This is a genomic window from Paenibacillus sp. NPDC057886, assembly GCF_042796655.1.
In the GTDB taxonomy this organism is placed as follows: Bacteria; Bacillota; Bacilli; order Paenibacillales; family Paenibacillaceae; genus Paenibacillus.
Map to the genome: position 1 here is coordinate 1 of NZ_JBHVMZ010000018.1, position 56,145 is coordinate 56,145.

General features: G+C 46.3%; 69 protein-coding genes and 1 other annotated feature (1 of these 70 only partly in view). Of the genes, 68 read left to right on the forward strand and 1 reads right to left on the reverse strand.

The annotated features are described in order from the left end of the window. The first annotated feature begins 287 nt into the window (after positions 1 to 287). From ACFVQB_RS33310 to pssA, 8 genes are all read left to right on the forward strand, one after another. The gene (locus ACFVQB_RS33310) at positions 288 to 1,463 is read left to right on the forward strand and encodes a GNAT family N-acetyltransferase (protein ID WP_379449536.1); all 1,176 of its coding nucleotides are present in this window, start codon (positions 288 to 290) and stop codon (positions 1,461 to 1,463) included. A 472-nt stretch (positions 1,464 to 1,935) separates the two neighbouring features. After that, on the forward strand, positions 1,936 to 2,397 hold the full coding sequence (locus tag ACFVQB_RS33315; RefSeq protein ID WP_063567405.1) for a CtsR family transcriptional regulator: 462 nt from the start codon (positions 1,936 to 1,938) through the stop codon (positions 2,395 to 2,397). Between the two features lie 30 nt (positions 2,398 to 2,427). Then, positions 2,428 to 2,952, forward strand: coding sequence for a protein-arginine kinase activator protein McsA (gene mcsA, locus ACFVQB_RS33320; RefSeq protein ID WP_079348920.1), 525 nt, complete (start codon positions 2,428 to 2,430; stop codon positions 2,950 to 2,952). Between the two features lie 28 nt (positions 2,953 to 2,980). After that, positions 2,981 to 4,051, forward strand: coding sequence for a protein-arginine kinase McsB (gene mcsB, locus ACFVQB_RS33325; protein ID WP_053779232.1), 1,071 nt, complete (start codon positions 2,981 to 2,983; stop codon positions 4,049 to 4,051). A gap of 187 nt (positions 4,052 to 4,238) precedes the next feature. Then, positions 4,239 to 6,701: an ATP-dependent protease ATP-binding subunit ClpC gene (clpC, locus tag ACFVQB_RS33330; RefSeq protein WP_379449543.1), complete on the forward strand. Its 2,463-nt coding sequence runs from the start codon at positions 4,239 to 4,241 to the stop codon at positions 6,699 to 6,701. 293 nt (positions 6,702 to 6,994) lie between these two features. Beyond that, entirely contained in the window at positions 6,995 to 8,362 is a 1,368-nt protein-coding gene (gene radA / locus ACFVQB_RS33335; RefSeq protein WP_063567409.1) for a DNA repair protein RadA, read from the forward strand. 13 nt (positions 8,363 to 8,375) lie between these two features. Beyond that, complete coding sequence (gene disA, locus ACFVQB_RS33340) at positions 8,376 to 9,452, forward strand: DNA integrity scanning diadenylate cyclase DisA (protein WP_076292150.1); 1,077 nt, start codon at positions 8,376 to 8,378, stop codon at positions 9,450 to 9,452. Positions 9,453 to 9,495: 43 nt separating this feature from the next. Further along, a complete protein-coding gene (gene pssA / locus ACFVQB_RS33345; RefSeq protein WP_053779229.1) occupies positions 9,496 to 10,227 on the forward strand; it encodes a CDP-diacylglycerol--serine O-phosphatidyltransferase in 732 nt (243 codons plus the stop codon). A gap of 153 nt (positions 10,228 to 10,380) precedes the next feature. Here pssA and ACFVQB_RS33350 read toward each other — a convergent pair whose 3' ends face one another. Then, positions 10,381 to 10,776 carry a nucleoside triphosphate pyrophosphohydrolase family protein gene (locus tag ACFVQB_RS33350; protein ID WP_024633611.1) on the reverse strand — a complete coding sequence of 132 codons (396 nt, stop codon included), beginning with the start codon at positions 10,774 to 10,776 and terminating at the stop codon, positions 10,381 to 10,383. A gap of 174 nt (positions 10,777 to 10,950) precedes the next feature. Here ACFVQB_RS33350 and ACFVQB_RS33355 point away from each other — a divergent pair, with 174 nt between their 5' ends. From ACFVQB_RS33355 to ACFVQB_RS33650, 60 genes are all read left to right on the forward strand, one after another. Then, complete coding sequence (locus ACFVQB_RS33355; RefSeq protein WP_379449549.1) at positions 10,951 to 12,036, forward strand: PIN/TRAM domain-containing protein; 1,086 nt, start codon at positions 10,951 to 10,953, stop codon at positions 12,034 to 12,036. 103 nt (positions 12,037 to 12,139) lie between these two features. Next, positions 12,140 to 12,832 carry a 2-C-methyl-D-erythritol 4-phosphate cytidylyltransferase gene (gene ispD / locus ACFVQB_RS33360; protein WP_379449551.1) on the forward strand — a complete coding sequence of 231 codons (693 nt, stop codon included), beginning with the start codon at positions 12,140 to 12,142 and terminating at the stop codon, positions 12,830 to 12,832. Continuing rightward, positions 12,829 to 13,305 carry a 2-C-methyl-D-erythritol 2,4-cyclodiphosphate synthase gene (ispF, locus tag ACFVQB_RS33365; protein ID WP_379449553.1) on the forward strand — a complete coding sequence of 159 codons (477 nt, stop codon included), beginning with the start codon at positions 12,829 to 12,831 and terminating at the stop codon, positions 13,303 to 13,305. Before ispD ends, ispF begins: the two co-directional genes overlap by 4 nt. Before the next feature lie 33 nt (positions 13,306 to 13,338). Further along, entirely contained in the window at positions 13,339 to 14,802 is a 1,464-nt protein-coding gene (gene gltX, locus ACFVQB_RS33370; protein ID WP_379449555.1) for a glutamate--tRNA ligase, read from the forward strand. Positions 14,803 to 15,395: 593 nt separating this feature from the next. Beyond that, complete coding sequence (gene cysE / locus ACFVQB_RS33375) at positions 15,396 to 16,061, forward strand: serine O-acetyltransferase (RefSeq protein WP_053779223.1); 666 nt, start codon at positions 15,396 to 15,398, stop codon at positions 16,059 to 16,061. Between the two features lie 29 nt (positions 16,062 to 16,090). After that, positions 16,091 to 17,491, forward strand: a complete 1,401-nt coding sequence (gene cysS / locus ACFVQB_RS33380) for a cysteine--tRNA ligase (protein WP_379449558.1) — start codon at positions 16,091 to 16,093, stop codon at positions 17,489 to 17,491. Next, complete coding sequence (locus ACFVQB_RS33385; RefSeq protein ID WP_379449560.1) at positions 17,488 to 18,012, forward strand: Mini-ribonuclease 3; 525 nt, start codon at positions 17,488 to 17,490, stop codon at positions 18,010 to 18,012. Before cysS ends, ACFVQB_RS33385 begins: the two co-directional genes overlap by 4 nt. An 86-nt stretch (positions 18,013 to 18,098) precedes the next feature. Continuing rightward, positions 18,099 to 18,845, forward strand: a complete 747-nt coding sequence (rlmB, locus tag ACFVQB_RS33390; RefSeq protein ID WP_379449563.1) for a 23S rRNA (guanosine(2251)-2'-O)-methyltransferase RlmB — start codon at positions 18,099 to 18,101, stop codon at positions 18,843 to 18,845. Between the two features lie 5 nt (positions 18,846 to 18,850). Beyond that, complete coding sequence (locus ACFVQB_RS33395) at positions 18,851 to 19,372, forward strand: NYN domain-containing protein (protein WP_379449565.1); 522 nt, start codon at positions 18,851 to 18,853, stop codon at positions 19,370 to 19,372. A gap of 171 nt (positions 19,373 to 19,543) precedes the next feature. Beyond that, positions 19,544 to 20,188, forward strand: a complete 645-nt coding sequence (sigH, locus tag ACFVQB_RS33400; protein WP_024633601.1) for an RNA polymerase sporulation sigma factor SigH — start codon at positions 19,544 to 19,546, stop codon at positions 20,186 to 20,188. Positions 20,189 to 20,492: 304 nt separating this feature from the next. Beyond that, positions 20,493 to 20,642, forward strand: a complete 150-nt coding sequence (rpmG, locus tag ACFVQB_RS33405) for a 50S ribosomal protein L33 (protein ID WP_072735843.1) — start codon at positions 20,493 to 20,495, stop codon at positions 20,640 to 20,642. A 21-nt stretch (positions 20,643 to 20,663) separates the two neighbouring features. Continuing rightward, complete coding sequence (gene secE, locus ACFVQB_RS33410; protein ID WP_053779219.1) at positions 20,664 to 20,855, forward strand: preprotein translocase subunit SecE; 192 nt, start codon at positions 20,664 to 20,666, stop codon at positions 20,853 to 20,855. Positions 20,856 to 20,877: 22 nt separating this feature from the next. Next, positions 20,878 to 21,411 (forward strand): transcription termination/antitermination protein NusG, encoded by a 534-nt coding sequence (gene nusG, locus ACFVQB_RS33415; RefSeq protein WP_024633599.1) that lies wholly within the window; start codon positions 20,878 to 20,880, stop codon positions 21,409 to 21,411. A 68-nt stretch (positions 21,412 to 21,479) separates the two neighbouring features. Beyond that, a complete protein-coding gene (gene rplK, locus ACFVQB_RS33420) occupies positions 21,480 to 21,905 on the forward strand; it encodes a 50S ribosomal protein L11 (RefSeq protein ID WP_024633598.1) in 426 nt (141 codons plus the stop codon). Positions 21,906 to 22,000: 95 nt separating this feature from the next. After that, positions 22,001 to 22,693: a 50S ribosomal protein L1 gene (gene rplA / locus ACFVQB_RS33425; protein WP_024633597.1), complete on the forward strand. Its 693-nt coding sequence runs from the start codon at positions 22,001 to 22,003 to the stop codon at positions 22,691 to 22,693. Between the two features lie 67 nt (positions 22,694 to 22,760). Continuing rightward, positions 22,761 to 22,909, forward strand: a sequence feature (ribosomal protein L10 leader region). Positions 22,910 to 22,932: 23 nt separating this feature from the next. Continuing rightward, positions 22,933 to 23,436, forward strand: a complete 504-nt coding sequence (gene rplJ / locus ACFVQB_RS33430; protein ID WP_091001943.1) for a 50S ribosomal protein L10 — start codon at positions 22,933 to 22,935, stop codon at positions 23,434 to 23,436. A 71-nt stretch (positions 23,437 to 23,507) separates the two neighbouring features. Beyond that, complete coding sequence (gene rplL, locus ACFVQB_RS33435; RefSeq protein WP_076292161.1) at positions 23,508 to 23,870, forward strand: 50S ribosomal protein L7/L12; 363 nt, start codon at positions 23,508 to 23,510, stop codon at positions 23,868 to 23,870. A gap of 96 nt (positions 23,871 to 23,966) precedes the next feature. Beyond that, positions 23,967 to 24,584 carry a class I SAM-dependent methyltransferase gene (locus ACFVQB_RS33440; RefSeq protein ID WP_379449571.1) on the forward strand — a complete coding sequence of 206 codons (618 nt, stop codon included), beginning with the start codon at positions 23,967 to 23,969 and terminating at the stop codon, positions 24,582 to 24,584. A gap of 393 nt (positions 24,585 to 24,977) precedes the next feature. Continuing rightward, the gene (gene rpoB, locus ACFVQB_RS33445; RefSeq protein WP_076292163.1) at positions 24,978 to 28,523 is read left to right on the forward strand and encodes a DNA-directed RNA polymerase subunit beta; all 3,546 of its coding nucleotides are present in this window, start codon (positions 24,978 to 24,980) and stop codon (positions 28,521 to 28,523) included. 112 nt (positions 28,524 to 28,635) lie between these two features. Next, the gene (rpoC, locus tag ACFVQB_RS33450; RefSeq protein WP_379449581.1) at positions 28,636 to 32,250 is read left to right on the forward strand and encodes a DNA-directed RNA polymerase subunit beta'; all 3,615 of its coding nucleotides are present in this window, start codon (positions 28,636 to 28,638) and stop codon (positions 32,248 to 32,250) included. Between the two features lie 215 nt (positions 32,251 to 32,465). Beyond that, positions 32,466 to 32,714 (forward strand): ribosomal L7Ae/L30e/S12e/Gadd45 family protein, encoded by a 249-nt coding sequence (locus ACFVQB_RS33455; RefSeq protein ID WP_076292165.1) that lies wholly within the window; start codon positions 32,466 to 32,468, stop codon positions 32,712 to 32,714. A gap of 153 nt (positions 32,715 to 32,867) precedes the next feature. Further along, entirely contained in the window at positions 32,868 to 33,290 is a 423-nt protein-coding gene (rpsL, locus tag ACFVQB_RS33460) for a 30S ribosomal protein S12 (protein WP_056697677.1), read from the forward strand. 87 nt (positions 33,291 to 33,377) lie between these two features. Further along, on the forward strand, positions 33,378 to 33,848 hold the full coding sequence (gene rpsG, locus ACFVQB_RS33465; protein WP_007432586.1) for a 30S ribosomal protein S7: 471 nt from the start codon (positions 33,378 to 33,380) through the stop codon (positions 33,846 to 33,848). A gap of 47 nt (positions 33,849 to 33,895) precedes the next feature. After that, positions 33,896 to 35,974, forward strand: coding sequence for an elongation factor G (fusA, locus tag ACFVQB_RS33470; protein ID WP_063567424.1), 2,079 nt, complete (start codon positions 33,896 to 33,898; stop codon positions 35,972 to 35,974). Between the two features lie 97 nt (positions 35,975 to 36,071). Then, entirely contained in the window at positions 36,072 to 37,262 is a 1,191-nt protein-coding gene (gene tuf / locus ACFVQB_RS33475) for an elongation factor Tu (protein ID WP_053779209.1), read from the forward strand. A gap of 435 nt (positions 37,263 to 37,697) precedes the next feature. Continuing rightward, positions 37,698 to 38,006, forward strand: coding sequence for a 30S ribosomal protein S10 (gene rpsJ, locus ACFVQB_RS33480; protein ID WP_017692074.1), 309 nt, complete (start codon positions 37,698 to 37,700; stop codon positions 38,004 to 38,006). Positions 38,007 to 38,052: 46 nt separating this feature from the next. After that, positions 38,053 to 38,676, forward strand: coding sequence for a 50S ribosomal protein L3 (gene rplC, locus ACFVQB_RS33485; protein ID WP_024633587.1), 624 nt, complete (start codon positions 38,053 to 38,055; stop codon positions 38,674 to 38,676). A 25-nt stretch (positions 38,677 to 38,701) separates the two neighbouring features. Beyond that, entirely contained in the window at positions 38,702 to 39,325 is a 624-nt protein-coding gene (gene rplD, locus ACFVQB_RS33490; RefSeq protein ID WP_017692076.1) for a 50S ribosomal protein L4, read from the forward strand. Continuing rightward, positions 39,325 to 39,615, forward strand: a complete 291-nt coding sequence (gene rplW, locus ACFVQB_RS33495) for a 50S ribosomal protein L23 (RefSeq protein WP_024633586.1) — start codon at positions 39,325 to 39,327, stop codon at positions 39,613 to 39,615. The genes rplD and rplW overlap by 1 nt, the downstream gene beginning before the upstream one ends. 30 nt (positions 39,616 to 39,645) lie before the next feature. Then, on the forward strand, positions 39,646 to 40,476 hold the full coding sequence (gene rplB / locus ACFVQB_RS33500; RefSeq protein WP_024633585.1) for a 50S ribosomal protein L2: 831 nt from the start codon (positions 39,646 to 39,648) through the stop codon (positions 40,474 to 40,476). A 71-nt stretch (positions 40,477 to 40,547) separates the two neighbouring features. After that, positions 40,548 to 40,826 carry a 30S ribosomal protein S19 gene (gene rpsS / locus ACFVQB_RS33505; RefSeq protein WP_024633584.1) on the forward strand — a complete coding sequence of 93 codons (279 nt, stop codon included), beginning with the start codon at positions 40,548 to 40,550 and terminating at the stop codon, positions 40,824 to 40,826. A gap of 35 nt (positions 40,827 to 40,861) precedes the next feature. Beyond that, on the forward strand, positions 40,862 to 41,194 hold the full coding sequence (gene rplV / locus ACFVQB_RS33510; RefSeq protein ID WP_024633583.1) for a 50S ribosomal protein L22: 333 nt from the start codon (positions 40,862 to 40,864) through the stop codon (positions 41,192 to 41,194). Between the two features lie 15 nt (positions 41,195 to 41,209). Beyond that, complete coding sequence (gene rpsC / locus ACFVQB_RS33515; RefSeq protein ID WP_024633582.1) at positions 41,210 to 41,875, forward strand: 30S ribosomal protein S3; 666 nt, start codon at positions 41,210 to 41,212, stop codon at positions 41,873 to 41,875. Between the two features lie 2 nt (positions 41,876 to 41,877). Further along, on the forward strand, positions 41,878 to 42,312 hold the full coding sequence (gene rplP, locus ACFVQB_RS33520) for a 50S ribosomal protein L16 (protein WP_076292170.1): 435 nt from the start codon (positions 41,878 to 41,880) through the stop codon (positions 42,310 to 42,312). Next, positions 42,302 to 42,499, forward strand: coding sequence for a 50S ribosomal protein L29 (gene rpmC / locus ACFVQB_RS33525; protein ID WP_017692083.1), 198 nt, complete (start codon positions 42,302 to 42,304; stop codon positions 42,497 to 42,499). Before rplP ends, rpmC begins: the two co-directional genes overlap by 11 nt. A gap of 48 nt (positions 42,500 to 42,547) precedes the next feature. Beyond that, positions 42,548 to 42,814, forward strand: a complete 267-nt coding sequence (gene rpsQ, locus ACFVQB_RS33530; protein WP_017692084.1) for a 30S ribosomal protein S17 — start codon at positions 42,548 to 42,550, stop codon at positions 42,812 to 42,814. 35 nt (positions 42,815 to 42,849) lie between these two features. Beyond that, positions 42,850 to 43,218, forward strand: a complete 369-nt coding sequence (gene rplN / locus ACFVQB_RS33535) for a 50S ribosomal protein L14 (RefSeq protein ID WP_024633579.1) — start codon at positions 42,850 to 42,852, stop codon at positions 43,216 to 43,218. Positions 43,219 to 43,257: 39 nt separating this feature from the next. Further along, complete coding sequence (rplX, locus tag ACFVQB_RS33540; RefSeq protein ID WP_024633578.1) at positions 43,258 to 43,611, forward strand: 50S ribosomal protein L24; 354 nt, start codon at positions 43,258 to 43,260, stop codon at positions 43,609 to 43,611. 32 nt (positions 43,612 to 43,643) lie between these two features. Next, a complete protein-coding gene (gene rplE / locus ACFVQB_RS33545) occupies positions 43,644 to 44,186 on the forward strand; it encodes a 50S ribosomal protein L5 (RefSeq protein ID WP_024633577.1) in 543 nt (180 codons plus the stop codon). 73 nt (positions 44,187 to 44,259) lie between these two features. Next, on the forward strand, positions 44,260 to 44,445 hold the full coding sequence (locus ACFVQB_RS33550; RefSeq protein WP_013312154.1) for a type Z 30S ribosomal protein S14: 186 nt from the start codon (positions 44,260 to 44,262) through the stop codon (positions 44,443 to 44,445). Between the two features lie 32 nt (positions 44,446 to 44,477). Next, entirely contained in the window at positions 44,478 to 44,876 is a 399-nt protein-coding gene (gene rpsH, locus ACFVQB_RS33555) for a 30S ribosomal protein S8 (RefSeq protein ID WP_017692088.1), read from the forward strand. 30 nt (positions 44,877 to 44,906) lie between these two features. After that, positions 44,907 to 45,449, forward strand: coding sequence for a 50S ribosomal protein L6 (gene rplF, locus ACFVQB_RS33560; protein WP_024633576.1), 543 nt, complete (start codon positions 44,907 to 44,909; stop codon positions 45,447 to 45,449). Between the two features lie 117 nt (positions 45,450 to 45,566). Then, entirely contained in the window at positions 45,567 to 45,935 is a 369-nt protein-coding gene (gene rplR, locus ACFVQB_RS33565) for a 50S ribosomal protein L18 (protein WP_379449595.1), read from the forward strand. Between the two features lie 27 nt (positions 45,936 to 45,962). Continuing rightward, the gene (gene rpsE, locus ACFVQB_RS33570; protein WP_017692091.1) at positions 45,963 to 46,460 is read left to right on the forward strand and encodes a 30S ribosomal protein S5; all 498 of its coding nucleotides are present in this window, start codon (positions 45,963 to 45,965) and stop codon (positions 46,458 to 46,460) included. A gap of 12 nt (positions 46,461 to 46,472) precedes the next feature. Then, positions 46,473 to 46,658, forward strand: coding sequence for a 50S ribosomal protein L30 (gene rpmD, locus ACFVQB_RS33575; RefSeq protein WP_017692092.1), 186 nt, complete (start codon positions 46,473 to 46,475; stop codon positions 46,656 to 46,658). Between the two features lie 43 nt (positions 46,659 to 46,701). Beyond that, positions 46,702 to 47,142, forward strand: a complete 441-nt coding sequence (gene rplO, locus ACFVQB_RS33580; RefSeq protein WP_062329463.1) for a 50S ribosomal protein L15 — start codon at positions 46,702 to 46,704, stop codon at positions 47,140 to 47,142. Next, positions 47,142 to 48,440, forward strand: a complete 1,299-nt coding sequence (gene secY, locus ACFVQB_RS33585) for a preprotein translocase subunit SecY (protein ID WP_285080657.1) — start codon at positions 47,142 to 47,144, stop codon at positions 48,438 to 48,440. Before rplO ends, secY begins: the two co-directional genes overlap by 1 nt. Positions 48,441 to 48,530: 90 nt before the next feature. Further along, positions 48,531 to 49,175: an adenylate kinase gene (locus ACFVQB_RS33590; protein ID WP_024633570.1), complete on the forward strand. Its 645-nt coding sequence runs from the start codon at positions 48,531 to 48,533 to the stop codon at positions 49,173 to 49,175. Between the two features lie 4 nt (positions 49,176 to 49,179). Continuing rightward, on the forward strand, positions 49,180 to 49,932 hold the full coding sequence (gene map, locus ACFVQB_RS33595) for a type I methionyl aminopeptidase (RefSeq protein ID WP_053779202.1): 753 nt from the start codon (positions 49,180 to 49,182) through the stop codon (positions 49,930 to 49,932). Positions 49,933 to 49,942: 10 nt separating this feature from the next. Beyond that, a complete protein-coding gene (locus ACFVQB_RS33600) occupies positions 49,943 to 50,251 on the forward strand; it encodes a KOW domain-containing RNA-binding protein (protein ID WP_024633568.1) in 309 nt (102 codons plus the stop codon). Positions 50,252 to 50,254: 3 nt separating this feature from the next. Further along, on the forward strand, positions 50,255 to 50,470 hold the full coding sequence (gene infA, locus ACFVQB_RS33605; protein WP_017692098.1) for a translation initiation factor IF-1: 216 nt from the start codon (positions 50,255 to 50,257) through the stop codon (positions 50,468 to 50,470). 152 nt (positions 50,471 to 50,622) lie between these two features. Beyond that, positions 50,623 to 50,736, forward strand: coding sequence for a 50S ribosomal protein L36 (gene rpmJ / locus ACFVQB_RS33610; protein WP_003333770.1), 114 nt, complete (start codon positions 50,623 to 50,625; stop codon positions 50,734 to 50,736). Between the two features lie 20 nt (positions 50,737 to 50,756). Next, entirely contained in the window at positions 50,757 to 51,125 is a 369-nt protein-coding gene (rpsM, locus tag ACFVQB_RS33615; RefSeq protein WP_053779200.1) for a 30S ribosomal protein S13, read from the forward strand. Positions 51,126 to 51,144: 19 nt separating this feature from the next. Continuing rightward, positions 51,145 to 51,540 carry a 30S ribosomal protein S11 gene (gene rpsK, locus ACFVQB_RS33620; protein ID WP_017692100.1) on the forward strand — a complete coding sequence of 132 codons (396 nt, stop codon included), beginning with the start codon at positions 51,145 to 51,147 and terminating at the stop codon, positions 51,538 to 51,540. 136 nt (positions 51,541 to 51,676) lie between these two features. Then, a complete protein-coding gene (locus ACFVQB_RS33625) occupies positions 51,677 to 52,621 on the forward strand; it encodes a DNA-directed RNA polymerase subunit alpha (protein WP_017692101.1) in 945 nt (314 codons plus the stop codon). A 34-nt stretch (positions 52,622 to 52,655) separates the two neighbouring features. Beyond that, a complete protein-coding gene (gene rplQ, locus ACFVQB_RS33630) occupies positions 52,656 to 53,021 on the forward strand; it encodes a 50S ribosomal protein L17 (RefSeq protein ID WP_017692102.1) in 366 nt (121 codons plus the stop codon). Positions 53,022 to 53,180: 159 nt separating this feature from the next. After that, positions 53,181 to 53,954, forward strand: a complete 774-nt coding sequence (gene truA / locus ACFVQB_RS33635; RefSeq protein WP_379449605.1) for a tRNA pseudouridine(38-40) synthase TruA — start codon at positions 53,181 to 53,183, stop codon at positions 53,952 to 53,954. A 205-nt stretch (positions 53,955 to 54,159) separates the two neighbouring features. Next, positions 54,160 to 54,597: a 50S ribosomal protein L13 gene (gene rplM, locus ACFVQB_RS33640; RefSeq protein WP_024633564.1), complete on the forward strand. Its 438-nt coding sequence runs from the start codon at positions 54,160 to 54,162 to the stop codon at positions 54,595 to 54,597. A 19-nt stretch (positions 54,598 to 54,616) separates the two neighbouring features. Continuing rightward, positions 54,617 to 55,009, forward strand: a complete 393-nt coding sequence (gene rpsI / locus ACFVQB_RS33645; RefSeq protein WP_024633563.1) for a 30S ribosomal protein S9 — start codon at positions 54,617 to 54,619, stop codon at positions 55,007 to 55,009. 669 nt (positions 55,010 to 55,678) lie between these two features. Then, positions 55,679 to 56,145 carry the 5' portion of a phosphoadenylyl-sulfate reductase gene (locus tag ACFVQB_RS33650; RefSeq protein ID WP_379449608.1) on the forward strand. 226 nt of this gene lie beyond the right edge of the window, so the window shows 467 of its 693 coding nt (coding positions 1-467); the start codon lies at positions 55,679 to 55,681; the stop codon falls past the right edge of the window.

A 56,145-nucleotide genomic window follows, 5' to 3' on the forward strand; every position in this document is an offset into this window, starting at 1 on the left:
GCGCCGATGGTACTTGGACCGCAGGGTCCTGGGAGAGTAGGACGCCGCCAAGCAAAGAACCACTGCCGATGTTATTCGGTGGTGGTTTTTATTTGCGTTTTTTACTATAAATCATAGGTATAACAATTAAAATACACGATAAAAAGTTAATCCCTGAGAGATGCCCGCGCATCTCTTGTTTGACTTTGTCCCGCTCCTCTGACACACTCATAAATGGATACATACATCACGTATCAGGCCATGATTTTGAAAGATATCATAACTTAGAGAACGGGGTGCAGGACGACATGGAAATTCAGAAATTAACCGTAGATGATTTTGAACCAGCTATGGCACTCTCCGAGTATGCTTTTCAAGTGATAATGAGTGAAGAACAAACGGAGAAGCGACGGAGTCAATTTGATTCACAGGATATATGGGGTGTATTTGAGGAGGGACAATTGGGTGCCAAACTTCATATTATTCCTTTTCAAACCTATATTCATGGGAGATCTTTCGAGATGGGCGGTATTGCGGGAGTAGCCACATGGCCAGAATATAGACGCAAAGGCTGGGTAGCTGGTCTGTTGAAGCATGCGTTGGAGGAAATGAACCGTAATAAACAAAGTATATCGTTTTTGCATCCGTTTTCTTTTGCATTTTATCGGAAATATGGATGGGAGACGTATGTTGAGTTCAAACGCTATAAAGTGCCTACAGCTCATCTGCCTGCGAAAAAGGCAACGCCTGGAACGATTCGGCGCGGTGATCCGGGCCTCAGCATATTCAAGGAAGTATACGGTGCCTACGCTGAGCGCTATAACGGAACCTTGATCCGGGATGATGCGAGATGGGAGAATGCAGTTCTCACTAATGGAGCCAGCCAGAAGGCTGTATATTATGATGAAGCCGGTAAAGCACAAGGCTATGTTTTATATGAGGTTAAGGAAAGAAAGTTTACCATTAAAGAGATCATTTATCTGAATGAAGAGGCAAGACAAGGTTTGTGGACCTTTATTGCCAACCATGATTCCATGATTGAGGAAGTCACTTTACAGGCACCAGCTAGTGATATGCTTGCATTTCAATTGGACAATCCGCGGATTCAGCAGGAAATTGTACCTTTCTTTATGGCACGTATTGTGAGTGTAGAACAATTTATTTCACAGTATCCTTTTGCTAGCCAAGACTCACCAGTACAGATTAATCTCCAGGTAGAGGATGCCCATGCACCATGGAATGAAGGGGTATGGCAGTTGAATGTGGCGATGAATGGTACAGCTTCGATATGGAAAACATCTGAGCCGGCAGCTAAAGATCAGACTGTTAAAGTAGACATTCAGGCGCTCACCGCAATGCTGATGGGGTATCGTAGGCCCGCAGAGATGGCTCAAATAGGTAGAATTGAATGTCCGAATGGAGCGATTAAGGCTTTGGAGCAAGCGATTCCTGAACGGGAAACGTATTTACTTGATTTTTTCTGAACCTCATAGAGTAACGAGTATTCTAGGATCAATTTCATAGACTTAACTTGTATAGCATTACGATGCTAGTGTGAAACAAATGGACTTCTCCAGCTATTTTGGAGAGGTTTTTTTGTGTCAGCCGAATATTTCGTGTAAAATCGTAAAAAATGAATAGTGCTCCCTCTTGGCAAAACCACAAAATATGCTATAATGTATATAAAGTCAAAGAAAGTCAAAGTCAACTAAAGGTTAAATACTTACGTAGCTTTCTTTCTGCAATCCGGTGGTGGGAGCCATTTTGAAGGTAGGACACATCAGCGGATAAAAGCAATATTAAAGGACCTTCGAGCGTCCTTCGCTCTCCTGCTAAAGACCGTTGAAGATCAGTTTCGCTGTTTCCTTGATTGGTTAAATGGGTTGAGAAGGTGTACTCTGTAGGGGCGTGTGGGTCCTTATTGACTTAACGTTTCAGACAGTGGAGGATGAGTGGATGCGTAATATCTCTGATATTATCGAACAATATCTGAAGAGTATTTTGCATGAAAGTCCCGAAGGATTGGTCGAAATTCAACGTAATGATCTGGCTGATCAATTTTCATGTGTGCCTTCCCAGATCAATTATGTCATCAGCACCCGATTTACACTCGAAAAAGGTTACCTTGTAGAGAGTAAACGTGGCGGCGGCGGTTATGTTCGCATACAGCGGATTGAATTGCCGGCTCACTCGGCTCTGCATAACCATTTGCACCATAGTATTGGAGATGAGATCGGGCAGACAGCTGCCGAAGGTCTGATCTACCAACTGGAAGAAGCACGTTTCTTAAGCAAAAGGGAAGCCGGGTTGATGCGGGCAGCTGTATCGAGAGAGATTATATTGGTCAAACTTCCTTACCGGGATCAAATTCGTGCCAGAATGTTAAAGGCGATGTTAATATCTTTGCTCGGTAAATGAAAACTATCGGGATCAAGGGGGTACATCATTGTGCTGTGCCAAGAATGCAACAAACGTCCGGCAACACTCCATTTCACAAAGATCGTGAACGGAGAGAAGACGGAATTCCATATTTGTGAGTCATGTGCTCGTGAAAAAGGGGAAATGATTCCCGGAACATCCAACGGATTTTCCATTCATAACTTACTGTCCGGGTTGCTTGATTTTGAACCCTCAGGCAAGAATGGCAGTGCGGGAGCAACACCTGCGCAATCCCTTCGTTGTGAAGAATGCGGCATGACCTATTCGCAGTTTAGCAAAATCGGCCGCTTTGGCTGTAGTTCTTGTTATAAATATTTTGACAGTCGTTTGGACCCGCTATTCAAACGGGTTCATGGTAGCACTTCTCACGTGGGTAAAGTGCCTGCACGAGCTGGTGGGCGCATCAAGGTCAAAAGACAGATTGCTGATCTGAAACGGGATCTTCAGGAGAGCATAACGCAAGAGGAGTTTGAAGAAGCCGCTCAAATTCGTGATCAGATCAGGGAACTTGAAAAAGAAATAGCTCAGGAGTAAAGTTTGTGATGAGTAGGAGGGATGCGTAATGCCTAATCTGCGTTTTACAGAGAAGGCGCTCAGCGACTGGATGCGTAGTGATGCGGCTGATTCCGAAATCGTCATTAGCAGCCGGGTCCGGATCGCACGCAACCTGCAGCATTATCCGTTTCCGATGCTGGCTTCCAATGAGCAATCGGAAGAAGTGCTGAATAAGCTGAGCGAAGTACTTCAATACGATGACGTTCATGCCTTTGGAGATTTTCATACCTTGGATCTGATTGATATCGATGACCTTGACAAACGGGTGCTGGTGGAGAAGCATTTGATCAGTCCCAGTCTTGCGAACGAATCCAGAAATGGTGCTGTTATTCTCAGTGAGGATGAATCTGTCAGTATTATGATTAATGAAGAGGATCATCTTCGTATCCAGTGCCTCTATCCGGGGTTCCAGGTGAAAGAAGCCTGGGAGAAAGCTTCCGCCATAGATGATGCTTTTGAAGCGCATGTGGATTATGCTTTTGATGACCGCAGAGGATATTTAACCAGCTGTCCTACGAATGTAGGTACAGGTGTAAGAGCATCTGTCATGATGCATCTACCCGCTCTGGTGATGACACAGCAAATCGGCCGCATTCTAACCGCAGTCTCCCAAGTTGGACTGACTGTACGGGGAATTTACGGTGAAGGCAGTGAGGCGATGGGTAACCTGTTCCAGATCTCGAACCAGATCACACTGGGGCAGACGGAGCAAGAAGTCATCGATAACCTGCATAGTGTTGTGTTACAGATGATTGGGCATGAGCGTACCGCCAGAGAACGGTTAATTACCGACTCTAGACTGCGGATTACCGACAGGGTTATGCGTTCTTACGGCATTCTGTCCCATGCAGCTATCGTCGATTCGAAGGAAGCTGCACAGCGTCTGTCTGATGTTCGACTTGGTGTAGATCTCGGCTTGTTGGACGGCTTGTCCATAACCGTGATGAACGAGTTGAATGTGATGACGCAGCCAGGCTTCTTGCAGAAAACATTTGGAGAAGACATGCGGACAGATGAGCGTGACATATATCGGGCTCAGTTGATCCGTGATACGATCAGTGCAGCCAATCAATCCTAGGTTGTTCAAGAGTTGTTTATAAAGGTTTCACGCCGCATCTGCGGCTTTTATATAATAGAGCATTTCTATAAATGAATGCTGAATGATTTTATTCGCAGCATGGCTGCAAACAAAGATGATATGAAGAATACGGTGGGATCCTTTCAACAGCCCCCGTTTTATCCAAAACCATGGAGGTGCAGGAGATATGATGTTTGGAAGATTTACGGAACGGGCCCAAAAGGTGCTCGCATTGGCGCAGGAAGAAGCTGTCCGTCTTGGTCATAATAACATCGGTACAGAGCACATTTTGCTCGGCCTCATTCGTGAAGGCGAAGGCATCGCAGCCAAAGCGCTGATCGGCCTGGGACTCGGATTGGAAAAAATTCAAGATGAAGTAGAGACGCTAATTGGCCGTGGCCAAGAGCAACCTACGAACATTGCATATACGCCTCGTGCGAAAAAAGTGATTGAATTGTCTATGGATGAAGCTCGCAAATTGGGCCATACCTATGTAGGCACAGAGCATATCCTGCTTGGATTGATTCGTGAAGGCGAAGGGGTTGCGGCACGTGTGCTGAACAACCTGGGTATTAGTTTGAACAAGGCACGTCAACAAGTGCTGCAACTGCTTGGCAGCAGTGAAGCTGTATCCAGTCATAATGGTACGCCTTCCAATGTCAGCACACCAACACTGGACAGTCTGGCACGTGATCTTACGGCGTATGCCAAGGAGAACAACCTGGACCCCGTGATTGGACGTAGTAAAGAAATTGAACGTGTTATTCAGGTGCTGAGCCGTCGTACCAAGAACAACCCAGTACTGATCGGTGAGCCAGGTGTAGGTAAAACAGCCATCGCTGAAGGACTTGCGCAAAAAATCATCGCCAACGAAATTCCGGAGACTTTGCGTGACAAACGTGTCATGACATTGGATATGGGTTCTGTTGTTGCAGGTACAAAATATCGCGGTGAATTCGAAGATCGTCTGAAAAAAATTATGGATGAAATTCGTCAAGCGGGTAACATTGTCCTGTTCATCGACGAATTGCACACCTTGATTGGTGCAGGCGGAGCGGAAGGTGCAATTGATGCTTCGAACATTTTGAAACCGGCTTTGGCCCGTGGAGAATTGCAGTGCATCGGTGCTACAACGTTGGATGAATATCGCAAATATATCGAGAAGGATGCTGCGCTAGAGCGTCGTTTCCAACCGATTACGGTGGATCAGCCTTCTCCAGAAGAAGCAATTCAGATTTTACACGGCTTGCGTGACCGTTACGAAGCGCATCACCGGGTGAAAATTACGGATGAAGCGATTGTGCAGGCGGTTAAACTGTCTGACCGGTACATTACAGACCGTTTCCTGCCGGACAAAGCGATTGACCTGATTGATGAGGCGGGTTCCAAAGTAAGACTGAACTCTTACACGATCCCACCTAACCTCAAACAACTGGAGAGCCGTCTCGAGGATATCCGGAAGGAAAAAGACGCAGCGGTTCAAAGCCAGGAGTTCGAGAAAGCAGCAGCTCTACGTGACACGGAACAAAAAATCCGTGAAGAGCTGGATGTAACGAAGAACCAATGGAAAGAAAAACAAGGCCGCACCGATTCCGAGGTAACTCCTGAGGATATCGCACAAGTAGTAGCCAGCTGGACTGGTATTCCGGTGAATCAGCTGAAAGAAGAAGAGACACAACGCTTGATGAATCTGGAATCAATTCTGCATGAACGTGTCATCGGTCAGGATGAGGCTGTGAAGTCCGTCAGTCGTGCAGTTCGTCGTGCTCGTGCCGGATTGAAAGATCCGAAACGTCCGATGGGTTCATTTATCTTCCTGGGTCCTACAGGGGTAGGTAAAACCGAGCTGGCTCGTGCTCTTGCAGAAGCCATGTTCGGAGATGAAAATGCAGTCATCCGGATTGATATGTCCGAGTATGGCGAAAAGCATTCCACTTCAAGACTCGTCGGAGCGCCTCCGGGATATGTGGGCTATGAAGAAGGTGGACAGCTGACAGAGAAAGTTCGCCGCAAACCTTACTCCGTCGTCCTGCTCGATGAAATCGAGAAAGCACATCCGGAAGTATTCAACATCTTGCTGCAAGTGCTTGAGGATGGTCGTCTGACTGACTCCAAAGGTCGCGTCGTGGACTTCCGGAATACGTTGATCATTTTGACATCCAATGTTGGTGCAGAAGCGATCAAACGTAACTCTACACTGGGCTTTACGGCAGTAGTGGATGCAGGTGCGGATTACGATAACATGAAGGGTAAAGTGATGGATGAGCTGAAGAAAAGCTTCCGTCCTGAGTTCCTTAACCGGATTGATGAAATTATCGTGTTCCACTCTCTCGAAGAGAAACACATCGCTGAAATTGTTACGCTGATGAGCGAAGAGCTTCGCAAACGGCTGCGTGAGTATGAGGTCGACTTCGAGCTCACCGACAATGCCAAGGCATTCCTGGCCAAAGCAGGCTTCGATCCAGCCTATGGTGCTCGTCCGCTTCGTCGGGCGATCCAGAAGCATATCGAAGACAAATTGTCTGAAGAGTTGCTCACGGGGAACGTGACTAAAGGTGATTCGTTGCTCATTGACGAAGAGAACGGAGCATTGTCTGTAACGAAAAAAGACGTTGTTGTTCCTTCCACTGAGGAAATCGAAACCAAATAAGTGACAACACTTCATGTGTGCTACTGAGTCTGATGTATAAAACAAAAATCCTTCCTGGCTTTTGTCGGGAAGGATTTTTGTGTTTTTTTTGTGCCAGTTAGAGTCCAATGCTGTTTGTTTATCAGAAAACAAACTTTGAACTGGCTACGAACATGTGTAAAGTTTGCGATAATCCTTTACGAAAAATCTCAAACAATGGTAAACTTTTATTAACCCTGCACGTCAGGGAGTTCAGGCAAAATTCGTCGAAAAATGCAAAATGCTGTTATAAAATAAATCCTAGGAGTGCTGAAGTGGCCAAAGTTAAAACCAAGTTTCAGTGTACGGAATGCGGCTATGAAGCCCCCAAATGGTACGGCAAATGCCCGGGTTGTCAGTCTTGGAATTCAATGGTGGAAGAAACCGAAACGGTGGTCAAAACACAAGGGAGAAATTCCCCTCTCTTTGAGAGTAAAGATAAGCCACTTCCCATCATAGATATAGATAGCGGTCAGGAACCGCGTGTACAGACTGGAATTGAAGAGCTGAACCGGGTTTTGGGCGGCGGAATTGTTCCAGGATCTCTCGTTCTGGTGGGCGGAGACCCCGGAATAGGAAAATCAACGTTGATGTTGCAAACATCTCATGCATTGACACATTCAGGTTTGCGCGTGTTATATGTCTCAGGTGAGGAATCAGTTAAGCAAACGAAATTGCGGGCTGACCGTCTGGGTGCGCTGTCTCCTGAGTTATATGTACTATGTGAGACCAATATGGAGCGGGTCGAGGAAGCGGTGGAGCAGATCCAGCCGCATTTTCTAGTCATCGACTCCATTCAGACCGTATATCTGCCAGAAGTCACCAGTGCACCCGGCAGTGTAGCTCAGGTAAGGGAATGTACGTCACGGTTCATGCGGATCGCCAAAGGCCGAGGCATTGCAACCGTGCTTGTGGGGCATGTTACGAAAGAAGGCGCCATTGCCGGTCCACGTATGTTGGAACATATGGTGGACTGTGTTCTTTATTTTGAAGGAGAGCGGCATCATACGTATCGCCTTTTACGTGCGGTCAAGAACCGTTTTGGTTCGACCAATGAGATCGGCATTTTTGAAATGGGCGAAGATGGACTTCGTGAAGTAGGCAACCCTTCTGAGCTCTTTTTGTCAGAACGTCCACTGGGTGTGGCTGGTTCTACCGTAGTTGCCAGCATGGAGGGCACACGTCCTCTGCTTGTGGAATTGCAGGCATTGATTTCAACCACACATTTTCCTTCTCCGCGGCGTATGGCAACAGGGGTAGATCTCCATCGATTAAACTTGATTATTGCGGTACTGGAGAAACGGATGGGCATGTTCTTGCAAACACAGGATGCTTATCTGAACGTAGCTGGTGGTGTGAGATTAGATGAGCCGGCAGTAGATTTGGCGGTTGCTGTAAGTATCGCATCCAGCTTGAGAGATGTACCAACCAAGCCAGATGACGTCATCTTTGGGGAAATCGGTTTGACGGGTGAGGTTCGGGCCGTTTCAAGGGCTGAACAACGTGTAAAAGAAGCCCAAAAATTGGGCTTCAAGCGTGTCATTTTACCAGAAAAAAGCTTAAAGGGCTGGAAACATCCTCGCGGGATACAACTGATCGGTGTGAATACCGTGGCAGATGCACTAGCGGTTGCTTTAGATTAGGGGGCATAACAAGATGAAAGATTCGAGCCAACTGGATAATATGAACGAATTGTTAAGGCTGATCGCACCAGGTACACCTTTCCGCGAAGGTCTGGAGAACGTGCTGCGCGCCAAGACGGGTGCACTGCTGGTTGTAGGATACAGCCCTGAAGTAATGGAAGTGGTGGATGGAGGATTCTCAATTAACTGTGATTTCTCCCCGAACTATCTGTATGAACTCGCCAAGATGGACGGTGCCATTATCCTTAGCGAGGATTTAAAACGTATTCTATACGCCAACACTCAGCTCATTCCTGACTCATCCATCTCATCATCTGAGACGGGAATCCGTCACCGGACGGCTGAGCGTGTCGCTAAACAAACTGGTAAATTAGTCGTATCTATATCGCAGCGCCGGAATATTATCACCTTATATCAAGGAACACTACGGTATTCCCTCAAAGAAATCGGGGTTATTTTGACCAAGGCGAATCAAGCGATTCAAACCTTGGAGAAATACAAAGCTGTATTGACACAGTCCCTTACGAATCTGAGTGCCTCCGAGTTCGAGGAACTGGTGACGATTCCTGAGGTGGTCAATGTCATTCAGCGTACGGAAATGGTTATGCGTATCAAAACGGAAATTAAACGTTACATTCATGAACTCGGCAACGAGGGACGGCTGATCTCCATGCAGATGGAGGAGCTCGTCGGTACAACAGAAGAGGAAGCCTGGTTGCTGTATAAGGACTATGCCCGTGATGACAGTGATGACAAAATCCGTGAGATTATCGTTGGTCTGAAAAGATTGTCGGACGATGAATTGCTGGATGCACATCATATTGTACGTCTGCTGGGATACCCTTCGTCAGCGGCTACGTCCGAAGATTCGGTTGCACCTCGCGGATATCGGGTATTAAATAAGATACCCCGCCTGCCGAATGTCATTATCCATAACCTGGTGGATCAATTCGAACAATTGCCTCATGTCATTATGGCTACAATTGAAGAGTTGGACGAAGTGGATGGGATTGGAGAAGTGCGCGCCCGAACCATTAAGGAAGGTCTCAAGCGTTTGCAGGAGCAGATGTTTATTGACAGACAAATGTAAGGGTTTGCCTATAACGGCTTGAAAATAATGAGGTGAAACAACGATGTTAACCAGATTCATTCCGAATCTCTTTACCTTGGGTAATCTGTTTCTTGGAATGATGGCAATCCTGCTTGCAATTGATGGGAATTATAGTTTGGCTGCCATTTTGGTCATTATTGCGATGTTACTGGATGGCCTGGATGGCCGTGTGGCACGTGCACTTAATGCCCAGAGTGAGTTTGGTAAAGAGCTGGATTCTTTGTCTGACATGGTTTCATTCGGTGCAGCTCCGGCCCTGATTATATTCATGGTCTCGTTTCAGGATGCGACTCCGGTTCTCGCCTGGATCGCAACCGCAAGCTTTCCAATTTGTGGGGCCATCCGGCTTGCCCGGTTTAACGTACGCCCCGGTATCCCCGGATACTTTACAGGCTTGCCGATTCCAGCAGCCGGAGGGGTACTGGCTACACTGTCCCTGTTTAACAAGGATATCGGTCCCGTGAGTATGATGATTGCCACGTTGCTGTTATCGTATCTGATGGTAAGTTCGTTGAAATATCCCAACTTCAAAAAGGTTGGTCTGCCGCGTAAAGCGATCTGGATTGCACCTTGGGTTATCGTCTTCGCGGTAGTGGTAGCCGTCATGTTTCCAGAACAATTATCCAAATTGATCTTTATTCCACTTGTGTTATACGCTCTATATGGGATGAAGCATAATATGCGGACGGCAGCCTCACGTAACCGAGCCAAAAAGCGTAAAGAAGAGAAGTCTTCCCGTCCTTCGGATCGCTAGGCAATCCAGTATTGTGTAAATCGGTTGGTCCGTGTTCCTTGTTTCTAACCAATACAAAAAAGCACGTACGCTCCTGAACAGGAGAATACGTGCTTCTTTTTGTTTTTCAAATCTATACGGTATCTTAACCATTTACAACGAAATACGTATTGTTTACGACAAATTGAACATCCCTAACGTCGAACATTTCTGTGACTCGTGATTTACGACCTCTTCCATGTTGATGTCCAGCAGATTGCAGAGAGCCGACATATAAAACAGGTTCCGCCCCAGTTCAGAGCTGATCACCTCTTTACAATTCTCGCACAATTCACCTTCCACATGCGTTTCCAGCAGCCCTTTGGATTGAGCAATATCGCTCTCCGGGGCATATTTCTGCTTGGTGGCGTGCAGCTCAATGCAGCCGCATTCGGTAATGGCCTTGGACACGGCACGGTTGACAGAGGCTCCGGCTTGTCCCGTTTTGGACAGTACATCAATCAGGCTGCGATGACGCAGCAACAGCTCGGAAACTTGATCCTGAAAAGCCTGTAAACTTAGCGTACTCATTTTGCTACTCACCTCGGGATATGAATTGAATTCATTATATGCCAATAATTTACCTTCTTTCAACTGACGATTGCAACATTTCCAAAAAGTTCTTCAAAAGCGGGATTAGCAATCTGGGAATTGGATCATACTGGATATAAAGATGAAGATATATTGAAGGAGGTGCAGGGACTTATGTGGAAAAAAGGCATTTTAACTTTTACAGGATTGTGCGGTGCATGGTTCGGCTACACGGCATATCATCTGGCAGGAAAATCCGTCCCTTGGATGGCTGAATGGATTCAGTCAGCAGGATTACTGGGGGCTGGGGTATCAACCCTACTAGGCGCTGTATTGTTTATGTCTGTGTGTAACATCGGTGGAACATTAATGGCAACCAGACTGCATAATAGTATTGATTCTTTGGCCAAAGTACCGATGAATGAATTGGCTGCAGGTGCGGCGGGTACAGTTGCAGGACTACTGGTGGCCTTGATGTTATATCCTTGTGTGGCATGGTTGGGTACGGCCGGAGAGGTGCTGCAGGTGGCGTTGACGGTCGTAAGTAGCTATACAGGCTATATGCTTGCCATGGCGAAGAAAGACGATCTGGCGGCCTTCTGGATGTCAGGACGCTGGGGTCATCCTGAGGTGGATGAGGAAAGACGGCTAGAAGAGCACAAAATTTTGGATACCAGTGTAATTATCGATGGTCGCATCGCGGATATATGCAAAACCGGATTTATCGAGGGCACGATTGTAATCCCGGAATTCGTTCTGGAGGAACTGCAGCACATTGCCGATTCATCGGACTTGCTCAAGCGGAACAGAGGACGGCGTGGGCTTGATATTCTGAATAAAATTCAGAAGGAATTGGACGTCAAAGTTCTTATTTATGAAGGTGATTTCGAGGAAATTTCCGAAGTGGACAGCAAGCTGGTCAAGCTCGCGAAGGTCCTTCAGGGCAAAGTTGTCACCAATGACTTCAACCTGAACAAGGTCTGTGAATTGCAAGGCGTATCCGTGCTAAACATCAATGATCTCGCCAACGCCGTTAAGCCGGTGGTATTGCCAGGTGAGGAGATTATGGTGCAGATTATCAAGGATGGTAAGGAACACGGTCAAGGTGTAGCCTATCTGGATGATGGCACGATGATCGTGGTGGAAGGCGGACGCGAGTATATCGGCATGATGATGGAAGTGCTGGTGACCAGTGTGCTGCAGACGTCAGCGGGACGAATGATTTTTGCCAAGCCGAAACTGTTGGAAAAAGCCCAATAAAGCGGTATGATGGGTAGTGTATCGTTTAACGATATTTTATATCGAAAGTAGATATTTTGTATCTTTAAGACGATAAACTGACAGACAAGGCAGGGATTGCGGCATGGATAAAGGGTGGGGTGTTGTCATTGTGGCGGCAGGTCGGGGGACCCGGATGGGAACAACCGAGAGTAAGCAGTTTCTGCTGCTGCAGGACAAGCCCGTTTTCATACATACGCTTGAAGTGTTTGCGGCTTTGGACGAGGTCAGCGAAATGGTGCTGGTCACGGGAGCTGCCGATGTTGAGCGCTGCCAGGATTGGGTAAAAGAATACCGACTGGAGTCACGTGTCCGTGTCATCTCCGGAGGGAAAGAGAGACAGCATTCGGTCCACGAAGGCCTTAAGGCACTTGGGACGGATTGGGTCCTCGTTCACGACGGGGTACGTCCTTTTATAAACCGTGAGCAGATTATGGGGTGTATGAAGGCCGCCATGTCGGGTGGAGCAGCTGTACTAGCCGTTCCAGTAAAGGATACGATCAAACAAGTAAATGCGGATGGAATCGTTACGGCGACGCCAGACCGCAGCAGTCTGTGGAGCATTCAAACCCCGCAGGCTTTTCGTCTTTCTTCCTTGCTGATTGCGTACGAATTGGCGGATCGGGACGGGTTTCTGGGAACGGATGACGCAATGCTGGCTGAACGCCAGGGAATGTCGGTCAAGGTTGTGGAAGGCAGTTATACGAATATCAAATTAACGACGCCGGAAGATTTGGAATACGCCGCGTTTTTGCTCAAGGGAGAGAAGAAGCGATGATACGTGTAGGACAGGGATTCGATGTACATCAACTGGTAGAGGGACGCCCATGCATTATTGGCGGGGTCACGATCCCTTATGAAAAAGGACTGCTGGGTCACTCGGACGCAGACGTGCTGCTGCATGCCATCAGTGATGCCATTCTTGGTGCGCTTGCGCTTGGGGATATTGGCAAACACTTCCCGGATACGGATCCGGAGTTCAAGGATGCGGATAGCCTGAAACTGCTGGAGCATGTGTGGCAGTTGGTGAAGGGTCGTGGATACCGTCTGGGAAACATTGATTCAACCATTATTGCACAGAAACCGAAGATGGCACCTTACGTTCCACAGATGGCCGAGGTTATTGCCAAGGCACTTGAAGCGGATGTAACTCAAGTGAATGTCAAAGCGACAACAACAGAGCAACTGGGATTCCCCGGACGGGGAGAGGGTATAGCTGCCCAATCGGTTGTTTGCCTTGTTCGCGTGTGATATCATCAACCAATTAGAGACGGAGGGGATATTATGAGCACCGAAATTCGCGTGCGCTACGCGCCGAGTCCAACGGGACACCTGCATATCGGGAACGCCCGTACGGCGCTGTTTAACTATTTGTATGCCAAACATAATAACGGCAAATTCATTATTCGTATTGAGGATACGGACGTGAAACGCAACATTGCCGGTGGTGAGGAAAGTCAGCTGAAATACCTGAAATGGCTCGGAATCGAGTGGGACGAAAGTATTGATGTCGGCGGCGAGTACGGACCATATCGTCAGACGGAACGTCTGGACATCTATCGTAAATATACGCAGGAACTGCTGGATAAAGGTCTGGCTTACCGCTGTTATTGCACGGAAGAAGAGCTAGAGCAAGAACGTGAGGAACAGACAGCACGTGGAGAAACTCCGCGTTATTCGGGTAAACACCGTGATCTGACACCGGAGCAACAGAGCGCATTTGAAGCAGAAGGTCGTGTGGCGAGTATTCGTTTCCGTGTACCGGAAGAACGCATTTATACGTTTGATGACATGGTCAAAGGAACAATCTCATTCAACAGCAAGGAATCCGGCGACTTCGTTATTGTGAAAAAAGACGGCATTCCTACGTACAACTATGCAGTTGCTGTGGATGATCACTTGATGAAAATCTCCCACGTCCTGCGTGGGGAAGATCACATCTCTAACACTCCGCGTCAACTGATGATTTATGAAGCGCTTGGCTGGGAGCCGCCGCAATTCGGTCATATGACGTTGATCGTGAATGAAAACCACAAAAAGCTGAGTAAACGTGACGAATCCGTTATTCAGTTTATTGAACAATATGATCAGCTCGGCTATCTGCCTGAGGCGATGTTTAACTTCATCTCCCTGCTTGGCTGGTCGCCTGAAGGAGAAGAAGAGATCTTCTCACAGGAGCAGTTAATCTCCATTTTTGATACGAAGCGTCTGTCCAAGAGCCCGGCGGTTTTTGATACCCACAAGCTGGCTCACTTGAACAACCACTACATCAAAAATGCCGAACCAGATCGCATTGCCGAAATGGCGATTCCACATCTGCAAAAAGCGGGACGTATTGCCACTGAGCTCTCACCTGAACAAAAAGAATGGGCATATACGCTTGTTCATCTCTACCAGGAGCAAATGAATTCTGCCTCCGATATCGTGGAATTGTCGGAAGTGTTCTTCCGTTCCCACCTGGAGCTGGAAAGTGAAGGGGCTACTGTACTGGCTGAGGAGCAGGTACCAACCGTTCTGAAGGCATTTGCTGATAAAGTACAGGCTAGCGACGAATTTACACCAAGCAAGATGGCTGCGCTGATCAAAGAAGTTCAGAAAGAGACCGGATTTAAGGGTAAACAGCTGTTTATGCCGATCCGTGTAGCTCTGACAGGACAGACTCATGGCCGCGATCTGAACCAAACAATTGTACTTCTTGGCCGCGATACGGTCATTGATCGATTGCATGCTCAGGTAAAAGGCGCGTAAGTAACGCCCTTGTTTAGTCTACTTTGACTTAAGGATGGAACTTCGTTCCCACCGATATGAAGGAAGATTGTTGTCAGTCCATAACCTTTTCGCTATAATAGCAACACAAAGGTTAAATGGTATGATTTTATCATTCATCATAAAAACAGCAAAGACCGGGAGAAGTAGCCTGAACCGGACAGATTCAGAGAGGATGGTCCCGCAGTAAAGAACAAGATTCTTTGCTGAGGTGGCTGTGAGCCATCCGCTGTCCGCCAGTCGAAATGCACCCGTGAGCTGCATAGCCGAATCCGGCCCCGCCTCTCGTTATGTAGGAGAGAGGAAAACGTCAGGATAGGTTGTGACGGTTGGTTCCCGTTACGGAACTGTTGAGGGTTCATTCTTGTGCAAGGATATGGGGTGGCTATAACAGGCTTCCCAGTTCTTGTATGTTAAGGCATGAACCGAGCAGAGTGGGACCGCGATAAACGCCTCTGCAGCTTAAACAGCTGCAGGGGCGTTTTCTATTTAGGTCGAGTCGGAAGTACACTACCATGAGGGCCGCGCCATCCGGTAAGCCGGAGGACGAAGACCTGAACAAGAGGGGAACGAGCATGTTCAAGAAGATCAGATCAGATATCCAGGCGGTGTTTGAAAACGATCCGGCGGCCCGGGGATGGTTTGAGGTTGTATTTACCTACTCGGGGCTGCATGCGATATGGGCGCACCGGGTGGCACACTTTTTATACAAGCGGAGATGGTTTTCTTTCGCCCGGTTCATTTCACAGGTCAGCCGTTTTATGACAGGTATCGAAATCCACCCCGGGGCTACGATCGGCAATCGGTTGTTTATTGACCATGGCATGGGCGTCGTAATTGGGGAAACGTGTGAAATTGGCGACGATGTTGTCATCTATCAGGGGGTCACCCTCGGCGGAACGGGTAAAGAAAAAGGGAAGAGACATCCGACAATTGGCAATAATGTGGTTATCTCATCCGGAGCGAAAGTGCTGGGTTCCTTCAGCGTGGGGGATCAATGTAATATTGGTGCGAACTCGGTTGTGCTGAAGGAAGTCCCTTCAAATAGCACCGTTGTAGGCATACCGGGCAGAATCGTGAAGCAGGATGGCCGCCGGGTGGACCGTCTGAACCAGCAGCTTCCCGATCCGGTTATCGATTCCCTGCGCAGCATGCAGCAAGAAATCGAACGATTGCGTGAAGAAGTGCGTACTTTGCAGAGTACCCGTGAAAGTGAGTTTTCCCGTGGTACAATAGAATAATGATGGAAACGGATGAAAGGAAAGTGACTATGACGCTTCAAATTTACAATACGATGAGTCGTACCAAAGAGAATTTTGTACCCCAAGAGCCGGGCAAAGTGAAAATGTATGTGTGCGGGCCGACGGTTTATGATTACATTCATATCGGGAATGCACGTCCAGTGATCTTTTTCGACACGGTTCGCGGATACCTGGAACAGACCGGCCATGAGGTAAACTATGTCGTGAACTTCACGGATGTTGATGACAAACTCATTCGCAAAGCCGAGCAGCTTGGCACGGATGTTCCTCATGTCGCAGAGAAGTTTATTGCCGCGTACTACGAGGATCTCGAAGGGCTGGGTATTCCGAAGGCAAGCAGTAATCCAAGAGTGACGGAAAACATGCCGCTCATTATTGATTTTATCCGTGAGCTGGTTGAAAAGGACTTCGCCTATGAAAATGGTGGTGACGTATATTATCGCACAGGCAAATTTGCGGAGTACGGCAAACTCTCAAAGCAAAATCTTCAGGAATTACAGTTCGGAATTCGTATTGGTGTAGATGAGCGCAAAGAGCACCCGGAAGACTTCGTGCTTTGGAAAGCTGCAAAGCCGGGTGAGATCTTCTGGTCCAGTCCATGGGGCGATGGTCGTCCAGGCTGGCATATCGAGTGCTCTGCCATGGCACGGGAGTACCTGGGCGACACGTTGGATATTCACGGTGGAGGACAGGATTTGCAGTTCCCGCACCATGAGTGCGAATGCGCTCAATCCGAGGTGTTGACTGGCAAACCACTGGCAAACTACTGGATGCATAACGGATTCATCCGTATTGATAACGAAAAAATGTCGAAATCACTCGGCAACGGTGTGCTTGTTAAAGACCTTCGCAATCAGTATAAACGCGAAGCCATTCGTTATTTCATGTTGTCTACCCACTATCGCAATCCGTTGAACTTCACGGAAGATACGATGGAACAGGCACAGAATAGTGTGGACCGGATTGCCAATGCCGTAGGTAACCTTAATCATCGCTTGCAGGCTGTAAGCGTGGACCAGGCTGTGTCAACAGAGTTTGCGGCGAGACTGGAGCAGATTCGTCAGCAGTATCATGAGAAAATGCAGGACGACTTCAATACACCTGATGCGATTACGGCACTGTTTGAATGGGCTGGGGAAGCTAACCAACTGTTGCAGCAAGATGTCGTGAATGCTGCGGACATTCGCGCTCTGCTGGAATTGTTCAGTGAGCTGAATGAGGTGCTTCGCATCTATACCGAGGCTGAACCGGAACTTTTGGACGAAGAAATCGAACGTCTAATTGAAGAACGTAACGAAGCGCGCAAGTCCAAAAACTGGGCGCGGGCTGATGAAATTCGGGATGAACTGTCTGCGCAGGGCATCTTGCTTGAGGATACGGCTCAAGGAATGAGATGGCGCCGCAAATGAGCGAAGAACAACTGAAAAAGTTGTCTGAATCCGTCGAACATGCCGAGCAACGGGAGGAACAACAGACAGATAAACAATCTCTGAGCGTTGACCAGGGAGGGTGGTTTCCTTATCCGCCCTCTCGGCCTACACGGTTGATTCCTCCCATCGCTCTCGCCTACATTGGTGATGCGGTATATGAGGTAGCCGTACGGCAGTATCTGTTATCCAAAGCCAACATGCGTCCCAACCATCTGCACCGTAGTGCGACGGGTTTGGTATCGGCGAAGGCACAGAGCCGTATTCTCACAGGTATTGAGGCTGAGCTGACCGAGGAAGAACGTGACATTGTCAGACAAGGTCGTAATGCCAAGTCTGGCAGTATTCCCAAAAACGCAGATGTTTTGGAATATAGACATGCCACAGCTCTGGAGTGTCTGATCGGTTACCTGTATAGCAGTGGTCGACATGACCGCATGATTGAACTGATTCGCCGGGGCATCGACCATGCTGAACAAAATGCGCAATTACCGACAAAATAATATAAATTACAACAAAGCCGCTTCTGTAAGATGTGCCGATTAGGGCGCAGTGTATCACAGGGCGTTATAGAGAGGATCGAACAAAGATGGAAGAAGAATGGATCGCCGGTAAGCACTCCGTGACAGAGGCGCTGCGTTCAGGCCGGACCATTAATAAAATATGGATTGCAGATTCAGCGCAAAAACATTTGACGCAGCCTATTATCGCTGAAGCAAAAAAATTAGGTATTGTCATTCAGCACGTAGACAAGCGTAAACTGGATCAAACAGTGCCGGGCATTCAACACCAGGGCGTGGTGGCACAAGCGGCTCCTTACGCTTATGTGGAGGTTGAAGACATTCTTGCTGCGGCGGCTGCAAAAAATGAACATCCATTTTTGATTTTGCTGGATGAGATTGAAGATCCGCATAATCTTGGATCGATTTTGCGGACGGCTGACTGCACAGGTGCACATGGTGTCATTGTACCTAAGCGGCGCTCAGCTGCAGTTACAGTGACTGTATCCAAAACATCAGCAGGTGCGGTGGAGTACGTGCCAGTGGCTCGTGTAAGCAATCTGGGTCAAACCATTGACCGTCTCAAGGAAGAGGGCGTATGGGTTGTAGGTACCGATGTGGCTGCACAGGAGAGCGTGTTTGGTAACGGAGTCTTTACAGGCCCGGTAGCCCTCGTGATCGGAAACGAAAACAAGGGAATGGGACGACTCATTCGTGAGAAATGTGATGTGTTGATCAAATTGCCGATGCAAGGTCAGATTAATTCCCTGAATGCTTCCGTGGCAGCGGGTGTTGTCATGTATGAAGTGCTCCGCTCGCGCCAAGCGCAGGACTAGAAGATATGGCTGATTCCCGTGATGTGCTTCTTGTAGACGGGTACAACATGATTGGTGACTGGCCGGAGCTATCCAGATTGGCGGAGAGTGGATTGGAGGAGGCCCGTAACAGGCTTCTCTCTCGACTAGCTGACTATCAGGCATTCTCCGGCCGGAGAGTCATTGTTGTTTTTGACGCCTACCTCGTGCCTGGACTCGGTAAATCCTTTACACAGAGCAAAGTGCAGATCTTTTTTACAAAGGAAAAAGAGACGGCAGACGAATGCATTGAGAGACTCGTTCGGGAACTAAGCACGCGAAGACGCCAAATCTATGTGGCTACAAGCGATATGGTAGAGCAGCATGTCATTTTTGGACAGGGAGCTCTGCGTGTATCTGCAAGGGAATTGCTGATCGAAGTAGAGCAGAACGAAAAAGAGTTACAGAAACGTCTGGAAGAAGATCAGGCTAAAGCAACGCGAAATACACTCGGCGGCAAGTTAAGTCCGGAAGTTTTGAAGCAATTTGAGCGATGGCGCCGGGAATAACAGCACGGTTTTACAAAAATTAGAATTTTGAAACTCTTGACAATTTTGTTATTGATGTTCTTTTTTAGGCAGAGCGTGGTTGACGGTGTGAGGTACCATCATATATACTGATCCTATATTTCATAGAGTAGAGTAACGGGGTACCTTGCGTTGCAGCCGGAGGGATTGTCTGTGAGTGTCGACCTCAAAGATATCATGTTATCCAAGTATGATTACCAAAGTGACGAAGACATTGTCGAAGCGGTCCGTGAAGGTGAAAGCGAAGCGCTGGAGTTTTTGATTAACAAATATCGTAACTTTGTCCGCGCCAAGGCAAGATCTTATTTTCTGATTGGGGCTGACCGGGAAGATATCATTCAAGAAGGAATGATTGGACTCTATAAATCCATTAGGGATTTCAAAGGGGACAAGCTCGCTTCTTTCAAAGCCTTCGCCGAGTTGTGTATTACACGACAGATTATTACGGCAATCAAGACAGCAACACGTCAGAAGCATATTCCGCTTAATTCTTATGTATCACTGGACAAACCTATTTATGACGAAGAGTCCGATCGTACGTTACTCGATGTGATTTGTGGAACACAGGTCAGCGATCCGGAAGAACTTATCATCAATCAGGAAGAGTTTGTGGGCCTGGAAGATAAGATGTCTGAGATTCTGAGTGATCTGGAACGTAAAGTATTGATGTTGTATCTGGACGGGAGATCTTATCAAGAGATTGCAGTGGATTTGGACAGGCATGTGAAGTCCATTGATAATGCACTCCAGCGCGTCAAGCGTAAACTTGAAAAGTACCTGGAAGTTCGAGATAATTGAACACATGTTGTCGTTGACGGAAAAGGCTCGGGGTTTGAGTCTTTTTTTGCTGCCTCAAGTTTATAAAGTTAAAGAATGATTATACTAGTAATCGCTTGGTCCATGCAGGAGAAGAGAAAAACAGAGATGAGAAACAGAATGTGTTTGATAGGAACTTTTTACCCATTGATGAAAGGCTATTCTTTCATTGACATGGTTATACCCTTATGATAAAGTGTTTTAGGTAGGCCTAAATTCGCGGCTTTTTTTTAGGATCAATTTAGAGACTCCGCTTGAATGTGGAAGTCTTCGGGAGGTGTACATCATGCGGGTAATTATTACTTTGGCTTGTACAAACTGCAAACAAAGAAATTACACTACGACAAAAAACAAGCGTAATCACCCCGACCGCATGGAGATGAAGAAATTTTGCAAGTTTTGTAACGAGCAGACTTCTCATCGCGAAACCAGATAGTTTTTTGGAGGTGTAGTCGGCGTGAAACGTAGTTTCAAATCTCTGATTTCCTTTTTCTCTGAAAGCTGGGCTGAACTTAAAAAAGTTCGCTGGCCTAATCGTAAAGAGCTGACCAACTACACATTGATCGTTCTTGGTACTGTTGTGGTTATGACGCTGTTTTTTTGGGTCATTGATATCGGCATCTCCGCTGTGATCGAAGCGATTATTTAAGAAGGGTCCCAGGTGGCTTGATATGGAAAAAAGATGGTACGTCGTTCATACCTATTCAGGGTATGAGAATAAGGTCAAAGCCAATTTGGAAAAACGCGTAGAGTCCATGGGCATGGAAGACAAGATTTTCCGCGTTCTTGTTCCTATGGAAGAAGAAGTGGTAAACAAAGACGGTAAGAAAAAAACCGTTATGCGTAAAGTTTACCCCGGATATGTCTTGGTGGAAATGGTCCAGACGGATGACTCTTGGTATGTTGTTCGCAACACGCCAGGTGTTACGGGATTTGTCGGTTCGACAGGTTCCGGGTCCAAACCAACAGCCTTGCTGCCTGAAGAAGTGGAACAAATTCTGAAGCACATGGGCATGGTTGAGCCGAAGCCAAAAATTGAATTCGATATTAAGGAATCCGTACGTATTAAAGTTGGTCCTTTTGCGAATTTTGTGGGCTCCGTGGAAGAAATTTTGGTAGACAAAAGCAAGTTGAAAGTGCATGTGAACATGTTTGGACGGGAAACACCGCTTGAGTTGGAATACACGCAAGTGGAGAAGATATAGTCTCTTCAAGTTTCTTGTGGGAGGGCTGAGAGGCCCGTTAACCACTATTTTGCAAGGAGGTGTCAATCATGGCAAAAAAGGTAATCAAAATGGTAAAACTGCAAATTCCAGCAGGTAAAGCGAATCCAGCGCCTCCGGTAGGTCCAGCTTTGGGTCAAGCAGGTGTCAACATCATGGCATTCTGTAAAGAGTTCAACGCTCGTACAGCCGATCAAGCGGGATTGATTATTCCTGTTGAAATCACAGTATTCGAAGACCGTTCCTTTACTTTCATCACTAAAACTCCACCAGCAGCAGTTCTGTTGAAAGTGGCAGCTAAAGTGGAAAAAGGATCCGGCGAACCGAACAAGAAAAAAGTCGCTACCGTTAAACGTGATGCGGTACGTCAAATCGCGGAACAAAAAATGCCTGACCTGAATGCTGCTGACGTTGAGTCTGCAATGCGTATGGTCGAAGGTACTGCCCGCAGCATGGGTATCACCATCGAAGACTAATTTTTCATCTGAAACATGGCTTCGTAAAGCCGGCCGATTCGCGGCCGGTTGATGTGGGAGGTATATCCGCTAACACCACAAAGGAGGAATATAACATGGCTAAACACGGTAAAAAATACCTGGAAGCTGCTAAGCTGATTGACAGCGAAGCAACTTACGAGCCTTCAGAAGCTGTAGAGCTTGTGAAAAAGGCAGCCACTGCAAAATTCGATGAAACGATCGAAGCAGCAGTACGCTTGGGCGTTGACCCACGTAAACAAGACCAGGCAGTACGTGGTGTTGTTGTCTTGCCACACGGCACAGGTAAAACACAACGCGTATTGGTATTTGCAAAAGGTGACAAAGCGAAAGAAGCGGAAGCGGCTGGCGCGGACTATGTTGGTGATGCAGACATGATCAACAAAATCCAACAAGGCTGGTTCGAATTCGACGTCTGCGTAGCGACACCGGACATGATGAGTGAAGTAGGTAAATTGGGCCGACTGCTCGGCGGTAAAGGTCTGATGCCTAACCCTAAAGCCGGAACGGTAACTTTCGATGTATCCAAGGCTGTTCAAGAAATCAAAGCCGGTAAAATCGAATATCGTCTGGATCGTGCAGGTCAAATTCATGCACCGATCGGTAAAGCTTCTTTCTCGGCAGAGCAATTGAATGAGAACCTTAAAGCTCTCATGGATGCTTTGACTCGTGCTAAACCGGCGGCAGCAAAAGGTGTTTATCTGAAGAATGTAAGTCTTTCTTCCACGATGGGCCCTGGCGCACGCGTGAACGCAGCATCTTTTAGATAATATCACTTGACAGGCTTGTCCTGTTCTGATATTCTATAAAAGTTGTGAGTCCGAGTGACTGACCGTTGACATTTGAATATGCTTACCGTAGACAGTAGGTGCCATTTTGGCTTAATTTCCTGCCGAGGTGTGATTATAGAACTTAGAACGATGAAAATCGGTTATGAGTATATATCAAGCCTTCGTGATTCTACGGAGGCTTTTCTTAATGGGATAAATTTGATCAGGAGGTGTACAGTTTGGCAAACGCAAAAGTGATTCAAGCAAAACAAGAGTCCGTTGATGCAGTAACAGCAAAATTGCGCGAGAGCGCTACTAGCGTTGTTGTTGACTATCGCGGTTTGAACGTTGCCCAAGTAACTGAGCTGCGTAAGCAGCTTCGTGAAGCCGGAATCGAATTCCAAGTGCTGAAAAACTCGTTGCTTCGCCGCGCAGCAGCTGCAGCAGAACTGACAGAACTTAACGAAGTACTGACAGGTCCTAGTGCAATTGCATTCAGCGTAGACGACGTAGTGGCTCCAGCCAAAATTCTGAACGACTTCGCGAAAAAGAACGATGCACTGGAATTGAAAGGTGCAGTCGTAGAAGGTCGCGTAATTGGAGTAGAAGAAGTCAAAGCATTGGCAGAATTGCCATCCCGCGAAGGTCTCCTCTCCATGCTCCTCAGCGTGCTTCAAGCGCCAGTGCGCAACTTCGCGCTTGCGGTTAAAGCTGTTGCTGAAAAAGAAGAACAAGGCGCGTAAGCAACTTGATCTGAATGCTGCTTAGGCAGTGTGAAATACAAAAAAATAATATTATATATGGAGGTTCAATCATGAGTAAAGAGCAAATCTTGGAAGCAATCAAAGGCATGACTGTACTGGAATTGAATGATCTCGTTAAAGCAATCGAAGAAGAATTCGGCGTAACTGCTGCAGCTCCAGTAGCTGTTGCAGGTGGCGGAGCTGCTGCAGCTGAAGCTGAGCAATCCGAGTTCGACGTAATCTTGACTAGCGCTGGTGCTTCCAAAATCAACGTTATCAAAGCAGTTCGTGAAATCACAGGTCTTGGCCTGAAAGAAGCAAAAGAAGTGGTTGACAACGCTCCAAAACCACTGAAAGAAAAAGTAAGCAAAGAAGAAGCAGAAGCGGTTAAAGCTAAGCTTGAAGAAGCAGGCGCTTCAATCGAAGTTAAATAATTTAGCTTTCATTAGCTAAATGAACAAAACAACAAACCCCTTGACTTATATCAAGGGGTTTGTTGCTGTAATTGTAAAAGGAAAGTGAGTGAGGACATGTCCAATCATTATTATTCGGACAAACCGCAGGTGGCACATGACAGACGGGCTACAGAAGCGGAGCTACGCGGATGGAAATTACGACTCGTTACGGATGCAGGGGTATTTTCCAAAAACGGAATCGATTACGGCAGCAGAGTGTTGATTGATGCTATAGAGTTGCCTGCTGGAGCTCATGTACTGGATGTGGGCTGCGGGTATGGACCCATTGGTCTTACAGCAGCTAAACTTGTACCGGATGGACATGTCACCATGATCGATATCAATGAGAGAGCGGTTGAGCTCTCCAGGGAAAATGCAAAAGCGAACGGCATAACGAATGTAACGGTTATGCAAAGCAATCTTCTGGCTGAAGTTAAAAAAGAAGACTTTGACGCGATTCTGACCAATCCTCCGATCCGTGCGGGTAAGGAAACCGTGCATGCGATCTTTGAACAGGCATATGGTCATTTGAAGATGGGCGGAGCGTTATGGATTGTCATTCAGAAAAAGCAGGGAGCACCTTCGGCAAAAGCGAAGTTGGAATCTCTCTTTGGACGAGTGGAGGAAGTAACGAAGGATAAAGGCTACCGAATTTTCAAAGCGGTAAAGTTGGAAAAGGCGCCTTTAGGCTAAATCCGGATTTGTAAAGTAAGCAGGGTGGCATTTTTTTTGCAATAGGACTATTGACTTGAAATTCAGGTCGTGGTATTATTGTAAAATGTCAGTATTAAGATGCCCTACTTGGCTTTAGCTAACTAAAAATGTCAACCTTTTTTTACGCCGAACGGGCTTATTATGCCTACGTTTGGCGTATAATATGTACATTTTGGGCAAACTGGGGATATGTATGATTTGGAAAGACATCCGCCGATCAAAGTTGCTCTTTTTTCGAACGACATTCGAGTAAGGGCTTTTCTTTATTTGTGGATGCATTGCTTTGCTCTGTATGTGTACCATTATAAGGTTACAAACAGAGGTTCGCAACGAAATTTTTAAAGTGAGTAGACATTGAGGGGTGAGTTTAAGTTGGCAGGACATCTTGTTCAATATGGTCGACGCACTCGGCGCAGTTATGCACGAATTAACGAGATACTCGAAGTTCCGAACCTGATTGAGATCCAACAAAAATCTTACGATTGGTTTTTGGAGGAAGGGTTGCGCGAAATGTTCCAGGATATCTCGCCGATCCAGGATTTTACAGGTAACTTGATTTTGGAATTTATCGATTACAGTCTCGGTGAACCGAAGTATACAGTAGACGACGCGAAAGAGCGTGACGTTACTTATGCAGCACCGCTTCGGGTCAAAGTCCGGCTCATTAATAAGGAAACCGGCGAAGTCAAAGAGCAGGAAGTATTCATGGGAGATTTCCCGCTGATGACCGACACCGGCACATTTATTATTAATGGTGCGGAACGGGTTATTGTCAGCCAGTTGGTTCGCTCTCCTAGCGTTTACTTCAGTACCAAAGTAGATAAAAACGCCAAAAAAACGTATACCGCTACAGTTATTCCTAACCGCGGCGCTTGGCTCGAACTGGAGATGGACGCGAAGGATGTTGTTTACGTCCGGATCGACCGCACACGTAAAATACCGGTGACGGTTCTCCTGCGTGCACTTGGTTTTGGCACAGACGCTGAGATTCTGGATCTGCTCGGTAATGACGAATATATTCGCAATACGCTGGACAAAGACAATACGGATTCCACGGAGAAAGCGCTGATTGAAATTTATGAGCGTCTTCGTCCGGGCGAGCCACCAACGCTGGATAATGCGAAAAGTTTGCTCGTAGCCCGTTTCTTTGATCCAAAACGTTATGACCTGGCTAATGTGGGTCGTTACAAAATCAACAAAAAGCTTCACATCAAAAACCGTTTGTTCAACCAACGTTTGGCTGAGTCTCTTGTGGACACCGAAACCGGTGAAATTATCGCTGAAGCAGGTCAAATGATAGACCGTCGTCTGTTGGATGAAATCATGCCGCAACTGGAGAAAAGTGTTGGTTTCCGCACATATCACGTCGCTAATGGCGTTTTGGATGCCAATGATATCCCGATGCAAACGATTGATGTGTTTTCACCGATTGAGGATGGTAAGGTCGTTAAACTGATTGCCAATGCTAACATTGATAAATCAGTGAAGAACGTTACACCGGCTGATATCATTTCCTCCATCAGTTACTTCATTAACCTTCTGCATGGCATCGGAAGCACAGATGATATCGATCACCTGGGTAACCGTCGTCTCCGCTCGGTTGGTGAACTCTTGCAAAACCAATTCCGTATCGGTTTATCCCGTATGGAACGTGTAGTTCGTGAGAGAATGTCCATTCAGGATGCTAACGTAATCACGCCTCAGGCATTGATTAACATACGTCCTGTTATCGCATCCATTAAAGAGTTCTTCGGTAGCTCCCAATTGTCACAGTTTATGGATCAAACGAACCCGCTGGGTGAGTTGACGCATAAACGCCGTCTGTCCGCACTCGGACCGGGTGGTTTGACACGTGAGCGTGCCGGCATGGAAGTCCGTGACGTGCATCCATCCCATTATGGCCGGATGTGTCCGATCGAGACACCGGAGGGACCAAACATTGGTTTGATCAACTCCCTGTCGACATTTGCCCGTGTGAACGAATATGGATTCATTGAAGCTCCTTATCGCTGGGTAGATCCGAAGACCGGTGTCGTAACCGAGCAAATCGATTACCTGACAGCAGACGAAGAGGACAACTATGTCATCGCTCAAGCGAATGCGAAGCTGAATGAAGACAGCACTTTTGCCGAAGAAGCGATCATTGTACGTTACAACAAGCAATCGGATAACATCCTTACGATGCCGAGTGAACGTGTTGACTACATGGACGTATCTCCTAAGCAGGTCGTATCTGTCGCTACAGCGCTCATTCCGTTCCTTGAGAACGATGACTCAAACCGTGCGCTCATGGGATCGAACATGCAGCGGCAAGCCGTTCCACTCTTGATTCCTAAAGCTCCGCTGGTCGGAACAGGTATGGAACATAAAGCCGCGAAAGATTCCGGTGTATGTATTGTCTCCAAATATGACGGGATTATTGAACGTTCTTCTGCGAATGAGATTTGGTTGCGTCGTGTTGAAGAAGTTGATGGTCAAGAAGTCAAAGGCGATATCGTTAAATATAAATTACACAAATTTATGCGTTCGAACCAAGGAACATGCATTAACCAACGTCCGATTGTCAAAAGAGGTGCTGTTGTCAAAGCTGGCGACATCCTTGCAGACGGTCCTTCGACGGAAATGGGTGAATTGGCACTGGGACGTAACGTAGTAGTTGCCTTCATGACTTGGGAAGGTTACAACTACGAGGATGCGATCTTGCTCAGCGAAAAACTCGTTAAAGAAGATGTGTATACATCCATTCATATCGAGGAATATGAGTCTGAAGCACGTGATACTAAGCTCGGACCTGAAGAGATCACACGTGATATCCCGAACGTAGGGGAAGAAGCGCTGCGTAATCTGGATGAGCGCGGTATTATCCGTATCGGTGCAGAAATCAGTGCCGGTGACATTCTGGTTGGTAAAGTAACACCAAAAGGTGTAACGGAACTGACTGCAGAAGAACGTCTCCTGCATGCGATCTTTGGTGAGAAAGCGCGTGAAGTACGTGATACTTCCTTGCGTGTACCTCACGGTACTGACGGTATCGTAGTTGATGTAAAAGTCTTTACCCGTGAAAACGGTGATGAACTGCCTCCAGGTGTTAACCAACTCGTTCGTGTCTATATCGCTCAAAAACGGAAAATTTCCGAGGGTGATAAAATGGCCGGACGTCATGGTAACAAAGGGGTCGTGGCCCGTATCCTGCCGGAAGAAGATATGCCTTTCCTGCCGGACGGTACACCAGTTCAAATCGTTCTTAACCCGCTGGGCGTACCTTCCCGGATGAACATCGGTCAAGTGCTTGAAGTTCACTTGGGTATGGCAGCCATGCAGCTCGGTATTCACGTAGCTACTCCTGTATTCGACGGAGCGAAGGAGTATGACGTCTTCGATACGATGGAAGAAGCAGGTATGCAGCGAAATGGTAAAACCGTTCTGTACGACGGTCGTACGGGAGAAGAGTTCGAACGTGAAGTTACTGTCGGCGTCATGCATATGATCAAGCTGGCGCACATGGTTGACGATAAAATCCATGCTCGTTCCACAGGTCCTTACTCACTCGTTACGCAACAGCCTCTGGGTGGTAAAGCCCAGTTTGGTGGACAACGTTTCGGGGAAATGGAAGTATGGGCGCTTGAGGCTTATGGTGCAGCCTATACACTGCAAGAAATCTTGACTGTTAAGTCCGATGATGTTGTAGGTCGGGTGAAAACGTATGAGTCCATCGTCAAAGGCGAGAATGTTCCAGAACCAGGTGTTCCTGAATCATTCAAAGTATTGATCAAAGAGCTGCAAAGCTTGGGTATGGACGTTAAGATTTTGAGCGAAGATGAGCAAGAGATTGAAATGAAAGAAATGGACGATGAAGATGACGCTGCGAGCGATAAGCTCAGCCTCAACCTTGAGGGTACAGAGGTCGGAGCGGAGTAACCGCTTCGGGCGCATGATGACCGGCGTTTTTCATCAGGCTCGCGTCTTGCTCCGGCTTCGGCCGGAGGGGGCGTAACCTAGAATACAGGACTTGGTTAAGGAGGGTTGCTCCTTGTTGGACGTCAACAATTTCGAATACATGAAGATCGGGCTTGCTTCCCCAGAAAAAATTCGTTCTTGGTCCCGCGGAGAAGTGAAAAAACCGGAAACGATCAACTATCGTACGTTGAAACCGGAAAAAGAAGGGCTGTTCTGCGAAAAGATTTTTGGCCCTACAAAAGACTGGGAATGTCATTGCGGTAAATACAAACGCGTCCGTTATAAAGGCGTTGTCTGTGATCGTTGTGGCGTTGAAGTCACACGTGCGAAAGTACGCCGCGAACGGATGGGCCATATTGAGCTCGCTGCTCCGGTATCGCATATCTGGTACTTCAAAGGTATTCCGAGCCGCATGGGTCTCGCTCTGGATATGTCTCCAAGATCTCTCGAGGAGATTATTTATTTTGCATCATATGTAGTAACTGATCCAGGAGAAACTCCACTGGAGAAAAAACAGCTGTTGTCCGAGAAAGAATACCGCAGCTACCGTGAGAAATACGGATATGGATTCCACGCTGGCATGGGTGCAGAAGCGGTTAAGAAACTGCTTCAAGACCTTGATGTGGATAAAGAGCTTGAATTCCTGAAGGAAGAGCTCCGCACTGCACAAGGACAACGTCGTAACCGTGCAATCAAACGTCTGGAAGTTATCGAAGCGTTCCGCAACTCGGGTAATAAACCTGAGTGGATGATCATGGATGTACTTCCTGTTATCCCACCGGAACTTCGTCCAATGGTACAGCTGGATGGTGGACGTTTTGCAACGTCTGACCTGAATGACCTGTATCGCCGTGTAATCAACCGGAACAATCGTCTGAAACGTTTGCTTGACTTGGGCGCGCCAGACATTATCGTGCAAAATGAAAAACGGATGCTGCAGGAAGCTGTTGACGCATTGATCGACAACGGCCGTCGTGGACGTCCTGTAACGGGTCCTGGTAACCGTCCTTTGAAATCCCTCAGCCATATGCTGAAAGGTAAACAAGGACGTTTCCGTCAGAACTTGCTCGGTAAACGGGTTGACTATTCCGGTCGTTCTGTTATCGTAGTCGGACCTTACCTGAAAATGTATCAGTGTGGTCTGCCTAAAGATATGGCACTTGAACTGTTCAAGCCTTTTGTTATGAAAGAGCTTGTAAATAAAGGGCTTGCCCACAACATCAAGAGCGCTAAACGTAAAGTTGAGCGTGTAAGTCCTGAAGTATGGGATGTTCTTGAAGAAGTAATTAAGGAGCACCCGGTTCTGCTGAACCGTGCCCCTACGCTTCACAGACTCGGTATTCAAGCGTTTGAACCGATTCTCGTTGAAGGTAAAGCGATCCGTCTTCACCCGCTCGTATGTACGGCATACAATGCCGACTTTGACGGTGACCAAATGGCCGTGCACGTTCCATTGTCTGCTGAAGCTCAAGCAGAAGCACGTATCCTGATGCTTGCATCAGGTAACATTTTGAACCCGAAAGACGGTAAACCGGTTGTTACCCCTTCCCAGGATATGGTGCTTGGTTCTTACTACCTGACCATGGACAACAAGGAAGAAAAAGGAACAGGCATGATCTTGCGTACGGTAAACGAAGCTGTATCCGCGTACCAACGTGGAACTGCAGGTTTGCATGCACGCGTAGCGATCCCGGTTAGAGCGCTTGGCAAAACAAGCTTTACCGATGAACAACAAGATGCAATGTTGCTGACTACAGTCGGTAAAATCATCTTTAACGAAATCTTCCCGGCGAGCTTCCCTTACATCAATGATGCAACTCGTGCGAACCTTTACCAAGGTACTGCAGAGCATTCATTTGTGTATGAGAAGGGTGCTGACCTTAGAGAAGCGATTATGAACGCTCCTTTGGCTGGTGGTGTCGGTAAAGAATATCTCGGTTCTATCATCGCACGTTGTTTTGAAATTTATCATACAACGGAAACAGCCGTTATTTTGGATAAAATCAAACAACTCGGATTCACATACTCCACTCGCGCTGGTATCACTGTAGCGGTGTCGGATGTTATCGTTCCACCTGAGAAATTTGAAATTCTTAGACAGTCTGAGGAAAAAGCACAAATCGTTACGAACCAATACCGTCGTGGTCTGATTACGAACGAAGAGCGCTATGACCGCATCATTGATATCTGGTCGAAATCGAAAGATGATATCACCGAGATTCTGATGAAATCGATGGATCGCTACAATTCCATCATGATGATGGTTGACTCCAAAGCACGGGGTAACAAGTCGCAAATCACCCAATTGGGCGGTATGCGTGGGCTGATGGCCAACCCATCCGGTCGAATCATTGAACTCCCAATCAAATCGAACTTCCGTGAAGGTCTGACGGTACTCGAGTACTTTATCTCGACTCACGGTGCCCGTAAAGGTTTGGCCGATACGGCCCTGCGTACAGCGGATTCAGGTTACCTGACCCGTCGTCTCGTAGACGTGGCACAAGACGTGATCGTGCGTGAAGATGATTGTGGTACAGATAAAGGCTTTACCGTAAGCCGTATCCAGGATGGTAAAGAGGTTATTGAGGATCTCTACGACCGTATTGAAGGCAGATACTGCTTCGAGACTGTTCGTCATCCGGAAACAAAAGAAATTATTGCACACCGTAATGAACTGATTGACTCTGATAAAGCTGAAGCAATCATCAAAGCTGGAGTAACCAAACTACAAATCCGCTCCGTACTTAGCTGCCGTGCACGTCACGGTGTCTGCAAGAAGTGTTATGGTCGCAACTTGGCGACTGGTAAACACGTGGAGATCGGTGAAGCAGTTGGTATTATCGCAGCACAATCCATTGGTGAGCCAGGAACACAGCTGACAATGCGTACATTCCACACCGGTGGTGTAGCCGGAGACGATATTACGCAAGGTTTGCCGCGTATCCAGGAGTTGTTTGAGGCTCGTAATCCTAAGGGTCAAGCAACAATCAGTGAGATCGACGGTGTTGTTAAAGAAATTCGCGAAGCGAAAGATCGTCGCGAAATTGAAATTCAAGGTGAAGCAGAATCCAAAGTTTACTCTGTTACCTACGGTTCTCGTGTACGCGTTAGCGAAGGCATGGAAATTGAAGCAGGCGACGAGTTGACAGATGGTTCTATCGATCCAAAAGAAATGCTGCGCATTAAAGGCGTACGTGGCGTACAGAACTACATTTTGCAGGAAGTACAACGCGTATACCGTAACCAAGGCGTAGAAATCAATGACAAACACGTTGAAGTTATGATCCGTCAAATGTTGCGTAAAATCCGTATCGTCGATGCAGGGGACACTACATTGTTGCCAGGATCGTTCGTGGATACGCATGAGTACGAAAGAGCTAACAAGACAGCGATTCTGAGTGATAAAGAGCCAGCGGTTGCAAAACCAATTCTGCTCGGTATTACGAAAGCATCCCTGGAAACAGACTCCTTCCTCTCGGCGGCTTCGTTCCAAGAGACTACACGTGTATTGACAGATGCAGCGATCAAAGGTAAAGTCGATCAGTTGCTCGGTCTGAAAGAGAATGTAATAATCGGTAAACTGATTCCTGCAGGTACAGGTATGCACCGTTACCGCAGCATCAAATTTGCTGAGCCGGAAGATGGCCAATCTTCGGTAGAAGAACTTGAGCCAGTTTCGGTTGATTAAGATATTTCACTAGATTCATCCTTATTATAAGGGTGAACTAAAGTTTTGTACGCCGGGAGGCGACGGCTGTTTCATACAGACGGACGCTTCCCGGTATAGCAAAACTTGCAAATAAATGTTTTAGGATTAGCATTGACAATGCTTGCGCTAGATGCTAATATATCAAAGGTGCGTGGGCAGCTGATTGTATATGGTCCTATTCGGAGGAATGAACAATGTCTAATGAAAAAGGTCTGCAAGATGCTCATGTCAAAATTGGTACCAAACAGACCATGCGGATGGTCCAGTCAGGAATGGCTGCTGAAGTCTATGTGGCTGAAGATAGTGATCCGCAGCTCACTTCCAAAATCATTGCCTTGTGTGAACAACACAATGTGAAGTACACGAAAGTGGACACAATGAAAAATCTCGGCAAAGCCTGCGGGATTGGAGTGGGAGCAGCAATGGCTGCTGTCGCAAAATGATAGAGTAAGGAACGTTTTTGTCCGAGAACTTTTAGGGATTCTCTAAGGCAAAAACTTTTCATTTGTCTTTTTATGAACCGCCTGGGTCTGTGGACTTAGCGTAAAGAGGTTTATAAAGAAACATGAACAATTGAGGAAGGGGGTGGCAATCACATGCCAACTATTAACCAACTGGTTCGTAAAGGACGTCAAGCTAAAGTTGATAAGTCCAAATCGCCAGCTTTGCAAAAAGGGTTCAACGCTTTGAAACGTGAATCAACTAACATCAGTGCCCCACAAAAACGTGGTGTCTGCACTCGTGTAGGTACAATGACTCCACGTAAACCAAACTCTGCACTTCGTAAGTATGCCCGTGTTCGTTTGACGAACCGTCTCGAGGTAACTGCTTATATCCCGGGAATCGGACATAACCTTCAAGAGCACAGTGTTGTGTTGATCCGCGGAGGTAAAGTTAAAGACCTTGCAGGGGTTCGTTATCACATCGTTCGTGGAGCTCTTGATACTGCAGGCGTAAACAACCGTATGCAAGCTCGTTCGAAATACGGTGCTAAACGTCCAAAAGCTAAAAAAGCCTAAAACATTATAAGTAGCCATCCTATATACCTTTTGGATTAATATCTGAAAGTGTTGGATCGGCTCAACAAGAAAGAAAGGGGGATATCCATGCCACGCAAAGGTCCAGTTACGAAAAGAGACGTGTTGCCAGATCCGGTATACAACAGCAAGTTGGTTACTCGTTTGATCAACCGCATCATGCTCGACGGAAAACGCGGTGTTGCTCAAAGCATTCTGTATAATGCGTTCAAGTTGATTCAAGAACGTACGGGTAATGACCCGATGGAAGTATTTGAAGCAGCAATCAAGAATATCATGCCAGTCCTGGAAGTTAAAGCTCGCCGTGTCGGCGGTGCCAACTACCAAGTACCAATCGAGGTAAAACCAGAGAGACGTACTTCTTTGGGATTACGTTGGCTCGTGAACTACTCCCGCAACCGCGGTGAGAAAACAATGGAAGAGCGTTTGGCGGCTGAGATCATCGACGCTTCCAACAACACAGGCGCTTCCGTTAAGAAACGTGAAGACACGCACAAAATGGCTGAAGCGAACAAAGCGTTTGCTCACTACCGTTGGTAGGATTCAGTTCACAATAATAACTTCAATTTTGAAGGGAGACCCATTTCATGGCAAGAGAGTTCTCCTTGAAAAATACACGTAATATCGGGATCATGGCTCATATTGACGCGGGTAAAACCACTACAACTGAGCGGATCTTGTTCTACACAGGCCGTACGCACAAAATCGGTGAAGTTCACGAAGGCGCTGCGACAATGGACTGGATGGAACAGGAACAGGAGCGCGGGATTACGATTACTTCCGCTGCGACTACCGCTGCTTGGAAGGGCCACCGCGTTAATATCATTGATACCCCGGGACACGTTGACTTCACTGTTGAAGTTGAACGTTCCCTTCGTGTATTGGACGGAGCAGTTGGTGTATTCAGTGCGAAAGAAGGCGTTGAGCCTCAGTCCGAAACCGTATGGAGACAGGCTGACAAGTACGGCGTACCTCGTATCGCTTATGTAAACAAAATGGATATCATCGGTGCTGACTTCCTGAACGTTGTATCTGACATGCGTGATCGCCTTCAAGCGAACGCAGTTGCGATTCAACTTCCTATCGGCGCTGAAAATGATTTCAAAGGTATCATTGATATCGTTGCACAAAAGGCTCATATGTACAAAGATGACCTGGGACAAGATATCGAAGAAACCGAAATTCCTGCGGAATTTGTTGAGCAAGTTGCAGAACTCCGTAACGAATTGGTTGAGCGTGTTGCAGAACTCGACGAAGATTTGACAATGAAATACCTGGAAGGCGAAGAGATCACTATTGATGAGATCAAAGCGGCCCTCCGTAAAGGTGTTGTTGATGTTAAGATCTTCCCGGTTATCTGTGGATCCTCGTATCGTAACAAAGGTGTTCAACTGATGTTGGATGCTGTTATCGACTACTTGCCGGCTCCGACAGATGTTCCATCTATCACTGGTCATCTTGAAGATGGAACTGAAGCAATTCGTAAGTCATCCGATGAAGAGCCTTTCTCCGCATTGGCCTTCAAAATCATGACTGACCCTTACGTTGGTAAATTGACATTCTTCCGCGTTTACTCCGGTGTTCTTCAATCCGGATCTTACGTATTGAACGCAACTAAAAACAAACGTGAGCGTATCGGTCGTATCCTTCAAATGCATGCGAACAGCCGTCAAGAGATCACTGAAGTTTACTCCGGTGACATTGCAGCTGCTGTAGGTTTGAAAGATACGGGTACAGGTGATACACTGTGTGATGAGAAAAATCCGGTTATCCTGGAGTCAATGAACTTCCCTGATCCGGTTATCGAAATCGCCGTTGAACCTAAAACCAAAGCTGACCAAGATAAGATGGGTGTTGCTCTCGGTAAGTTGACTGAAGAGGATCCTACTCTTCGTGCTCATACTGATGAAGAAACAGGCCAAACGATCTTGGCAGGTATGGGTGAGCTTCACCTTGATATCATCATTGACCGTATGCGTCGTGAGTTCAAGGTTGAAACTACTGTGGGTAAACCACAAGTAGCTTACCGTGAAACTTTCCGTGCACCAGCGCGTGTTGAAGGTAAATTCGTTCGTCAATCCGGTGGTCGTGGTCAATACGGTCATGTATGGGTTGAGTTCGAACCTCTCGAGGCGGGTACAGGCAGCCAGTTCGAAAGTAAGGTTGTCGGTGGTTCTGTTCCAAGAGAATACATTCAACCAGCTCTTGCAGGTATCGAAGAGCAAATGAAAAATGGCGTTATCGCAGGCTTCCCGCTTGTTGACGTTAAGGCTACAATCGTAGACGGATCTTACCATGATGTCGATTCCAACGAGATGGCATTTAAAATTGCCGGATCGATGGCGCTGAAAGCTGCGAAAGACAAATGTAAGCCGGTTCTGCTTGAGCCAATCATGAAAGTAGAAGTAACCGTTCCAGAAGAGTATATGGGTGACGTTATGGGTATGCTTAACTCCCGTCGTGGCCGCATCGAAGGTATGGATTCACGTAGTGGAGCCCAAATCATCCGTGCTAAAGTACCTTTGTCTGAAATGTTCGGATACTCTACAACTCTTCGTTCCGGTACTCAAGGACGCGGCGTATTCTCCATGGAGCTTTCTCACTATGAAGAAGTTCCTAAGAGCATCGCTGAAGAGATTGTTGCCAAAACAAAAGGAACCGAGTAGTTTTCTCTCATTGAATGAAAGTGCATAAGAGTCATGTATTCTTTGCACTTCATTTAGTGAAAACATAAAATTATAATTTTAAGGAGGCCACGTTCAAATGGCAAAGGCTAAATACGAACGTAATAAACCCCACGTTAACATTGGTACTATCGGTCACGTTGACCATGGTAAAACAACTCTGACTGCTGCAATCACAACTGTATTGTCTAAAACTTACGGTGGTGCAGCAATCGCATTCGATCAAATCGATAAAGCTCCAGAAGAGCGCGAACGCGGTATCACAATTTCTACATCACACGTTGAGTACGAAACTGACACTCGTCACTACGCTCACGTAGACTGCCCAGGTCACGCCGACTATGTTAAAAACATGATCACTGGCGCGGCACAAATGGACGGAGCTATCTTGGTAGTATCCGCAGCTGACGGCCCAATGCCACAAACTCGTGAGCACATCTTGCTCTCCCGTCAAGTAGGCGTACCTTACATTGTTGTTTTCTTGAACAAATGTGACATGGTTGAAGACGAAGAGTTGTTGGAATTGGTTGAGATGGAAGTTCGCGACCTTCTTAACGAATATGAGTTCCCAGGTGATGATACTCCAATCACTCGTGGATCCGCTCGTGAAGCTCTGCAAAACCCTGATGGTGAGTGGGCTCAAAAAATCATTGAGATGTTCAAAGAAATCGATACGTACATCCCACTGCCTGAGCGTCAAACTGACAAACCTTTCTTGATGCCTGTCGAGGACGTATTCTCCATCACTGGTCGTGGTACTGTTGCTACAGGTCGTGTAGAGCGTGGTACTGTTAAAGTCGGCGAAGAGATCGAAATCGTTGGTATTACTGAAGAAACTAAAAAATCCGTAGTTACGGGCGTTGAGATGTTCCGTAAATTGCTGGATTCCGCTCAAGCGGGTGACAACATCGGCGCATTGCTGCGTGGTGTTGATCGTACTCAAATCGAGCGTGGACAAGTTTTGGCAAAACCGGGTTCTGTTAAGCCACACACAGAGTTCTCTGCACAAATCTACGTTTTGACTAAAGAAGAGGGTGGCCGTCATAAGCCTTTCTTCACTGGATACCGTCCACAGTTCTACTTCCGTACAACTGACGTAACGGGTATCATCAACTTGCCAGAAGGTACTGAAATGGTAATGCCTGGTGACAATATCACGGTTACTGTTCAACTGATCTCCCCAATCGCGATCGAAGAAGGAACTAAGTTCTCCATTCGTGAAGGCGGACGTACAGTTGGTGCAGGTTCCGTAGCAACTATCCAAAAATAATTCAGCTTATCGCTGAGTAAGCATATGCAACAGTGTACTGGAACGAGTAACATTGTACTGTAACGAAGCTTCGGAAGAGTTCTTTATCCGACATCGGATAGAGAGCTCTTTTATTATGTAATAGTTTCGGAACCTGCGTCATACGAAATGAATATCATTTACGAGTTTAGAAGGATTGGCAAGGCAGCCTGGATATTGAAGATAAACACTGCAATAAACGAAGTCATTTCATCAGAAATGATAAGTTTAAATGTTTTTCTTAAATATGCTTGCAATACGCCCATCTTTTCTATATAATAATGAATGTTGTTCTGTGACGTTGCGATGATGTGAGAGGTTACTGGCACACCCGGCCCCTTTGCCATGGGACAGTGGCTAGAAAATTTTCACGGAGTATGTCCGATAAAAAATTGGGCGATAGAAGGAGGGACTAAAATGGCAAAGCAAAAAATTCGTATTCGTTTGAAAGCTTACGACCACAGAATTCTTGATCAATCCGCGGAGAAAATTGTTGAAACAGCAAAACGTTCGGGTGCAGGTGTATCCGGTCCGATTCCGCTTCCTACTGAAAAACAAATCATTACTATTCTTCGTGCGGTGCACAAGTACAAGGATTCTCGGGAACAATTCGAACAACGCACACATAAGCGTTTGATCGACATCGTTAACCCGACTCCACAAACTGTGGATGCCTTGATGCGCTTGGATCTGCCGTCCGGTGTAGATATCGAAATTAAATTGTAATACAAGCTACAACAAAGACCATGTATAAAGGAAAAGAGGTGTCAACATGAAAGCAATCTTAGGAAAAAAACTCGGAATGACTCAAGTATTTACACCTGAGGGTAACGTTGTACCAGTAACGGTTATCGAAGCAGGCCCTTGTGTTGTTTTGCAAAAGAAAGACATTGAGAACGATGGCTACGAAGCAATTCAAATCGGTTACTCCGATAAGAAAGAGAAAAATGCTAACAAGCCAGAAGCAGGACACGCTAAAAAAGCGAATACTGCCCCTAAGCGCTACGTTCGTGAAGTTCGCGGTATCAACATCGCAGAATATGAAGTTGGCCAAGAACTGAAAGCTGACATTTTCGCTGAAGGCGAATTCGTTGACGTAACGGGTATTTCTAAAGGTAAAGGTTTTGCCGGCGTTATCAAACGTTGGGGACAAAGCACTGGACCTATGTCACACGGTTCGCGTTACCACCGTGGCCCTGGTTCAATGGGTTCGATCCAAGCTAACCGCGTTCCTAAAGGCAAACGCCTGCCAGGACACATGGGACATGATACTGTTACAATCCAACGTCTTGAAGTAGTTAAAGTAGACGCTGAGCGTAACGTGTTGCTCGTGAAAGGTTCCATTCCTGGACCGAAAAACAGTCTCATTAAAGTTAAAGAAACAGTGAAAAAATAACCACTGAAGAAAGGAGGAACACAAAATGCCAAAAGTATCAGTTTACAATGTAGATGGTAGCCAAGTAGGCGAAGTTGAATTGAACGATGCGGTTTTCGGAATCGAGCCGAACCAACACGTTCTGTACGATGCAGTTCTTATGCAACGCGCTTCCCTTCGTCAAGGTACCCACAAAGTAAAAGGACGTTCTGAAGTACGTGGCGGTGGACGTAAACCTTGGAAACAAAAAGGTACAGGTCGCGCTCGTCAAGGTTCAATTCGTTCACCACAGTGGAAAGGCGGCGGTATCGTATTTGGTCCAACACCACGGAGCTATGCGTATAAACTGCCTAAGAAAGTTCGCCGTTTGGCGATCAAATCAGCCCTTTCATCCAAAGTGCTTGACAATGACATTATCGTTTTGGACGCTCTCACGTTGAGCACGCCTAAAACTAAAGAATTCGCAGCCATCTTGAGTAACCTCAAAGTGGGACGTAAGGCTTTGATCGTAGCTCCTAGCTATGATGATAATGTAGCTCTTTCCGCACGGAATATTCCAGGCGTGAAATTCGTAGCTGCTGACGGCATTAATGTTCTTGACGTGCTTTCGCACGACAAACTGATCATTACGAAAGAAGCAGTTCAGAAGGTAGAGGAGGTGCTCGCGTAATGAAGGATCCTCGTGATATTGTAAAACGTCCGATTATTACGGAACGTACTGCTGACATGATGAATGACTTGAAATATGTATTTGAAGTCGATATCCGTGCAAACAAAACCGAGATCAAGAAAGCCGTGGAAGCTATTTTCAACGTAAAAGTGAAAAACGTGAACACGCTTCGTGTTCCAGCTAAGCCAAAACGGTACGGACGTTATTCCGGATATACTAGCGAATGGAAAAAAGCGTTTGTAACGCTGACACAAGACAGCAAAACGCTTGAGTTCTTTGAAACTGTATAATTGAATTTTTGAAGTAAGGAGGGAAACCCAGTGCCAATCAAAAAGTATAAACCAACTTCCCCGGCAAGACGGAACATGTCCGTTTCTACATTTGAGGAAATCACCACAGATCAGCCGGAGAAATCGTTGTTGGCCCCATTGAGCAAACAAGCAGGCCGCAACAACCAAGGTAAAATTACAGTTCGTCACCACGGTGGTGGACACAAACGTAAATACCGTATCATCGACTTCAAACGTACTAAAGATGGAATACCGGGCCGCGTTGCTACGATTGAGTATGACCCGAACCGTACATCTAACATCGCTCTGATTCACTATGCTGATGGTGAAAAACGTTATATCATCGCTCCTAAAGGTTTGAAAGTTGGAGATCAAGTATTCTCCGGACCTGAATCAGACATCAAAATCGGAAACGCATTGCCACTCGAAAATATTCCAGTAGGTACTGTTATCCACAACATCGAGTTGAAACCAGGTAAAGGCGGACAATTGGTTCGTGCTGCTGGTACAGAAGCTCAATTGCTTGGTAAAGAAGAAAAATACGTTTCCGTTCGTCTCTCTTCCGGAGAAGTTCGTCGTATTCTGAAAGTTTGCCGCGCAACAATTGGATCTGTTGGTAACCAAGACCACGAGCTCATCAAAATCGGTAAAGCCGGTCGTAGCCGTTGGTTGGGTAAACGTCCTGAAGTTCGTGGTGTAGTAATGAACCCTAACGATCACCCACACGGTGGTGGTGAAGGTCGTGCTCCAATCGGACGTAAATCGCCAATGTCACCATGGGGTAAACCTACTCTTGGTTACAAAACGCGTAAGAAAAATAAAGCTTCTGATAAATACATCATTCGCCGCCGCACGAAGTAATACACATTGTGCATAATTTCGTGAGGCATCTGCGGATGCATAATAGCTACGTTTGAAGGGAGGATCTCCACATGGGTCGCAGTTTGAAAAAAGGGCCATTCATTGATGGCTACATGCTGAAAAAGGTAGAAGAGATGGAAGCATCCGGTAAAAAGCTTGTTATTAAAACCTGGTCCCGTCGTTCTACAATTTTCCCGCAATTCATCGGACACACATTTGGCGTATATGACGGTCGTAAACACGTACCAGTATACGTAACTGAGGACATGGTCGGACACAAACTGGGTGAGTTCGCTCCAACCCGTACGTACAAAGGCCATACTGATGATGATAAGAAAACAAGAAGATAAATGAACATCTTTAATGTTTGAGAGGAGGTTACACAATGGAAGCAAAAGCACATGCTAAGTTTATCCGGATTGCTCCTCGTAAAGTTCAACTCGTTGTTGACTTGATTCGCGGCAAGCAAGTTGGTGAGGCGGTTGCCATTCTCCGTCACACTCCGAAATCCGCTTCTCCGATTGTTGAGAAGTTGCTTAACTCCGCGATTGCAAATGCGGAACATAACTATTCTTTGGATGTTAATAACTTGGTCATTTCGCAAGCTTACGTGAACCAAGGACCGACAATGAAACGTTTCCGCCCTCGTGCAATGGGACGTGCAAGTCGTATTAACAAACGTACTAGCCACATCACTTTGGTGGTATCTGAAAAGTAGAAGGAGGGGAAATGTGTGGGCCAAAAGGTAAATCCAGTCGGACTCCGTGTCGGAATTATCCGTGACTGGGAATCTAAGTGGTATGCAGGTAAAGACTTCGGCGATCTTTTGATGGAAGACGTGAAAATTCGTGAATTCCTGAAAAATAAATTGAAAGACTCCGCTATGTCTCGTGTTGAAATCGAGAGAGCGGCTAACCGCGTAAACGTAACGATTCACACTGCGAAACCAGGTATGGTTATCGGTAAGGGTGGTTCGGAAGTTGAAAATCTGCGTAATCAAATTACGAAAATCGCAGGCGGTAAAAAAGTACACATCAACATTTCTGAAATTAAGAATCAAGATCTGGACGCAATCCTGGTAGCTGAAAGCATCGCACAACAATTGGAACGTCGTGTTTCTTTCCGTCGTGCTCTGAAACAAGCTATCCAAAGAACAATGCGCTCTGGTGCAAAAGGTATTAAAACTCAAGTGGGCGGACGTCTTGGCGGTGCTGAGATTGCTCGTTCGGAAGGCTACAGCGAAGGAACTGTTCCACTGCACACGCTTCGTGCCGACATCGACTACGGTACAGCAGAGGCTCATACTACTTACGGCCGTATCGGCGTAAAAGTATGGATCTATCGTGGAGAGGTTCTTCCTACGGCTAAGAAACAAGCTGCTAAGGAAGGAGGCAACTAATCATGTTGGTACCAAAACGTGTAAAACACCGTAAGCAACAACGTGGACATATGAAGGGCCAAGCTAAAGGCGGAACTACGCTGAACTTTGGCGAATACGGTCTGCAAGCTACGGAACCGGCTTGGATTACGAACCGTCAAATCGAAGCGGCTCGTATTGCGATGACTCGTTACATCAAACGTGGTGGTAAAGTTTGGATCAAGATCTTCCCAGACAAACCAATCACTCAAAAGCCTCTCGAGGTTCGGATGGGTAGCGGTAAAGGTAACGTAGAAAAATGGGTTGCAGTTGTGAAACCAGGTAAGATCATGTTTGAACTTGCTGGTGTACCGGAGGATATTGCACGCGAAGCAATGCGTCTTGCCGCTCACAAACTGCCAATCAAAACGAAGTTTGTGAAACGTGAAGAATTGGGTGGTGAAGCAAATGAAAGCTAGTGAATTTCGCAACCTAACCTCTGCTGAAATCGAGCAAAAGATTGCCGGATTTAAAGAAGAACTCTTTAACCTCCGCTTTCAACTCGCTACCGGTCAGCTGGATAACCCGACTCGAATCCGTGATGTGCGGAAAGAAATAGCTCGTGCTAAAACCATTATCCGTGAAAGAGAATTGGGAATCGGTTAATTAGGGATCGGATGTATAATCCGTCCGTAATCAGGAAGGAGGCCAACAATGAGCGAAGAACGTAACGCACGTAAAGTGCAAACCGGTAAAGTAGTCAGCGATAAAATGGACAAAACGATTGTTGTTGCTGTAGAAACTTACAAAAAACACAACTTGTACCATAAACGCATTAAGGTTACTAAAAAATTCAAAGCGCATGACGAAGAAAACACTGCGAAAATCGGTGACACGGTGAAAATCATGGAGACTCGTCCGCTTTCGAAAGATAAACGCTGGAGACTTACTGAAATCGTAGAAAAAGCGGTTATCATCTAATGCATCAGCAGCATAGCTGAAAGGAGGAATACTAAATGATTCAACCATTTACACGTTTGACTGTGGCTGACAACTCCGGTGCGAAGGAACTGATGTGTATCCGCGTACTCGGCGGTACGGGACGTCGTACAGCTCAAATCGGTGATCTGATCGTTTGTTCTGTAAAACAAGCAACACCAGGCGGCGTTGTCAAAAAAGGTGATGTAGTTAGAGCGGTTGTCGTTCGTACGAAGCGTTCTGTACGTCGTAAAGACGGTTCCTACATCGGTTTTGATGAAAATGCAGCGGTTGTTGTAAAAGACGACAGAAGCCCGCGTGGAACACGTATTTTCGGACCTGTTGCTCGTGAACTCCGCGAGAAAGACTTCATGAAAATCGTTTCCTTGGCCCCAGAAGTTATCTAAAGCTTAATCTCGTGATGTTAGAAACAGGAGGTGTACGAAATGCCAAGAGTGAAAAAAGTTCTGGAATCCCATAACAATAAACTTCATGTTAAAAAAGAAGATACAGTTATGGTGATCAGCGGTAAAGACAAAGGTAAAAAAGGCCGTGTCATCGCTGCTTATCCTCGTGAGAACCGCGTCCTTGTGGAAGGTGTTAACATGATTAAAAAACACCAGAAGCCTAACCAGCAAAATCCGCAAGGCGGCATTATCGAGAAGGAAGCTCCGATTCACGTTTCCAACGTAATGCACATCGATCCAAAGAGCGGAAAAGTAACCCGTGTAGGTTACAAAGTGTTGGATAACGGAAAGAAAGTGCGCGTTGCTAAACGTTCCGGAGAAATTATCGACTAATTGAACCGAATGAGAAAGGAGGTCTATGATTCATGGCAGCAAGAATGAAAGAACGTTACCTGAACGAAATTGCTCCTGCTTTGATGCAGAAGTTTAACTATACAACGGTAATGCAAGTGCCGAAAATCGAGAAAATCGTTATCAACATGGGTGTGGGCGACGCTGTCCAAAACTCCAAAGTGTTGGATTCCGCAGTAAACGACTTGCAATTGATCGCAGGTCAAAAGCCTGTAATCACTCGTGCTAAAAAATCTATCGCAGGTTTCAAACTGCGTGAGAACATGCCTATCGGTGTGAAAGTAACATTGCGCGGCGAGCGCATGTACTTCTTCCTCGATAAACTGCTCAACGTTACGCTTCCTCGTGTCCGCGACTTCCGCGGTGTATCGAGTAAAGCTTTCGACGGACGTGGTAACTACACACTGGGTCTGAAAGAACAACTGATCTTCCCAGAGATCGAGTATGATAAAGTAGACAAAGTCCGCGGTATGGATATTGTCATCGTAACAACGGCGAAAACAGACGAAGAATCCCGTGAATTGCTCACGCAACTCGGAATGCCTTTCGTAAAATAATGTTGCTATAACGTTTCCGGGTGTCTGGAAAGACTCCCTTTTCTCCGAAATTATTTAGGAGGTGTCAGGCTAAGTGGCAAAAACTTCGATGAAAGTTAAACAACAACGTACACCAAAGTTTAAAGTACGTGCTTATACACGCTGTGAGCGTTGCGGACGTCCACATTCGGTACTGCAGAAGTTCAAAATTTGCAGAATTTGCTTCCGTGAATTAGCTTATAAAGGCCAGATCCCTGGCGTGAAAAAAGCAAGCTGGTAAAAAGTCCTGAACGGGAAGGAGGTTAACTCACAATGACTATGTCTGATCCAATTGCAGATATGCTTACTCGTATTCGTAACGCGAACACAGTTCGTCACGAAACGGTAGAAATGCCTGCTTCGACAATGAAAAAACAAATCGCCGATATCCTGAAGCGTGAAGGTTTCATCCGTGACGCTGAAGTTATCGATGATAACAAACAAGGGATTATCCGTGTTTTCCTGAAATACGGTCAAAATAACGAGCGTGTTATTACTGGTCTGAAAAGAATCAGTAAACCTGGTCTTCGTGTTTACACGAAAAGCAACGAAGTACCTCGTGTACTTGGTGGTCTGGGTATCGCTATTATCTCGACATCCAAAGGTATCATGACGGACAAAGAAGCTCGTCAATCGAAATCCGGCGGAGAAGTCGTCTGCTACGTTTGGTAATATAACGTCACAAGATAGGAGGTGCAACATATGTCTCGTATTGGTCGCAAACCAATTACAGTACCAAGTGGTGTGGACATCACACTGGACAACACCGTTATTACGGTAAAAGGACCAAAAGGATCCTTGACTCGTGAACTTCATAAAGATATGAAGGTAACAGTTGAAAACAACGAAATTACAGTTGTGCGTCCTTCCGATAACAAAACTCACCGTTCTTTGCACGGCACAACGCGTAGCGTTGTAAACAACATGGTGAGTGGTGTTACTGAAGGATTCGCAAAATCTCTGGAGCTGGTTGGGGTCGGATATCGTGCAAGCAAATCCGGAGATAAAATCGTTCTGAACGTTGGCTACTCTCACCCGGTTGAAATTACACCGGAAGCGGGAATCGAATTCGAAGTTCCTTCGAATACGAAAATCATCGTTCGCGGAATCGATAAAGAGCGTGTAGGTGCTTACGCTGCTAAAATCCGTTCCGTTCGTGAACCTGAGCCGTACAAAGGTAAAGGTATTAAATATGAAGGCGAGCGTATCATCCGTAAGGAAGGTAAAGCCGGTAAGAAGAAATAAGATTTTTCTTACCGCCTTTGCGCGGTTTTCGGCTTGCTTGCTTCTTGTGTTTCTAATATACCCCGTGGCTTCCGGTTTGAAGCCAGCGAGGTAACCTGAAAGGAGTGAATCCCTGAGATGATTACGAAAACAGATAAAAACAAGGCACGTCTGAAAAGACACCTGCGTGTTCGTAAGAAAATCCAAGGAACGGCAGCACGTCCTCGTTTGAACGTATTCCGTTCTGGTAAACATATGTATGCTCAAATCATCGATGATGTAGCTGGTGTTACGATCGCTTCCGCGTCTACTGTAGACAAAGAATTGAGCGGCGACATCCAAAATGGCGCATCTGTTGAATCTGCTCGTAAAGTTGGCGAACTCGTTGCTAAACGTGCGAAAGACAAAGGCGTTTCAAACATCGTATTTGACCGTAGCGGTTATCTGTACCATGGTCGTATCGCAGCATTGGCTACAGCGGCTCGTGAAGCAGGACTTGAGTTTTAAGATATTTTTCAAAAGGAGGTTAACGACTTGCGTGTAGATCCGAATACTTTGGAACTGACTGAAAGAGTTGTAAATATTAATCGCGTAGCTAAAGTAGTAAAAGGCGGACGCCGTTTCAGCTTTAGCGCACTGGTTGTAGTCGGCGACGGCAACGGCTGGGTTGGAGCTGGTATCGGTAAAGCGGGCGAAGTACCTGATGCAATTCGCAAAGGTATTGAAGACGCTAAGAAAAACCTTGTACACGTTCCACTCGTAGGAACATCGATTCCTCACTTGGTAACAGGTAAGTTCGGCGCAGGACGCGTTCTGTTGAAACCAGCATCTGAAGGTACTGGTGTTATCGCTGGTGGTCCTGTACGTGCGGTTCTCGAACTTGCTGGTGTAGGTGACATTTTGACAAAATCTCTGGGTTCTTCGAATTCCATGAACATGGTCAATGCGACTTTGGAAGGTTTGTCCCGTTTGAAACGTGCTGAAGACGTGGCAAAACTGCGCGGCAAATCCGTCGAAGAGCTTCTGGGTTAAGGAGGGAATCTCATGGCTAAATTAGAAATTACCCTCGTCCGCAGCTTGATCGGACGTCCGGAGACGCAAAGAACAACTGTGAAAACATTGGGCTTGCGCAAAATCAACAGCAAAGTGGTTCAAAACGACAATCCTGCCATTCGTGGTATGATTAACAAAGTAAGCCACTTGGTAGCTGTTAAAGAAGTAGAAGCTTAAAAAAGGGTTAATCCCACAAATCTTTAAGGAGGTGCAACGAACGATGAAGTTACATGAGCTTTCACCATCTCCTGGATCCCGCAAAGAACGTAAACGTCTTGGTCGCGGTCCAAGTAGTGGTACTGGTAAAACATCAGGTCGCGGTCACAAAGGACAAAACGCTCGTTCCGGCGGTGGTGTTCGTCCGGGCTTCGAAGGTGGACAAAATCCATTGTATCGTCGCTTGCCAAAACGCGGTTTCGTAAACCCAACTCGCAAAGAATATGCAGTTGTGAATACTGAAGACCTGAACAGTTTTGCTGCGGGTACTGAAGTAACTCCAGAATTCTTGATGACGAATGGCGTAGTTAAAAACGCTAAATCCGGAATCAAAATTCTGGGTAACGGTGAAGTCACTGTGAAGTTAACTGTTAAAGCTAACAAGTTTTCTCAATCTGCGGTGGAGAAAATTGAAGCTGCCGGCGGTAAAACCGAGGTGATTTAATGTTCAAGACCCTAAAGAATATCTGGCGGGTTGAAGATCTGCGCAAAAGGGTATTATTTACCCTTTTTGTACTGATCATTTACCGCATCGGATCCTTCGTTCCAGTACCTGGGGTTAATAAAGAGGTTTTCGAAGCGACAAATTCTGCGGGTAAAGAAGTTTTTGGACTTCTCAATACGTTCTCGGGTGGAGCGCTCTTTCAGTTCTCGATATTTGCGCTCGGGATCGTGCCTTACATCACTGCGTCTATCATAGTACAGCTGCTTTCCATGGACGTTATTCCTAAATTAGCGGAGTGGGCAAAGCAGGGTGAACAAGGTAAGAAGAAATCTGCACAACTGACCCGTTATTTAACGGTAGGTCTGGCATTGATTCAAGCGTTTGGTACGTCGATCGGATTCAACCGCTTGTACAATACAGAAATGGTGCCTAACGCAACATTTGCAGATTATATCTTGATCGCAATTGTACTTACGGCCGGTACTTCATTCCTAATGTGGCTTGGTGAGCAGATCACCGAGAAGGGCATAGGAAACGGGATTTCGATTTTGATCTTTGCGGGTATCTTATCAACGGTACCTAATATTATCAAACAAACGATCGAATCCGACTTCATCCAAGCTGATCAACTGTTCATGAACATTCTTAAAGGGGTAATCGTCGCAATTGTTATTGTGCTGATTATCATAGGTGTCATTTACATCCAGCAGGCGATTCGGAAAATTCCTGTACAGTACGCTAAACGTGTCGTAGGTAACAAAATGTACGGTGGACAGAACACACATATCCCGCTGAAGATTAATGCAGCAGGTGTTATCCCTGTCATCTTTGCTTCATCTCTGTTGATGTTCCCATCGATCATCGCAAACTTCTGGGCTGATCGTACATGGGCACAGTGGATCGGAGCCAATCTCACTACTCACAAACCTCTTGGTATGTTACTCTATGTAGTGATGATTTTCGGGTTCACATTCTTCTATACTTTTGTACAGATGAATCCACAGCAGATGGCTGACAACATGAAAAAGAACGGCGGTTACATCCCAGGCATTCGTCCGGGTAAAGCAACCGAGAAATATCTGACCCGTGTCATGACTCGTTTGACAACGGCAGGTGCCATCTTCTTGGCAGTAATTTCCGTTCTGCCTGTAATCTTGGGGGCACTTTCTGGTTTGCCTCAATCAGCGCAAATTGGAGGAACTTCTCTCCTGATCGTTATCGGTGTTGCGCTGGATACGATGAAGCAAATCGAAAGCCAATTGATCAAACGCCACTACAAAGGTTTTATCAATAAATAGGCAATAGGTACCGGTCAAGCTAAGATTTACTTGCCGGCACCTATTGTGCTGTTTGTTGATGTAGGGTAGTCTTGGAGGGAGTGACATAACGTGAACATCCTATTCATGGGCCCTCCGGGGGCAGGAAAAGGAACGCAAGCAGACGTCATTGTGAAAGAGTTCGGTATTCCCCACATTTCAACAGGCGATGCATTTCGTCTCGCGATTAAGCAGGGAACTCCCATTGGCCTGAAAGCCAAGGAATATATGGATCAAGGATTGCTCGTACCAGATGATGTAACCATCGGCATTGTTGAAGAACGTTTGCAGCAGCCTGATTGCAGAGAAGGATTCCTCTTGGATGGATTTCCAAGAACCCTGTCTCAAGCAGAAGCGCTCGATGGCATTCTGGATCGACTGAACTCAGGTCTCGATCATGTAATCAACCTGAAAGTGGACCGCAACAAATTGCTCGCCCGTTTGACGGGGCGTCGCATTTGTAAGAACTGTGGCGCCACATATCATGTCGTGTTCAATCCGCCCAAGCAGGAAGGTATTTGTGATAAATGCGGCGGTGACTTGTACCAGCGCTCTGATGATAATGAAGAGAGCGTAGGCACACGTCTCGACGAATATATCAACAAAACAGCACCACTCCTCACATTTTATGAGAACAAAGGCCTTCTTCGTCAAATGGACGGAGAGCAGGATATCGATCAAGTTTCTCATGAAATCGTGTCCCTGCTGCGAGGTTAATTGAATGATCATTGGTAAGTCCGAAACGGAACTGGGCTTGATGAGGGAAGCAGGGAGAATTGTTGCGGAAACGCATCGTCTCTTGGCAGAGCATATCGCTCCCGGTATTACGACTGGAGAACTTGACCATATGGCCGATCAATACATTCGCAGTCAAGGAGCTGTGCCGTCTTTCAAAGGTTATAACGGTTTCCCTGCCAGTGTGTGCGCTTCAGTGAATGAAGAGTTGGTGCATGGATTTCCCGGCAAACGAAAGTTGAACGAGGGCGATATCGTTACGTTTGACATTGGCGCGCAGTACCAGGGTTATCACGGAGATTCCGCCTGGACTTATCCAGTCGGCCGTATTTCCGAAGAAGCCCGTCGTCTTCTGGACGTTACCGAGGCTTCGTTATACGCAGGTCTGGCGCTGGTTAAACCGGACGTTCGCTTGTTTACAATATCTCATGCGATTCAGAAATATATTGAAGATGAAGGGTTCTCGGTAGTACGTGAATATGTCGGTCACGGTATAGGAGCGGATCTGCACGAAGAACCACAGATTCCGAACTATGGTCTTCCTGATCGGGGACCACGGCTTAAAGCGGGCATGGTGCTGGCCATAGAGCCGATGGTTAACGCAGGTAGACGGTATGTGAAAACGTTGGAAGATAACTGGACTGTCGTCACTGTTGATGGATCGTTATGCGCCCACTTTGAACACACCGTAGCAGTTACACATGAAGGCATGGAAATTTTCACAAAACTGAATGCGTAGGTGATAAGGCATGAACAATCAGTCTAATCCGCAGCTCGGTCAACTTGTGAAGATCCGTAAAGGCCGCAATGCGGACCAAGCCGCAGTAATTGTTGCTATAGCGGACAGTAAGTTCGTATATATTGCGGATGGGGACAAACGTAAGTTTGATCAACCCAAGAAGAAGAATATTCTTCATCTTGAACTCCAGCCGATGATTAGCAGCGAGGTTGTAAACAGTTTAAACGAGAGTGGTCGGGTTACAAACGGAAAGCTCCGCTATGCGGTTCATTCGTTTCTGGAATCCACCAACATTCAAGCTGAAGAGAAAGGAGACTGACTAATGGCCAAGGAAGATGTCATTGAAGTGGAAGGTACGGTTCTCGAGCCGCTACCGAATGCAACGTTCAAGGTTGAGCTTGAGAACGGTCATCAAATTCTCGCTCACGTTTCCGGCAAGTTGCGGATGCACTTTATTCGTATCCTGACTGGAGACAAAGTAGTTGTTCAGTTATCACCTTATGATTTGACAAAAGGTCGTATAACTTACCGTAAATAGTAGTAGACAGTTGCAATGAACTGTGAAGCTTATGAAGCGGGTTTTGCCCGGCAAAACTTGCGAAAGCTTCGAAGCCGGTTTTACAATGGTAAAACAAGGTCAATGCTTACGAAGAGGGTTTTGCTAAGCAAAACTTTGAGGAGGTAATTCACATGAAGGTAAGACCTTCGGTCAAGCCGATTTGCGAAAAATGCAAAGTCATTCGCCGCAAAGGGAATGTTATGGTTATCTGTGAAAATCCGAAACACAAACAAAAACAAGGTTAAAGAAGGGGGTGTAGCGTAAAATGGCACGTATAGCTGGTGTGGATTTGCCACGTGATAAGCGCGTTGAGATCGCCTTGACTTATATTTTCGGAATCGGTAAAACGACTTCCCAGAAAATTCTGAGCACAACAGGCATCAATCGGGACACTCGTGTCCGTGATTTGACGGAAGATGAAGTCAGCAAATTGCGTGAAAGTATCGACAAAGAGGTCAAAGTAGAAGGTGACCTGCGTCGTGAAATCTCTTTGAATATTAAACGTTTGACGGAGATCGGTTGTTACCGTGGAGTTCGTCATCGTCGTGGTCTGCCTGTTCGTGGACAACGTACGAAAACGAATGCTCGTACTCGTAAAGGTCCTCGTCGTACTGTAGCGAACAAGAAGAAATAATAAGGGGGGATAAGAGAAAATGGCTAAACCGAAAAAAGTCGTACGTACTAAACGTCGTGACCGTAAAAATATTGAATCTGGCGTGGCACATATCCGCTCCACGTTCAATAACACTATCGTTACCATTACGGACCCTCACGGAAACGCAATTTCGTGGGCAAGCTCCGGCGGCCTCGGATTCAGAGGTTCCCGTAAATCGACTCCGTTTGCTGCACAAATGGCTGCTGAGACTGCTGCCAAAGCTGCAATGGAACATGGGATGAAAGCCGTTGAGGTTATGGTTAAAGGACCAGGCGCAGGCCGTGAAGCAGCGATCCGCTCTTTGCAAGCTGCTGGTCTTGAAGTTAACCTGATCAAAGACGTAACTCCAGTCCCGCATAACGGATGCCGTCCTCCAAAACGTCGTCGTGTCTAATGAGATTTGCCCCTGCGTGTGGTATATTTCCGGCACAATCTGCTAATAATGGTTGTTTAGGCATACTACTACATGTTTTCGCAAGAGAAGGTAAATGTTTCATAGAGGACCGACGTTTTGAAGGAGGGGTATTGCAGTGATTGAAATCGAAAAGCCGAAAATTGAGACGGTAGACGTCAACGATGATGGCACCTATGGGAAATTCGTAGTAGAACCGCTGGAGCGCGGATACGGTACGACGCTTGGAAACTCGCTTCGCCGAATCTTGCTCTCGTCACTGCCGGGTGCGGCAGTGTCTTCGGTTCAAATCGATGGCGTTCTGCATGAATTTGCTACAGTTCCTGGCGTAATGGAAGATGTTACGGAGGTCATTCTTAACCTGAAAGCTTTGTCGCTTAAAATTCATTCTGATGAGGAGAAAGTGCTCGAGATTGATGCTGAAGGCGAGGGAGCAATTACGGCTGGAGATATCCGTGCTGACTCCGATGTGGAAATCCTTAACCCGGATTTGCACATTGCTACGCTCGGACCAGGTTCGAGACTTCACATGCGTATTTTTGCCAATCGCGGTCGCGGCTACGTCCAGGCAGATCGGAATAAACGCGATGACCAGCCGATCGGCGTCATCCCAGTCGATTCCATCTTCACCCCGATCAGCCGCGTTAACTACGCTGTGGAAAATACGCGTGTCGGCCAAGTAACCAACTATGACAAGCTCACGTTGGAAGTTTGGACTGACGGAAGTATTCGTCCTGAAGAGGCTGTAAGCCTTGGCGCTAAAATTTTGACCGAGCATCTGATGCTCTTCGTGGGTCTTACAGACGAAGCGAAGGATGCAGAGATTATGGTCGAAAAAGAAGAAGACAAAAAAGAAAAAGTACTCGAAATGACGATCGAAGAGCTGGATCTCTCTGTTCGTTCCTACAACTGCCTCAAACGTGCTGGTATTAATACCGTACAAGAGCTGACTACGAAAACAGAAGAAGACATGATGAAAGTCCGTAACCTCGGACGCAAGTCTTTGGAAGAAGTTCAAGAGAAGCTTGAGGAACTTGGTTTGGGACTCCGTACAGAAGAATAGACAGCCGAGTGCTTGAAGTGAAGGAGGGAAAACAATGGCATACCAAAAGTTGGGCCGTAATTCCAGCGCACGTAAAGCTTTGTTCCGTGACCTGGTAACCGACCTGTTCTTATACGAACGCATTCAGACAACTGAAGCGAAAGCAAAAGAGGTTCGCTCTATTGCTGAAAAACTAATCACTAAAGCGAAAAAGGGAGATCTTCATGCCCGTCGCCAAGTGGCAGCTTATGTTCGCCGCGAAACAATCGATGGTGAGCAAGATGCAATCCAAAAACTGTTTAGTGAATTGTCCGGTCGTTACGCTGAGCGTCCAGGTGGATACACTCGTATCCTGAAACTGGGGCCTCGTCGTGGTGACGCTGCGCCTATGGTTTACTTGGAACTGGTTGACCGCGCGTAGAACAGATGAGATGAGGAAAGGGGACAGAATCGTTGATTCTGGTTAAACCCTTTTTTTCTCTTCATTTCGGATTTCGTGCTGTAATAGAAGCTCCGAAAGGGGCTTCTTTTGCTGTTCGGGATAGGCACATGTATAGTATGGAACAAAGGTGTGGTATTGATGCGCAACTTGTGTATGACGTTAACTTATGATGGCACTGCCTATTACGGCTTTCAGGTTCAACCGGGAGGGAATACCATTCAGGACCATCTTGAAGTTGCGATTCGTGCTTTAACCGGTGAGAAGGTTAAAATTACGGGTTCAGGCAGAACGGATGCAGGCGTTCACGCACGCAGACAGATCTTCAACTTCCCTACGAAATCCCAGATCCCGATTGAACGATGGTGTATTGCGCTTAACTCTAGATTACCATCCGATATTATCGTTATTGATGCGGTTGAAGTACCAAACGATTTTCATTCTCGCTATGCTGCGAAAAAGAAAACGTATCGGTATACCGTCAATGCGAATCAATTCCCGGATGTATTCAACCGGAGGCTGCAATATCATCACCATGCCAAGCTGGACATTGCGGCAATGCAGGAGGGGCTCCGTCATTTTATTGGTACGTATGATTTCACCTCCTTTGCTTCACGCAAGTCTCAGAAAGACAATCATGTACGTTCGGTATACGAAGCATGGATAGAAGTGGACCGTTCAATGTGTAGGGACCATCCGCGCGATCAGGGTGTCATTCACATCTATGTGAGTGGTAACGGCTTTTTGCAGCATATGGTTCGTATTATTGTGGGTACACTGCTGGAGATCGGAGAGGGCAAACGGAAAGCCTCTGATGTACCGAAAATGATTGCTGCTTGTAATCGATCTGCTGCAGGACCTACTGCGGTTAGCTGCGGTTTAATGCTCTGGGACCTTGAATACAAAAAAGATTAAATTTGCGAAGTGAAATGCTTAATTAACACTTGCGATTTAAGCTCTTATCATGTAATATAAAAGTTGTGTTTTCTTAATGGCTTTCCCACAGCCCCAATTAAGAGGGTCACAACGAAAGAACTATCCATCAACACCTAAAGTTATCACTTAATGAATGAAGATAAATGAATATAATGATGTTGAACATTTTAAGGAGGAACTTTTCATGCGTACCACGTACATGGCGAAGCCTAACGAAGTTGAGCGCCAATGGCACATCATTGATGCCGAAGGCAAAACGCTCGGACGTTTGGCGAGCGAAGCAGCTGCTTTGATCCGCGGCAAACATAAGCCACAATTCACTCCACATGTGGACACTGGCGATTTCGTTGTTATCATCAATGCAGAGAAAATTGTATTGACTGGTAAAAAAATGCAAGGTAAAAAATACTACCGTCACTCGATGCACCCAGGTGGTTTGAAAGTAACTACTGCTGAAGAGATGGTTAAAAACAAACCGGAACGTATGTTGGAATTGGCTGTTCGCGGTATGCTTCCTAAAACTCGCATGGGCGAGAAAATGAAGTTGAGACTTAAAGCGTACAGAGGCACTGAGCATCCACATGCAGCACAAAAACCAGAAGTTTATGAACTTCGCGGTTAATTAAAAGGAGGACAGTTTCATGGCACAAGTACAATACTATGGGACAGGTCGTCGTAAACATTCGGTAGCTCGTGTTCGCCTTGTACCGGGTGAAGGACGCATTGTCATCAATAAACGTGATATTAATGAATACTTCGGTTTGGAAACACTCAAACTGATCGTAAAACAACCACTGAACCTGACAGAAACACTCAGCAACTATGATGTTCTTGTTATCGCTCATGGTGGCGGAATCTCCGGTCAAGCCGGCGCTATCCGTCATGGTATCTCCCGCGCTCTGTTGAAAGCAGATCCGGAATACCGTGCTTCCCTGAAAAAAGCAGGATTCCTGACTCGTGACCCACGGATGAAAGAGCGTAAAAAATACGGTCTCAAAGCCGCACGTCGCGCACCTCAGTTCTCCAAACGTTAATATGCATTACAAGCCTTTGGCCTCGGTCAAAGGCTTTTTTGTATGCTACAGACCAATAGGTATATTAAATGCTCTTTACTCCAGCTGATGCACCAAAGTAGATTCAAGTTCCTCTGTAACGGTTAAAGTTTCTTCCTCCAGCTAACACTTCAGCAAATGAAACCCTCCTATAGCGACTAATCAAATTTGAAGGTTAGAACTTCATAATGGTTGTAATCATTCATTTTTCATTCTCAATTTTCATCAGTTTTTCTTATGGTTTTGATAAAGGTCCCTTACAATTGAAGAATAGGATTACCGCATTTATCTCATTATAAAATCCTTCTCGTTCTTCTATATTCCTTCGAATCTATAGATTTGTTCTATACTTCGTTTTATCAAATTGGCACCATAAACCCAGCAGTGGCAAAGGATTTCAATGACGACGAGATGAGGATAAGGTAAAAATCGATGATGCTACACATGGATGCTTTTATCCACAAATCGAATAAATGCATAATTAACACCAAATTATATTCAAAACGAACAACAAAAAAAGGGCTTAAACTGATGTATTTTACCATATGGCAGGCATTGACATCCCCCATGAAAGATTTATACTATACATAATTCATATTAGATTAGTCGGCTTTAGTGATTGTTGAAATGCAGAATGGGGGAAATGCAGACATGAACTTGTTGGAGAAAGAAGAACTTGCACGGACGAAAGCTGAAGAGTTGGAAAACGCAAGTCCAGAGGATATTATTCGTTATGCTATTGAGACGTTTCCAAATATCACTTTTGCATGCAGCTTTGGTGCGGAGGATGTTGTACTTGTAGATATGCTTCAGAAGATCAGCCCATCCACGGATATTTTTTATCTGGATACCGATTTTCATTTTAAGGAGACATACGAGACCCGTGACAAAATGAAGGAGAAATACAATCTTGATTTTGTACGTGTGGCTCCGAAAATTACTCCTGAAGAGCAGGCAGCTCAACATGGAGAACAATTGTGGAAGTCGGATCCAAATGCTTGTTGTAATATCCGGAAGGTTGAGCCGCTGACACGTATTCTATCCCAATACGATGCATGGATTACTGGTATTCGGAGAGATCAAGCACCGACGCGTGCAAATTCCAAGAAGGTCGAATA

Coding starts and splice junctions, on each gene's coding strand:
- ACFVQB_RS33310 (WP_379449536.1), top strand. CDS start 288: ATGGAAATTCAGAAATTAACCGTAGATGATTTTGAACCAGCTATGGCA.
- ACFVQB_RS33315 (WP_063567405.1), top strand. CDS start 1,936: ATGCGTAATATCTCTGATATTATCGAACAATATCTGAAGAGTATTTTG.
- mcsB (WP_053779232.1), top strand. CDS start 2,981: ATGCCTAATCTGCGTTTTACAGAGAAGGCGCTCAGCGACTGGATGCGT.
- clpC (WP_379449543.1), top strand. CDS start 4,239: ATGATGTTTGGAAGATTTACGGAACGGGCCCAAAAGGTGCTCGCATTG.
- disA (WP_076292150.1), top strand. CDS start 8,376: ATGAAAGATTCGAGCCAACTGGATAATATGAACGAATTGTTAAGGCTG.
- pssA (WP_053779229.1), top strand. CDS start 9,496: ATGTTAACCAGATTCATTCCGAATCTCTTTACCTTGGGTAATCTGTTT.
- ACFVQB_RS33350 (WP_024633611.1), bottom strand. CDS start 10,776: ATGAGTACGCTAAGTTTACAGGCTTTTCAGGATCAAGTTTCCGAGCTG.
- ACFVQB_RS33355 (WP_379449549.1), top strand. CDS start 10,951: ATGTGGAAAAAAGGCATTTTAACTTTTACAGGATTGTGCGGTGCATGG.
- ispD (WP_379449551.1), top strand. CDS start 12,140: ATGGATAAAGGGTGGGGTGTTGTCATTGTGGCGGCAGGTCGGGGGACC.
- ispF (WP_379449553.1), top strand. CDS start 12,829: ATGATACGTGTAGGACAGGGATTCGATGTACATCAACTGGTAGAGGGA.
- gltX (WP_379449555.1), top strand. CDS start 13,339: ATGAGCACCGAAATTCGCGTGCGCTACGCGCCGAGTCCAACGGGACAC.
- cysE (WP_053779223.1), top strand. CDS start 15,396: ATGTTCAAGAAGATCAGATCAGATATCCAGGCGGTGTTTGAAAACGAT.
- cysS (WP_379449558.1), top strand. CDS start 16,091: ATGACGCTTCAAATTTACAATACGATGAGTCGTACCAAAGAGAATTTT.
- ACFVQB_RS33385 (WP_379449560.1), top strand. CDS start 17,488: ATGAGCGAAGAACAACTGAAAAAGTTGTCTGAATCCGTCGAACATGCC.
- rlmB (WP_379449563.1), top strand. CDS start 18,099: ATGGAAGAAGAATGGATCGCCGGTAAGCACTCCGTGACAGAGGCGCTG.
- ACFVQB_RS33395 (WP_379449565.1), top strand. CDS start 18,851: ATGGCTGATTCCCGTGATGTGCTTCTTGTAGACGGGTACAACATGATT.
- rpmG (WP_072735843.1), top strand. CDS start 20,493: ATGCGGGTAATTATTACTTTGGCTTGTACAAACTGCAAACAAAGAAAT.
- nusG (WP_024633599.1), top strand. CDS start 20,878: ATGGAAAAAAGATGGTACGTCGTTCATACCTATTCAGGGTATGAGAAT.
- rplK (WP_024633598.1), top strand. CDS start 21,480: ATGGCAAAAAAGGTAATCAAAATGGTAAAACTGCAAATTCCAGCAGGT.
- rplA (WP_024633597.1), top strand. CDS start 22,001: ATGGCTAAACACGGTAAAAAATACCTGGAAGCTGCTAAGCTGATTGAC.
- rplL (WP_076292161.1), top strand. CDS start 23,508: ATGAGTAAAGAGCAAATCTTGGAAGCAATCAAAGGCATGACTGTACTG.
- ACFVQB_RS33440 (WP_379449571.1), top strand. CDS start 23,967: ATGTCCAATCATTATTATTCGGACAAACCGCAGGTGGCACATGACAGA.
- ACFVQB_RS33455 (WP_076292165.1), top strand. CDS start 32,466: ATGTCTAATGAAAAAGGTCTGCAAGATGCTCATGTCAAAATTGGTACC.
- rpsL (WP_056697677.1), top strand. CDS start 32,868: ATGCCAACTATTAACCAACTGGTTCGTAAAGGACGTCAAGCTAAAGTT.
- rpsG (WP_007432586.1), top strand. CDS start 33,378: ATGCCACGCAAAGGTCCAGTTACGAAAAGAGACGTGTTGCCAGATCCG.
- fusA (WP_063567424.1), top strand. CDS start 33,896: ATGGCAAGAGAGTTCTCCTTGAAAAATACACGTAATATCGGGATCATG.
- tuf (WP_053779209.1), top strand. CDS start 36,072: ATGGCAAAGGCTAAATACGAACGTAATAAACCCCACGTTAACATTGGT.
- rpsJ (WP_017692074.1), top strand. CDS start 37,698: ATGGCAAAGCAAAAAATTCGTATTCGTTTGAAAGCTTACGACCACAGA.
- rplC (WP_024633587.1), top strand. CDS start 38,053: ATGAAAGCAATCTTAGGAAAAAAACTCGGAATGACTCAAGTATTTACA.
- rplD (WP_017692076.1), top strand. CDS start 38,702: ATGCCAAAAGTATCAGTTTACAATGTAGATGGTAGCCAAGTAGGCGAA.
- rplW (WP_024633586.1), top strand. CDS start 39,325: ATGAAGGATCCTCGTGATATTGTAAAACGTCCGATTATTACGGAACGT.
- rpsS (WP_024633584.1), top strand. CDS start 40,548: ATGGGTCGCAGTTTGAAAAAAGGGCCATTCATTGATGGCTACATGCTG.
- rplV (WP_024633583.1), top strand. CDS start 40,862: ATGGAAGCAAAAGCACATGCTAAGTTTATCCGGATTGCTCCTCGTAAA.
- rplP (WP_076292170.1), top strand. CDS start 41,878: ATGTTGGTACCAAAACGTGTAAAACACCGTAAGCAACAACGTGGACAT.
- rpmC (WP_017692083.1), top strand. CDS start 42,302: ATGAAAGCTAGTGAATTTCGCAACCTAACCTCTGCTGAAATCGAGCAA.
- rpsQ (WP_017692084.1), top strand. CDS start 42,548: ATGAGCGAAGAACGTAACGCACGTAAAGTGCAAACCGGTAAAGTAGTC.
- rplN (WP_024633579.1), top strand. CDS start 42,850: ATGATTCAACCATTTACACGTTTGACTGTGGCTGACAACTCCGGTGCG.
- rplX (WP_024633578.1), top strand. CDS start 43,258: ATGCCAAGAGTGAAAAAAGTTCTGGAATCCCATAACAATAAACTTCAT.
- rplE (WP_024633577.1), top strand. CDS start 43,644: ATGGCAGCAAGAATGAAAGAACGTTACCTGAACGAAATTGCTCCTGCT.
- rpsH (WP_017692088.1), top strand. CDS start 44,478: ATGACTATGTCTGATCCAATTGCAGATATGCTTACTCGTATTCGTAAC.
- rplF (WP_024633576.1), top strand. CDS start 44,907: ATGTCTCGTATTGGTCGCAAACCAATTACAGTACCAAGTGGTGTGGAC.
- rplR (WP_379449595.1), top strand. CDS start 45,567: ATGATTACGAAAACAGATAAAAACAAGGCACGTCTGAAAAGACACCTG.
- rpmD (WP_017692092.1), top strand. CDS start 46,473: ATGGCTAAATTAGAAATTACCCTCGTCCGCAGCTTGATCGGACGTCCG.
- rplO (WP_062329463.1), top strand. CDS start 46,702: ATGAAGTTACATGAGCTTTCACCATCTCCTGGATCCCGCAAAGAACGT.
- secY (WP_285080657.1), top strand. CDS start 47,142: ATGTTCAAGACCCTAAAGAATATCTGGCGGGTTGAAGATCTGCGCAAA.
- map (WP_053779202.1), top strand. CDS start 49,180: ATGATCATTGGTAAGTCCGAAACGGAACTGGGCTTGATGAGGGAAGCA.
- ACFVQB_RS33600 (WP_024633568.1), top strand. CDS start 49,943: ATGAACAATCAGTCTAATCCGCAGCTCGGTCAACTTGTGAAGATCCGT.
- infA (WP_017692098.1), top strand. CDS start 50,255: ATGGCCAAGGAAGATGTCATTGAAGTGGAAGGTACGGTTCTCGAGCCG.
- rpmJ (WP_003333770.1), top strand. CDS start 50,623: ATGAAGGTAAGACCTTCGGTCAAGCCGATTTGCGAAAAATGCAAAGTC.
- rpsM (WP_053779200.1), top strand. CDS start 50,757: ATGGCACGTATAGCTGGTGTGGATTTGCCACGTGATAAGCGCGTTGAG.
- rpsK (WP_017692100.1), top strand. CDS start 51,145: ATGGCTAAACCGAAAAAAGTCGTACGTACTAAACGTCGTGACCGTAAA.
- rplQ (WP_017692102.1), top strand. CDS start 52,656: ATGGCATACCAAAAGTTGGGCCGTAATTCCAGCGCACGTAAAGCTTTG.
- truA (WP_379449605.1), top strand. CDS start 53,181: ATGCGCAACTTGTGTATGACGTTAACTTATGATGGCACTGCCTATTAC.
- rplM (WP_024633564.1), top strand. CDS start 54,160: ATGCGTACCACGTACATGGCGAAGCCTAACGAAGTTGAGCGCCAATGG.
- rpsI (WP_024633563.1), top strand. CDS start 54,617: ATGGCACAAGTACAATACTATGGGACAGGTCGTCGTAAACATTCGGTA.